The following is a 57,671-nucleotide window of genomic DNA, read 5'->3' as shown; positions in this document are numbered from 1 at the left end:
ACCGCGAAACCCTGGATATTCACTACAAAGGCAAAACCATCCACGAAGTGCTAGAGATGACGGTCGAGGACGCGCTTGAGTTTTTCAGTCCGGTTCCGGCCATCGCTCGCCGCTTACAGACCTTGCTCGATGTCGGGCTCTCGTATATTCGACTTGGCCAAAGTGCAACCACCCTCTCAGGGGGCGAAGCTCAACGTGTCAAGCTTGCCCGGGAGCTTGCCAAGCGCGACACCGGCAAGACGCTCTACATTTTGGATGAGCCTACCACCGGTCTTCATTTCGAGGATATTCGCCAGCTGCTGACCGTTTTGCACCGCCTGCGTGATCATGGCAATACCATTGTGGTGATTGAACACAATCTTGATGTGATCAAGACCGCCGACTGGATCGTAGACCTAGGTCCTGAAGGCGGCTCGGGGGGTGGCCAGATTATCGCCGAGGGCACTCCTGAGCACATTGCCAAGCAGAGCGTTTCACATACCGGGCGGTTTTTATCGCCGCTACTTGAGCGCAACAAGAATACGCCTAAATAGTAGTTAAAACGACGGCTAAAACGGGGGTGGGTATTTACCCACCCTAACGCCGTTTTTGTGTAATAATTTAACCGGAACCCCCCTGTGATAGGGCAGCCCGACTACCCAGTATGCAATTGTATTGCTTAAGTTATTGGTCATATTACTAAACGTCGTTAAGCAATATCCATGGAGAACCCCTGTGAGCCAAGAACAAAGCTGCATCCTCCATCACTTCAGCCATTACTGCTCTTTAAACAAGGAAGAAAAAGAGCTATTGATATCACTGGAAGAAAGTCCCACCGATATCAAAGCAGGCTCACTACTCTGGGAAATGGGCGATCCAGCAAGCGAATTCTGCACATTGAAAAGCGGCTGGGCGTTCTCCTATCGCCACCTTGAGAATGGCAACCGACAGATTCTGGAAGTTTTTTTACCCGGCGACATTATCGGTTTGCGCGAATTCGCTTTTTCTCAGCGGCTAGAAAATGTGCGCATGATTACCGATGGCGTTGTGTGCCATTTTCCGCATAAGCGTCTGCTTGAAATATTTCGCCAGTCCATATCGCTCACCTCGGTGGTGTTTGCCATCGCCAGTCGTCATCAGGCACTGCTCACAGAGCGCTTAGTAACCCTTGCACGACGAAGTGCAAGGCAAAAAACGGCGCATTTCCTATATGAGATGTACCTAAGACTACGCCAGACTAATAGCGATATTGATGGGCAGTTTCGGCTTCCGCTTTCGCAAGAGCAGCTTGCCGACATTCTAGGCTTAAGCCCTGTCCATGTGAGCCGTACGTTCAGCTCGCTGAGTGAGGAGGGCCTTGTGTTTCGTGACCGACACAATCTCACGATCCCCGATTTGAAAGCGCTGGCTGAGGCCGGTGAGTTTGATGACTGCTATCTTCACGATGACGTTAGACCCCTGTTTGATATGTCGGCCTAACCCGGCTGCGTGCAGCTGTATGCAGCCGTTTTGCGAAGGCTTCGCTCATCATTGCCTGTAGGCTTTTCTTACCTAACGTTGACGACTAATCATGAAACCTTTCTCAACTGCCCTGACCAGTGCCTGCCTGTTTTTCGCGTCTTTAGCATCCGCGGCAACGTTTAATGTGCAGGATGCGCAAACGCATGGTCATTGGCAGTCGATGGCGCTTACGCTGGGTAGTGAACGCCATTTTCGCGCGGTTGAGACACACAGCTACTCAGACGCCACGCTCAGCCTGAACGCGACACAAAATGTGTGCGATTTACCCTGGCTTGAAATGCGTGTCACGCTGGAGCAACAGCAAGGTGAGAGTAAAACCGTCAACCTAGTCCCCACACGGCTACGCATTGATGAACATCCTGTGGTGGACACCATGGCAGAATTTATCACTGAGCGCGGCGATGATGGTTTTTATGTGCACTTCTACCTTGGTGACATGCAGACATTAATGACTCAGATGCGTCAAGGCGAACAGCTGTTTCTAGGCTTTGATCAAGGCGAACAGGCGCCTTGGTATATGACGTTCCAGCTTGAAGGAGCCAACGAGGCTATTAAGCGCATGCAAACACTTTGCGAGGCTTCGCGCTGAACATTGATAGCCAAAACAGCGTGTTTTTAACATGTTAGGCGATTTCACCGTCGGCTATTTCAACCCGATCTCGGCCTTCGCGTTTTGCACGATACATAGCCTGATCGGCGCGGGCGATTAACGTTTTACAGCTATCCCCAGACTGCCAAACAGCAATACCGATACTCACAGTGACCAATTGCTTAAGCCCTTCGACATGCAGCGTTGTGAGCAGTGTGCGTAAACGCTCGGCTAAACCTAGCGCAGCCTGAAGATCAGAGTGAGTGGCGAGCACTACAAATTCTTCCCCACCCCAACGACCAAAATAGTCGCAGCCACGCAGCGAGCTTTCCACCAGCCGTGCCAGGGCCACTAAAACGTCGTCTCCCAGGCTATGCCCGTGGGTATCATTGATCGTTTTAAAGTGATCGACATCGAATAGCAGTAGCGCGAAACCTGCTCCATAGCGTTTCGCCGCGACAAGCTCTGTATCGATCGCTTGCTCTATGCGGTAGCGGTTCCATACCTGAGTTAATGGATCAAAGTGGGCAAGCTGCTCAAGGCGCTGATTGGCAGCTGCCAGCGCCTTGCGCTCATTTTCAAGATGCATATTCAACATGCCGATTTCGTAACTCGAAATGGCAAGTGTTAAGTCTTCGCCTAGTTTCACGGCCGCTAAGCGTTCAACGCGCTGCCACGCGTCACTGCTACCGATAATTTCCTCATACCAGGCAGCTGGCGGCGAATTGCATATTGACGGCGTGACTTGGCTGGTCGGCTGCATGGACCAGTAGAGCGCCTCAACCTGCTCGGGCCGAAAGAAGCATAGCCATGCGCGCTGTGCCGGATTCATAGGTAGCGGTACGGCAAGCACCCCAGACTGCTCTGGCATGGCAAGCGAACTGGTGAGCGGCTCTTTAGCGATGCGGCGAGTACACCATGGCCCGCTATGCGTATGGGCATTGCCTAAACGAATCACAAATTGGCTAATCGCCTCAGGTGTGGGCGTCTTTCCAACCTGATAGACGGCCCCTGCAATCCACAGCGCAATGCCGTGGGCACGGAACATCGTCATCCACGTATCAGCATGATTAAACAGCAGTTGCTGCGGGCTTTGTGGTTCTTGGTGCGGGCTGGTAGCAGGCATCAGGCTGTCCTGGACACGCTTTAGATAGCGCGCTTCCTGACGAGCGCGCAGCAGTGCCAGCCGCTCGGTCACCATTTGTACCAAGATATGTACCGCATCCCGAACCGAGGCCGGTACCGGATGCGGCGTAGTCGAAAAGCAGGAAAGCAGTCCCCAAAGGCCTGTGTCACGCTGCATAGCCACGCACAGCATGGAACGCACACCTAGCGACTCCATATAGCACTGCCGCTCTGGGGCTGGCGCACGAAGTACGCTCGCGTCTAAATTGATCGGAAAGTCGTTAGGCACAAGTTGTTCAAATGACGCGTTGGCATCTTCAATAAAGCGTACAGGATGGCGTGCATAGGCACGTCGAAGCGTTGGTGGAACGTCACTTGCCGCCATCCGTTGCCCCACTAAAGCCGGCAGCTGGGTATCTTTAGCCTCGGCCACAATATGGCCATGCCAGTCAGGGTCAAAATGACAGACAGTCACGCGTTCGAAACCCGTTAGCTGGCGGACTTCATTCACCAAATAGGTGAGCAACTCGTCTTGATTGGCCGCTTCTGTGAGCTTAATAAATTGCTCATTGATCGCCCCTAGCAGGCGTCGCTGCCCCACAATGACAAGCGGCTCAATCTCCATGATGACGTGTTCACCGCTTCGGTAAGCACGCAGCTGCAGACGGGCCTGCTTATCCGATCCATGGTTGAATACTAGCGGTGCCGCTAGCCGCTGCTGACCCTGTAGCTCACGCCGAGCCCGTTGAGCCATACGCTTACCCAACAGTTGATTTAGCGTTATCTTCTGCGAAGAGGCGCTTAAACCGACCAGCGCTTCAAGGTTAGTGCTGGTGGCTTGAATATGCCGACTATCGGCATCAAGCACCAGTAAGGCACCAAATGACTGCAGTAAAGGGTGATGCTTAGACACAAACCCGACCTTCAGTAAATTGATTTACCCCTCTGACTGATGACGCAACAATAGTTCAACGCGCCGGTTAGCGGCTCGTCCATCAGGCGTTGCGTTACTCTCCATGGGTTGGGTGTCAGCATAACCAACGGCCCGCATACGAGAAATAGCCACCCCCTGACGCTCTAGATGACGCATCACAGCAATTGCGCGTCCAGCAGACAGCTCCCAGTTGGAGGGGAATCGGGGAGTCGCAATAGGAATGTTGTCAGTGTGCCCCTCAACTGATATTTGGCCGTCAAAGGTTGCCAACGCTTCTATAACGCTTTCTATCACATCTTGTCCCTGAGCGGTTAGTACTGCCTCACCACTGGGAAACAAAAGGTTGTCATCAATGCGCAGCGTAACGCCGCCCTGGCCTTGCGATACGCTAACGCCTGGGATATCCAGGGCCACCATCTGTGGCTGTAAACCGCTATGCCGCGGGTAGATTCCGGTCGCAAGCGTGGCTAGCGGTAGCGCTTCAGCCACGCTTGCGCCTATGCCTCCGCCCTCATCCGCCTCACTGCCACCCGGAGGTGACAGAGCCAGCAGCAGTACAAATAACGTAATCAGCAGGGTCAGTACATCTAAGTAGCTGGTAAGCCAACTCTCATCGCTTTCGCTCTGCCCTGCCGGCATTTCCAATGCATGACGAGTATCGCGATCCAGCATCGTGTTAGCCCTTCGCCGCCGCGCTTGAGGGATCCGGTCGCGGCTTTATGCTGGCATCACGAATTTCATCATTATAATTAGCAATAAACGAATTCAGCGTCTCTTCAATAAATGAAGGCAGGCGCCGTTTAGTAATCAGGGAAATGCCTTCCAATACCATGTTCATGGTGATCAGACGCTCTTCCGTACGCCGTTCAAGCTTGACAGCTATCGGCTTGAATACCAGGTTGGCCAGCAAAATACCGTAAAACGTCGTTAGCAGCGCTACCGCCATGCGTGGGCCAATCACATCCAGGTCGCCTGCATCCATGACTTCGAGCATATTCACCAGCCCAACGAGCGTACCGATCATGCCAAACGCTGGCGCATAGGTCGCCATGGTGCGAAAAATTTGCGCTTCCGCATGCTCGCGGGCTTTTAAACGGGCGATACGCCAACGCAGCATATCGAAAATTTCGTCTTCTTTAGTATTGGCAATCACCAGTTGAATGCCGGTACGTAAAAATGGGTTACGTGTATGCACCAGCTCTTTTTCCACCGCCCTTACATCGCCTTTAAACCATAGCCGGGACATAGCAACCAGTTCATTGATATCGTCACGTGCATAGGTGTTTTCACGCCGAAAGACGAGGCCCACCAGACGCACCACACGCAACACTTCCTTTAGCGGGTAGCTGATAAACGTGGCTGCCAACGTGCCGGTCACCACGATCGCTAAACCGGGCAGGTTGATAAAGCTTTCCGGAGACTCTGCAGTAAAAAACAGAACGCTCACCAGCAGTAGCATACTGGCGAATATACCTATCAGCGTAGACGGGTTCATCAACGGTTCCTTGCCGGTTATGGTGTAGATAGAAGCGGTTCAAGCAGAATCGTGTAAGCGGGCCCGCAGTCGGCTTATCGCCTGGCTATGCAGCTGCGACACACGTGACTCCGTCACTCCGAGCACGGCTCCCACTTCTTTAAGATTCAGCTCTTCTTGGTAATAAAGCGCCATCAGCAGTTTTTCCCGCTCAGGGAGCGCCTCAATGGCGGCGATTAACGTTTGCCGCTGCTGCTCATCAAGCAGCTTTTCAAACGGTAAATTGCTGACATCGAAGCTTGCTGGCTCGCCGCCATCAGCGACAAGTTCCTCAAACGGCAGTAACTGGCCGCTATTGGTGTCGTTAAGCAGCTGCTGATATTCATCGAGCGGCATATCAAGTTCAAGCGCAATTTCTTTTTCTTCCGGTGGGCGCCCCAATTGCTGCTCCAGCCGGCGTACCGTGTCATCCATTGCGCGAGCAGCCCTCCTTACGCTGCGCGGCATCCAGTCCCGAGTGCGCAGCTCATCCACCATCGCACCACGGATACGTTGGCTTGCAAAGGTCGCAAAACTGGCTCCTTGAGCGGCGTCAAAACGACCTAGCGCTTCTAAAAGCCCTACCGTGCCTGCCTGGATAAGATCGTCAAGTTCAATGCTTGCGGGCAACCTGACCTGCAGCGTTAAGGCGTGACGTCTTACCAGTGGCATATACTGCGCTAACAGCTCACCTTGTTTGATTCTGCCTTTTGCTGTGTACATCTTATTGCCTCGCGGCTATACAACTTTTACTGGTAGTTCACGATTACATTCAGCCCTTGCACGCGGACAGGGCGCTGACCTGGCATTAAGGCAAAGCGGAACTGCAGTGGAACATCCGCTTGCCTGCCCGCCAGTTGGGTAATGGTACCGCGCCCGCCACTCAGCGCAACGCACTGCTCTGGATGACATAGCCAAGCATTAATGGGTACCCCTGGAGGCGCGTCAAGCCGCCAGTGTATACGGTCAAGAACACCGTCATGCGCAAGTGCCCCATTGGGTGGCACTATTGGCTGACTGCGGCTTTCACGATCACTCATTGCCACCATCACGCTGGGCACCGACGCACTCCAACTGCCCGCAGCCCCAGCCGTGCCGATAATACCCAAGAGGCCACTTACCACACAGACTACCTTTAACCATCCGCTTAGCATACTTAGCATTCCCTCAGATCGACGGCTTGGCATAAGCCTTACATAGAAGCGCCTGCATGTCGCTTTCAGCGTGCCAGCAATAACAAATCGGTCGCCAAATAATGCGCAGCGGCTTCGCGCAAGTTACTTAGTAGCCCTTGGCGCGGCAAATACGGCTCGTGGAGTGCCAACAAGCGGCGCGGCCCACCATTTTCACGTGCCAGGCGTAAGGCGCGGTACATTTGTGCAAACGCATCAGCCTCACTGTTAACCCATAGTGCCCAGCGCGCGTGCTTAGCGCTTAACTGAGCCAGTTCGGACGCATCGGCCTTGACCACGCAAATAGCCCAGTCATCAGGATCGCCCGCCCAGTGGCGTCCCAGGGCAGCCCACTGCGCCAGGCGGCTCTTTACCTGATTGGCCGACGGTGCCCCACGGCCAGGTAAACCAACAATAAATAAGGTTTTTTTAGGCCTAACCAGCGGACCTTCAGGCGGCTCTAACATTGTGTGCGAAGGCGTGAGGACGCTTTGCGTATGAGTCTCGCTGGTCTTTCCCGCGTCTGTCTCTGTCTCTGTCTCTGTCTCTGTCTCTGTCTCTGTCTCTGTCTCTGTCTCTGTCTCTGTCTCTGTCTCTGTCTCTAAGAGAGCATCAGAGGTCGCTTGCGTCTGTTTCAAGCGCTGGGTATCTGCCCATTGGCGTAAACCCGCCGCCTGATCCTGGCTCATATGCTCACCTCTTGGCTAATACCGCCCAGTTGGCGAATAGCGTCACGTGCCATAAAGGCATATACCAACGCGTCCAACATGGCCGTATCGCGCCGTTTGCGGCGCGCGCCCAGCAAACTCAACAGGTCGGTGCGCAAGGTCGAAGCCGCGTCATCCTCAGCGCTATCTAGGTGACCGACCACCGCTGCCATGCCGCTGGCCATTAATAAGCGCACTTCGGGGTTCAGATCTCCGCTATCGGCCTCTTTCAACTGCTGCCAAGCCCGCTTCGTGAGCGCCGCAAGCCCTTCCCCCTGTAGCTGTATCAGCAGCAGCGATAAGATCTCGCTACCTAAGTGGGCTGGCGTGAGCCAGTAACGCCGGGTAACCACCTTGGCGCTTTCGGGGTCACGGATCTCGCCATACCATGCCAGCAATACGTTGCCAGCCTCATTGTGTACTTCTGCATAGGCGGTCCATAGCTGCATGTACTGGCCGCGAAAGCGCACACCAACATGATGGCTGAGCGTGCTTTCATTAAACAGTAAGCGCAGCGCATAGCGCTCGCCGTGAAAGTATACCCGCTGTGCCGAGCTAACCAGGCTGATCCAGGTCAGTTGCTGCTCATTTAACCAGCACACGGTTTCCGGTACGGGTAAGACGGGCAAGATGTGCGTGCTCGCCCCAGCCGCTTCCTTTAAAGTCTCCAGGCGCGCCTGCCAACCCGCCGGCTGGCGGTGCTGGAGCCAGGGCAAGGCAAGCCAGGCATTCTGCTCATTAAAGCCGATATCCGGCATGGCCCAATCGCAGCCACGTTCATTGCGCCGTGCAGCCCAGACCACTCCTTTCGCAGGTAAAGGCTGGGTAAGCTGCCGGGCAAGCTGGGCATCTTGTAACTCCCCCGGTAGCGCGCCAATATCCCACACGGCTTCAAGAGCGTTGAAACCCGACATACGCTGACGCAAGCGCGTGAGCAGCGATGACAGCCGCCGACCTTGGCCAAGCACATCCCGCGACCAGCGAGGCATACTGACAGCGGCTGGCCGTGCCGTGCGCGCGCTCATAGGCACCTGCGTTGCCAGAGCCTGATCAATCAGCGACTCAGGCAGCGCCACGCTCATATCTTCAGGCACCTGCTGGCCATTCGAGCTGAACAGCACGCGCATCCCATGGCGTATGACGATATCTAATACCGGTGCCAGCCGGCCGGCTTCGTCCTGTTTGGTGATAATGCAGTCATTAAGCTCAGCCCCCGCCGCACGCGCAGCCTGGCGATAACGCAACACGACCTCTTCAAGGGTTTCTGGCTGGCTGGCCGCGTTCAGCAGAAGCACCAGACGAACGGTAGACTGGCCTCCTTGCAAATGGGCGATCTGCTCTATTACGCGCTGATCACGCTGGCTCATGCCGACGGTATCGATCATGACCCACTGCTTGCCCTGCAGACGCCCCAGCAGATCATCAACCGGTTGCTCAGCATCTAGCGCATACATGGGCGTATCCAACAGGCGAGCGTAGATTCTTAACTGTTCATGGGCGCCAATACGGAAACTATCAGTGGTCACCAAAGCCACAGGGCGCGTGCCATGACGCATCACAAAGCGTGCGGCAAGCTTAGCCGTGGTCGTGGTTTTGCCCACCCCGGTAGGCCCGACCAGGGCAACAATACCGGTTTGGTCGAAAAAGCTGGCTTCCTCATCCAGCACACTGAGCCTGCTGGTCAGTTGCTGACGAAGCCAGATCAGCGGCTGATCACTATTAGAGTCAAGTGCTTGCAGTGACTCAGGCAGGCCTTTGAGTACTTCATCGCTAAGCTCGGCGCTAAATCCCACGCGGTCCAGCAGCTGATATAGCCGCTCTTGTGTACCCACTGCCTGTAAAGGCTCAACGGGGCGGGTCGCCTGCTGGCTGGTTATCAGGGCGCGCATATCCTGCATTTCGCGCAGCAGTCGCTCGCTCATGGCCTGAAGTGGATCCTGCGCCTCGACAAGCGGTGCTAGCGGGCTAACAACCGGCGCAGCGGTGGTCTCAACAGGCTCGACGACATCGTCGGCCATTGCCAAAATTTCAATGCCATCGTCGGTTCGCCGGTTGGCCAGAATAAGAGCATCATCGCCAAGTGTTTCACGTACCTGGCGCATGACATCACGACTGTTTGCTCCAATAAAACGCTTAACGCTCATGCCTTACCTTATGTATGTACAAGAAACCGATGCGCTGGTTACTGCCTGTCATGCTTAGCGCCCCCCCACTATCGTGGTCACGCGCAACGTACGGTCATCGGGGATCTCAGCTTGAGACATGACGACAAGGTGACGCAAGCGGCGACGCAAAAAGCGCGATAGCACGCCGCGCAGGGAGTGCTGAACGACCAGCACCGGCGCGTCGCCACTGCCCTCATGACGCTCCAGTGCTTGCTGCGCCTGTGTCATTAAGGTTTCAGCAAGGCCCGGCTCCATTGCCCCATTTCCATTCATTGCTTGCATTAGCACCTGCTCAAGCTGGGCATCAAGTCCCATCACATTGAGAGTTTCCTGCCCGGCAAACCATTGCTGTGTAATGGCGCGACCTAATCCGATACGTACAAGCGCGGTAAGCTCGTTGGGGTCTTGTTGCTGTCCGGCAAACTCGGCCAGGGTATCCAAAATAGTGCGCATATCACGGATAGAGACATCCTCTTCCAGCAGATTTTGCAAAATACGCTGCAAGATGGTGAGCGAAATCGCTTTGGGCACGACCTCTTCTACCAGTGACTTCTGATCATCGCCTAGTTTATCGAGCAGCTTCTGCACCTCTTGGCGACCCAGCATTTCAGGTGAGTGACGGTGCAAAAGATGGTTTAAATGGGTGGCAATCACGGTGCTTGCATCCACCACGGTGTAACCATAAACCTGAGCGTGCTCACGCTGGTTAGTGTCTATCCATACCGCCGGCAGGCCAAAGGCCGGATCTTGGGTAGCCGTTCCCTGCAGCTCTCCAGACACTTGGCCTGGGTCGATCGCTAACCATTTGCCTGGCTGCGCTTCAGCGCGGCCAATTTCGGCGCCTTTCATGGAGAGCACATAGGTATTGGGCGGAAGCTCCAGGTTATCGCGAATATGCACAACAGGGGGCAGAAAGCCGACTTCCTGGGCAAACTTTTTACGCACGCTTTTAATACGCCCTAACAGCTCACCTTTCTGGCGGGCATCTACCAGCGGGATCAAGCGGTGCCCTACTTCCAGGCCCAAGGTATCGACCAGTTGAACATCTTCCCAACTGGCTTCCGGGGTCTCCTGCAGGGCAGGCGGCTCCGCGGTAATTTCTTCCTGCACCTGGGCTTTCTGCTTGTTACGAATCAAGAACCAGGCTAAACCGCTTAGTAGCGCCGTAAAGATCAAAAAGACCAGATTGGGCATACCCGGCACTAAGCCTAATAGCCCCATGACCATCGCGGCCAGGATCATGACCTGAGGGTTCACAAACAGCTGGCTGATCATCTGCTGACCAACGTCCTGGTCGGTATTAACGCGGGATACCGTCACACCGGCGGCCGTTGAAATAACCAGCGCCGGGATCTGCGCAACAAGCCCATCACCAATGGTTAACAGCGTATAAGTACGCCCGGCGTCTGCAAAACTCATATCATGCTGCAGCATGCCGATCAGCAGACCACCGATAATATTTACCACCATGATCACAAGACCAGCCATGGCATCGCCGCGGACAAACTTGCTCGCACCGTCCATCGAGCCATAAAAATCGGCTTCCTGAGCAACTTCGGCACGCCGCTTTTTGGCATCGTCTTCGCCAATCAGTCCCGCATTTAAATCAGCGTCGATGGCCATCTGCTTACCGGGCATGGCATCAAGCATAAAGCGTGCGCCCACTTCGGCGATCCGCCCGGCGCCTTTGGTGATTACCATGAAGTTAATAATCACCAAGATTAAGAAGACCACCAGACCTACGGCAAAATTGCCGCCCACCAAAAAAGTACCAAACGCTTCAATGACCTTACCAGCCGACGCACCGCCCGCGTGCCCTTCCATCAGGACAACGCGGGTTGAGGCGACGTTAAGCGACAGGCGCAATAGCGTGGTAAACAGCAAAACCGCCGGGAAGGCGGCAAAATCCAGAGGCTTTTGTGCAAACATGCTGACCAGCAGCACCATGATGGCTAGGGCAATGTTAAAGGTGAACAGTAGATCCAGCGCAAACGGCGGCAAGGGCAGGATCATCATGCCCAAAATCATTAGAATCAGCAGCGGCCCGGCGAGCAGCTTCATGCGTACATCGCCCATCCAATCGCGGTGGGTGACCAGCTGGTTCAAACCTTTCATGACTGCGCCTCATTGCCACCGGCACGACCACCGGGGGTTTGCATTTCCGGGGGTACCGGCAGGTTATCGGGGGTTGGGGGCACCTCGCCTCCTTGTTGTGCAACATGCTTCAGGCGGTACGCCCAGGCCATCACTTCGGCCACCGCGGTATATAGTTCAGCCGGCACTTCTGCCTCTAAATCCACGTGGTGGTAAAGGGCTCGCGCCAACGGCGCAGCCTCAAGGCGAGGGACGCCAGCCTCGGCACCCAGCTCACGTATTTTTGCGGCAACGGCATCCGCCCCTTTGGCGACTAATCGCGGCGCACCCATGCTGCCCTCCTGATACCTCAAGGCAACGGCATAATGAGTGGGGTTGGTAATAATCACATCGGCTTCAGGAACTTTGCTCATCATCCTGCCCCGCGCCATCGCCTGCTGCTGCTGACGAATGCGCCCTTTCACATGAGGGTCGCCTTCTGACTCCTTATGCTCGCGCTTCACCTCTTCCTTGCTCATGCGGAGTTTTTTGGCGTTGCTCCACAGCTGAAAAGGAACATCCATCAGAATCACCACGATCAGCGACAGCACCATCAGTCCGGCGGCTTGGGCCGCCATATTAAGCGCGCTGGCCAACGCCTGCTGCACAGGCTGGTCCATCAATGCTAAAAACTTGCCGATATTGAAGTATAAAAAAGCCGAAACCACACTGCCGATCAGTACTGATTTGGCTATCGCTTTGGCCAGCTCAATAAGCGCCTGGGTTGAGAAGATGCGCTTAACCCCTGCAACAGGATTCAATTTGGAAAGCTTGGGCTGCATGGACTTCGCTGAAACCAGCCAGCCGCCTAGCAGGGCAGGCGCAACCAACGCAATCACGGTGAGCAGTAAAAATAGCGGTATCATGGTAAACAGCGTGCGCTGCCCCAGGTCCAGCGCATTGACCAGCATCGGCATCTCTTCCATGGCTTGCCGGCGGTCAAAGAGCAATGCCTGCTCCATAACCATGCCTAATTGGTCATAGAGCATCATTCCCATGCTCCATAAGCCAATGACGCCGCCTAGCAAAAGCAAAAACGTGGTTAGCTCGCGAGAACGAGGCACCTGCCCCTCTTCGCGCGCCTTTTCCATCCGCCTGGGCGTAGCCTCTTCGGTCTTTTCCTGATCGCTATCGTTATCTGCCATGCTGCCATCCGGCTCGTCGTGCGCGGCTCACCATAAATTCAGCCGCCCCAGGGGACGGCTGAACAAAACGCCTATTTTGCCAGATACGGCTTTTTACAATGCCCTAATAACACCGCATTAAAAGCCCAATTCGTCCAATAAGTCGTCCACTTGATCCTGGTCTGTCACGATATCAGGCGCATTTTCCTTGATTTGCGGGCCGTTCAACAGCTCTTCTTTACGTCGTGCAGACTCGCTCTTCCACTGATCTTCCGCTTTACGTTGCATCGACTCGCGGGCCTGCGCACCGGGCACGTTGTCGATCAGCACTTGTACCAGTTGATGTTCGATCTCACGGATCACGTCCATCATCTTCTTGATCACCTGGCCGGTCAGGTCCTGAAAGTCCTGGGCCATCATGATTTCGAGAAGCTCTTTGTTCGTGGCGGCCGTAATTGTCGGCACATCGCTTAGGTAGGTGCGTGTTTCCTTTACGAGCGTCTTGGCATCCGCTAGCTCTTTGGGTGCCTCAAACCAGTCGGCCCATTGCTTATCAAGTACTTCAGCTCGCTCGGCAAGCTCGTCCTGAAGCGGCTGCGCGCGATCAATGGCGTTTAACGCACGATCAGCCGCCTGCTCGGTCATGGTGGCAACATAGTGCAACCGATCGCGGGCGTCTGGAATGGCTTCAGCTGCTTTTTCGATCTCTTTATCCAAACCCAGTTCGCGCATATTATCGCGCAACATGCGGGTCAGCTTACCGATGCGATGAATTAATTCTTCAGCGCCTTCCTCGGACAGCTGGGCAGAGCCGATCTGCTCATTCTGACTCATTACATTGTCTCCTCGCGAACCAGGCCCTTCGGCCCAATCGCTTTATTTACCCATTTTGTCGAAGATTTTATTCAGCTTTTCTTCGAGGGTAGCGGCGGTAAACGGCTTGACGACATAGCCGTTGGCACCCGCCTGTGCGGCCGCAATAATATTTTCTTTCTTGGCTTCTGCCGTCACCATCAACACCGGCAAATGTTTCAAGGCTTCATCCTGACGGATCTCCTTGAGCATTTCCAGACCGTCCAGGTTAGGCATGTTCCAGTCGGAAACGACAAATTCAAAATTGCCTGCGCGCAGTTTATTTAGCGCGTCTTGGCCATCTTCGGCTTCATCAACGTTGGTAAAGCCCAGCTCTTTAAGCAGGCTACGTACAATCCGACGCATCGTAGGAAAGTCGTCGATCACCAGAAAACTCATGTTTTTATCGGCCATTATTCATCCTCTTATCAATACACGTCATCAGATGACGAGTTACTTAGTCAGGGTTAAAAAGCTTCCCACTCTGCATGATCGCTATGGCTGGATACTGGACGTGTCGCTGGAACAGCCGGTACGATTTTTTGCGCAGGGCGAGAAAGGGTTGAGGTAGCTTGCGCCGGTAACGACGTGCGCTTAGGGGCTTGCGATCCCAGCAGCTTGAAGACGGCAACCGCCTCTTCCAAGTGATTGGCCTGCTCTTCAAGCGATGCAGCGGCGGCTGAAGCCTCTTGCACCAGCGCAGCATTTTGCTGCGTTACCTGATCCATTTGGCCGACCGCGTGACTGACCTGCTCAATGCCATCGCTTTGTTCCTGGGAGGCTGCCGATATCTCATCCATGATATCGGTGACCCGGCGCACGGCGGTTACCACATCGGCCATGGTAGAACCTGCCTGCTCGACTAATGTCGAGCCCTGCTTAATCTGGTTCACGGAGGCGTCAATTAGCGTTCTGATTTCTTTGGCAGCATCAGCACTGCGGCTAGCAAGGTTGCGAACTTCACCGGCAACCACCGCAAATCCACGCCCCTGCTCACCGGCACGTGCCGCTTCTACGGACGCGTTCAAGGCAAGGATATTGGTTTGAAAAGCAATCGAGTCGATCACGCTGGTAATATCAGCCACTTTTTTCGAACTGCTCGATATGCCGTGCATTGTTTGAACTACCTGGTCCACTACCTGACCACCATGCTCAGCCGTTGACGAGGCATCCGCGGCCAGCGTGCTGGCTTGGCGAGAGTTATCGGCGTTTTGCTTCACCGTGGCCGTCATTTCTTCCATGCTGGCCGCGGTTTCTTCAATGGCTGCCGCCTGCTGCTCTGTGCGTGAGGAAAGATCGGCGTTGCCGCTGGCGATTTCCCGCGTACCGTAGTGAATTTCAGCACTGCCCTCGCGAACCCGCGTCACGATCGCCGTCAGGTTTTGCTGCATGGCGGCCATGGCCGCAAACAGCCGGCCGATCTCATTATTGCCTGCGCTAGGTACCGGCTGGGTCAAGTCTGCTTCAGCAATTTTATCCAAACGCCTAACCGCATCGTTCAATGGCGTAATGACCGTGCGCCTTAACCCAATATAAATAATCAGCGTAATGAGTAGTGCTACCCCCACCGCGATGGCGCTGACGAGCTTAAAGACGTTGCCTTGGGCTTTGGCATTCTCGCCGATCGTATCAACCCGCTGAAACCCATATTGAACGAACGCCGTTGTGCTGTCGGCAAGGCTCGCTAACGGCTCGACGAGCGCTTCACGCAAATCGCTGTAGGCGTTGATATCCTTCTGAGCAAAGCTTTCGTGCTGCTGCTTTACCAGCGCTATAACGGCACGGAAGTTTTCGATTAACTCACGCCCGTACGCCTCGCCTTGCGGTGTACGGGGAGTCGCAACAAAGTTCTCAAAACGTGCTTCAGAACGCTCGATACGGTCAGCGGCAATCGCCAACTGCGCGTCAGCTTCGCGTGTCTGGCCCATCATCAGATAATTCGAGGCGACCTCCATGGCCAGCATGGCTTGGTTGAGCAGCGAATCAGCGCGATTAATCTCATTAAGCTGGTCACTACTAATCCGGCTATAAGTCTCTAGATTCTCTTGTGCATTGCGGTCCGATATAAAACCGATACCGGTCGTCACTATAATAAGCGTTGCAAAACAGACCAGGGCCGCCACGACGGCCATATGGATACTCATATTGCGAAGTAAACGCGTCATTAGTTCATTCCCCTAAGCCAGCATTGTTATGTAACAAGTTTTTATACTCGCTGAGATCGCCCAGAGGCGGCCACCATCGCCATCAGCCGAGCGGGAATGTCATCGAGTGCAGCAGCTTCCACCGCGCCACCTACGGCAATGGCTTCACGGGGCATCCCAAAAACCACACAGGTTGCCTCGTTTTGCGCAATGGTAGGAGCGCCAGCCTGACGCATTTCCAAAAGCCCCACAGCCCCATCTTTGCCCATGCCGGTCAGAATCACCCCGATGGCGTTACGCCCAGCCTGTTCCGCGGCGGAATGAAACAGCACATCGACGGATGGCCGATGCCGGTTGACCGGTGGCCCGCTGTCCAGACGTGCCACATAGTTTGCTCCGCTGCGTACGAGCTTTAAGTGCTGGTCGCCAGGGGCAATGTAGGCGTGGCCCGGCAGCACACGTTCACCATCAGTCGCCTCTTTGACGGTTATTCGACACAACCGATCCAGGCGCTCGGCAAACGAGCGCGTAAACCCCCCCGGCATATGCTGGGTGATCAAAATGGCAGGGGAGTTGGCAGGCAACGGCTCTAATACCGCACGGATGGCTTCCGTGCCGCCCGTGGATGCTCCGATGATAATCAGTTTTTCGCTTGAGACTAACGGCGCTTTTAACTGTGCAGGCGGTGGAGCATTTTTATGGCGCGCCTGACGCGGCCGTGAACGTGCGGCCGCACGCAGCTTTTCGGCGATTTCATTGGCGTACTCCATCATGCCATGCCGAATACCCAGGCTTGGTTTGGCCACAAAGTCCAGCGCGCCAAGCTCAAGTGCACGCAGCGTAATTTCCGAACCGCTTTGCGTGAGCGATGACACCATCAAGACCGGCATGGGCCGCAGGCGCATCAGGCGTTCCAGAAAATCGAGCCCATCCATGCGCGGCATTTCAACGTCAAGTGTTAGCACATCAGGGTTGTGTTGCTTAATTAAATCCCTGGCAACCAGTGGATCAGGCGCCACGGCAACCACTTCCATGTCCGGCTGCGAGTTGATAATTTCGGTTAACAAATCACGAATCAGCGCCGAGTCATCGACACACAATACTTTGATCTTGGCAGCGCTCAATGCACGCCTCCTTTGCAGTTAATGCCGGGTATGCTGCCTTGTTTGCACGGATAACCACGCATTAGGCGTATAAAAAACACGAAAATGGTTCCATTAAGCCCGCGTGTATACCGTCTGGCCCCGCAGCTTGAACGCATCACTAATATACGAAAAGTTTTCAGAGTGACCGGCAAACAGCAGGCCATCCGGCTTCATAAGGGGCGCAAACCGCTTAAGAATCTTTGCCTGCGTCTCTTTATCGAAATAGATCATGATATTTCGACAAAAAATGGCATCAAACGGGCCTTTAATCGGCCACTGTGTCGACAGCAGATTAAGAGGCATAAACTCAACCAGCTCGGAAACTTCCGGGCGCACACGAGCGAGCCCCTGTTGCTGCCCTGTACCCTTCTGAAAAAAGCGTTTCACACGGGCTTCATCTAACTTGCGCACCTGCTCTTGTGGATAAATACCGGCGCGCGCGCGGCTTAGGGCATCGGTATCGATATCGGTGGCAACGATTTTCGCCTGCGCCGCTTTGGGCCCCAGGGTTTCCAAAAGCGTCATGGCCAGTGAATAGGGCTCTTCACCCGTTGAAGCGGCCGAACACCAAATAGTGACCGGGCTCTGCTTATGGCGAAGATGCTCTGCCAATAGGGGAAAATGGTGCGCCTCGCGAAAAAACGCGGTCAGATTAGTGGTCAGCGCATTGGTAAACGCCTCCCACTCTTTTGCATCAGGCTGACGCTCCAGGCGCAATAAGTAATCGCTAAAACGTGTCAAACCATGATGTCGAAGGCGCTTGGCTAACCGGCTATAAACCATCTCGCGTTTATGCTCGGCCAACACGATGCCAGCACGCTGGTAAATAAGCTCTCGTATTCGTAAGAAATCCGCATCCGTGAGCATCAGATCTCGTTCAATCTGATGACTAGACGCCCACTGATTGGCGTCGACACCTAGTTCGCGTTGTTCGCTCAAAATTCTTCCCATTCCTCTACAGGTGTCGCTTGTCGCTGCACAGCAGGCGCGGCTACTTTGTTGCGCGCTGTGGGGCTGGCAAGCGTTGTTGCTTGTTTAGCAGGTAACGTGTTCGCCAAGGCAACAGGGCGTTCTGGGCTCTTCTGGTTAAGCCGAACGGCTTCAACCGATAGCGCGAGCAGGCTTGCTTGCTGCTCTAACGCAACGGCGGCGCGTGCGGTTTCCTGAACACGTACGGCATTTTGCTGCGTTGCCTGATCCATCTCAGCCACCGCCTGATTTACCTCGGCAATACCACTGCTTTGCTCTTCAGAGGCTGCCGAAATTTCGTGCATGATATTGGTAATACTGCGTGCCGCCTCAGCGACCTCACTGATCGCGGCTTCTGCTTTTTCAACCAGCCCAGCGCCCGCATTGACTTCCTTGTTAGAACCGTCAATCAACCCTCGAATTTCCTGGGCAGCGCCGGCGCTTCGTCCGGCTAAATTACGCACTTCTTCGGCCACCACGGCAAAGCCACGCCCATGTTCGCCGGCGCGCGCCGCCTCCACCGAGGCATTCAGCGCCAGGATGTTGGTTTGGAAAGCTATCGAGTCGATGGTATTGATGATATCGGCCATCTTTTGAGAGCTTTGGGTAATGCGTTGCATATTGTCTACCAACTGCGCCATTAGCTCGCCCGTTTGAGAAACCCGAGTAGAGTTATTATCGGCGAGTCGGCGGGCTTCTTGAGCGTTGTCGCTATTCTGACGTACGGTAGCCGTCATCTCTTCCATACTGGAGGCCGTTTGCTGTAGCGAAGCAGCCTGTTGCTCGGTACGTGAAGAGAGCGCTTCATTACCTGTCGCAATATCTTGTGCGGCAGGCGTTACGATATCTATCCCGCCTTTTACGTCGCCAATAATGCTGCTTAAGCTTTTACGCATGGCATTAAGCCCATCAAGTAGCTGGCCCACTTCATCGTGCTGACGCTTGGGCGCGGAAGCCGCCAGGTTACCGCCCGCGATTTGCAGCGTAAAACGTGATGCGCCCTTTAGGGGACGTATAATTGCGCGGAAGGTTAACCAACCAATCGCTATCAGCAGCGCCAACCCAACCCCCAGCACCACCGCTTGCGTTGCGATAATGGTGTTTTGCGCGTGCTGGGCATCAACCGCCATTTGTTCAGCCGCTTGCTGTTTTTGCTCAATGAGCTGATTCACGCTTTCAGAAAGTGCCCGCCCCTCATCAGACATGACGCTGATGACGGCGTCCAGCCCAGTAAACGCTTGGTAGGTCTCTTCGGCTTGCAGCACACGGGCCGCCTGACCCATTCCCTCCTCAAGAAAGGCCTGAAGTTGATCGTTAAACGCACTGGCAAGCGGCGTGTTATTGACCGCACGGGTGTAATAGCCCTGCCATACGGTGGCTACTTCTTCAGCACGCTGCTCAATGGTTTCACCTATTTCAAAACGCTGATTGATCAACTCCATACGCTCTGGTTCAATCATTCCCTGGCGCGTATTGGCGATCATTTGGTCAATTTGTTGCAGCCTGACGACGTCGCGCAAACCATCGCTATTAAGCCTCTCAAGCCGCTCACTTGACGCGTTAAGACCGTAAAGACCCAAGCCCCCGCTAATCAACAGCAACGCCGCAGCGACCACAATCATGCCAACCAGTTTGGCGCGGATGGTATTCAACTGAATCCTTTTCAGCCACTGGCCGACACCACGCTGTCGCAGACGCCCTTTGTCCAGGTAGAGATGCTTGTTACGTCCTTCCCGTATCTCAGCATAAGCCTGTTCAGCACGCTTTATGGCCTCACGTGAGGCTTGAACGCGCACCGAGGCGTAACCAACAACCTGTTCGTCTTCAATAATTGGCGTTACGCTGGCGTCCACCCAGTAGTGATCACCATTTTTACAGCGATTTTTAACCAACCCACGCCAGGTATCTCCGCCCTGTACGGTTTGCCAAAAATTCTCAAACGCGGCAGGCGGCATATCCGGATGGCGAACCAGGTTATGCGGAGCACCTATCAACTCGTCATGCGTGTAGCCACTTATCTCAATAAATGCCGGGTTCGTGTACGTAATACGACCTTTTAAATCCGTACGAGAGACCAGAAAATCGTCTTCTTTTAGCTCGATTTCACACTGCGAAATGGGTTGGTTATTGCGCATTTAGGGGCCTTATTGTTCAGTTCTTAAACTATCGTTGTTTATAGCGTTTGCTATTAAAATGCTTCCCAGGCTTCTGTTTCCACCTTTCTTGAAGCAGTGCCGATAGAAAGAGGCTTGGAAGTGACGGACGCGACAGGCCCCGCCGTGGATGAGGCGGATACAGGCGTTGGGTTATGAGCAACCTGAAAACGCTCAACGGTATTTCTTAACCGCGCCGCTTCATCTTCAAGCTCATTGGCGTTATGAGCGGCATGCTGAACAAGCTGGGCATTTTGCTGAACCACTTGGTCCATTTGTGCAACCGCTTGATTAACCTGAGCAATACCGTTGCTCTGCTCTTCGGAGGCTGCAGCAATTTCATCCATGATATCGCTGACCCGCTGCACTGCATCAACCAGCGCTTGCATGGTCTCACCTGCCTGATTGACCCGCTGCGTGCCGGTCTCTACTTTACCCAGCGAGGTATCAATGAGCGTACGAATCTCCTTCGCCGCGTTAGCACTGCGACTGGCCAGGCTACGCACTTCCTGAGCGACCACAGCAAACCCCTTGCCATGCTCACCCGCGCGGGCAGCCTCTACCGATGCGTTAAGCGCCAGGATATTGGTTTGAAACGCAATATTATCAATCAACGTGATGATATCGGCCACTTGATGAGAGCTGGCATTGATATCCTGCATGGTTTCAACAATGCCGCTCACTTCTTCACCGCTTCGCCTCGCTGTTAACGTAGCGTTTTGCGCAAGCTGGCTAGCCTGACGTGCGTTATCGGCATTGTGGCCCACCGTTGAGGCAAGCTGTTCCATACTGGAAGCGGTCTCTTCAAGCGAAGAGGCCTGCTGTTCAGTACGCGAGGAGAGGTCGTTATTACCGCTGGCAATCTGTTGAGAGCGCGCATAAATGGACGACCCACTGCCACGCACAACGCTCACTGTTTCTGATAAAGAAGCCTGCATATGCGCCATCGCAACGTATAACCGGCCTATTTCATTATTGCCCGGTACCGAGATCTGCTGGCTTAAATCGCCCTGAGCCATGCGTTCGAAATAGCCAACCAAACGATCCAGTGGCTTAAGTACATTGACCGTCACGCCCCAAATCACCACCACGACGGTCGTCACTGTGATCACCACAATGGCAATGAGCGCCCAGCGAATGCGGCCGGTAAAGTCCGAGAACTCTGCCTGTTGAACGTTGCCGTCACTGGCGGCCTGTATGATGGCTGCGCCATGCTGAAGGGCATAAAAACCGATGCCACAGGCCACAATCACCAGTAACGAAAAGGAAGCAAGCACCAGCCCCCAACTGAGCCGCACGGTCATGTTTCCCAACATCTGCCGCATTAGCTGTGTCACAATGTTTTCTCCAAACACAACGTCACTCGCAGGCGCATTCCTTGGCGCTAGAGGGGCCGTTCAACTTGGAAAGACACGTTCCGTGTGGCCTTTTTAGTACAAAGTAGCGGCAGTCGCCTTAACGATTGCTGGTGCTATCCACCAATGCCATCTCTTCACTGGTAAGCAGCTTATCGATATCGACAAGTACCAGCATGCGGTCATCCAGGCTGCCAAGACCGCTCAGGAAATCAGACGACAGGGTGACGCCAAATTCAGGCGCCGGTTTAATTTGCTCAGGGTTTAATGTCATGACGTCAGAAACGCCATCGACCACGATACCCACGACGCGATCGGCGACGTTAACCACAATCACCACGGTCTGGCCGCCGTACTCCACGTTGTCAAGATGGAATTTGATACGCAGATCGACAATCGGCACAATCACGCCGCGCAGATTGGTAACCCCTTTAATAAAGTCAGGCGCATTGGCAATACGCGTTACATTTTCGTAACCGCGAATCTCCTGTACCTTCAAAATATCAATGGCGTACTCTTCTTCGCCTAATGAAAATACTAAAAACTCACGGTTTTCAGCTTCATCCGCGGCGAGAACCGCCTCATTATTTGCTTGACTCATGACGGCTCAGCCTCCTTATATAAAGAGATAGGTTGATTATTAATCACTTTGCTCGCTTCTTTCTTGACCCTGCTCAAGCGATGCAGTCCTGTGATATCCAAAATTAGCGCTACGCTGCCATCCCCCAGGATGGTTGCCGCCGAAATCCCCGGCACCTTGCGGTAATTGTCTTCAAGGTTTTTCACCACTACCTGCTGCTGCCCAACCAGCTCATCAACCAGCATGGCGTAACGACGCCCTTCGCCCTGCACAATGACCGCGATACTTTGGGTAGGGTCCGTAATGGCGTTTTCTACATCCAGAACTTCATGAACCGCAATAACAGGCAGGTATTCGTCGCGCACCTTTAAGACAACGTCGTCTCCGGCCATCGCGTACATCTCGTCTTTGGTTGGCTGTAACGACTCAAGCACGGTAGAAAGCGGCAGAATAAACGTCTCCCCACCGACCTTAATCGACATGCCATCCAGTATCGCAAGCGTTAACGGCAGCACGATCCGCGTGTTGGTGCCTTCGCCTTTTTTGGACTGGATCTCAACACGACCGCCCATTCCCTGAATATTACGTTTAACCACATCCATGCCCACACCACGTCCGGAGACGTCGGTCACGGCCTCAGCGGTTGAAAAACCTGGCGCAAAAATAAGCTGGTAAACGTCTTCGTCACTCATGGTGTCAGAGACGCTAAGGCCATTTTCACGTGCCTTGGTTAGCAGTCGCTCACGATCCATTCCGGCGCCATCATCGCGCACCTCAATCAGGATATTACCGCCTTGATGGCGAGCAGAAAGTACAAGCTTGCCCATACGGGGCTTGCCAAGCGCTTCGCGCTTATCCGGCATTTCAATGCCGTGATCAAGGCTATTACGCACCAAGTGAGTTAAGGGGTCGGTAATCCGCTCAACCAGGCTCTTATCAAGCTCCGTGGACTTACCCTCGGTCACCAGCTCTATCTCTTTACCCAGCTTGCCCGCGGTATCGCGTACAACGCGCGGAAAACGGCTAAACACGAATTCCATGGGAATCATGCGGATAGACATGACCGCTTCTTGCAAGTCTCGGGCATTACGCTGCAAAAGGCTCATGCCATTTTGAAGCGAGCTGTTGCCCACCGACTGATCGTCCAAATCGCTAACCGTTTGATCAAGCATCGATTGGGTAATGATTAGCTCGCCCACCAGATTGATAATCTGGTCGACTTTATCCACCGAAACGCGAATGGAAGAGGACTCGGCGGCCGCCTTTTTCGACTTAGTACTGCTATCGGGTGCCTTTTTGGCCTCTGCAGGTGGGCGCGCAGCTTCTGGCTCAGGTGTTGCAGGCTCCGGTGTTACTGGAGCAGGCGGCGGCGTGCTTTTAGCCTCCTCTTGTGCAGTTGCAGGGGCACCACTCGCTACACGAATCTCAATCTGCTCTGGTTCAATGATGAAACACATGACGGCTTCAATATCGTCAGCGCTGACATCGCCACTCAGTATGACTTCGTAACATTTCTCATCGCCAGACTGCGACTGAACATCGCCCAGCTGCTCAAGCTCTTCAACCAGCAACGTACGCTCTTTTTCAACCACATTAAGCAGGGCGACAATCAGCTGGTTTTGACCGGCTGAGGCTTTCGCTGGTTCTTCAGCCTGGACGACCGGTGCAGGTGCCGCTGCCTCCACCGGCGCATCCAATGTTTGACCAATTTCTTCCAGAGCTATCTGCTGTAATACTTGGCAAATTCTTTCGTACGCCTCTTGATTGGGCGCTTCCTCGTTGCGATAGGCATCGAGTTGCTCATGCATGATGTCTTTAGCCTCTAAAAAGGTATCCACGAGCTCGGCACGCAGTACAAGCTCCCCTTTACGTGCATGATCCAGCAGATTTTCGAGTATATGCGTTGTCTTTTGTAGCACGCTAAAGCCGAAGGTACCTGCTCCACCTTTGATCGAGTGCGCCGCGCGGAAAATAGCGTTTAGCTGCTCAATGTCGGGATTATCGACATTGAGCTCCAGCAAGTGCTGCTCCATATCAGCAAGCAACTCTTCAGCCTCTTCAAAAAAGGTGTCAAAAAAATCCGCTATATCCATGCACCACTCCACTCTAACGTCATATTTTTGTCACAAGCCAACGCTAATCCGACGCATTTGTCGGCAGGGGCTCTTGCGTTAAGTCTTCGACCAGGTCATCCGCAGAAGCAGGCAGCGTGGCATCAGAACTCATCGTTCCCGGGTTGCGAATCGCCTCTGCGATTTCGGGTAGCAAGACGACAAGTTCAATACGGCGATTAACCGGATCCCGAGGATCCGTATCGGGTAACACGACACGGTTAGCAAAGCCTGATACGCGCAGCAGTTGATCAGGATCAAGCCCCCCGGTTACCAGCTCGCGGCGTGAGGCATTGGCACGATCATTAGAGAGTTCCCAGTTGCTATAACCCCGATATCCTCCGGCATAGGGCACGTTATCGGTATGTCCACTAATACTAAGATCGTTAGGCAATTCGTTAAGCAACGGCGCAATAGTACGCAGTAAATTGCGCATATACGGGGCTACCTGATCACTGCCCAACTCAAACATTGGGCGTTGCTCGGTATCCAGCAATTGGATACGAAGCCCTTCACGGGTTAAATCAAAGCGCATTTGCCTGCGTAGCTGACGCAGCTCGGGGTCTGCCTCAATTGCGCGTTCGATGCGCTCCTGTAGATCGGTGAAGAAACGTCGCTCCTGCATGCTTGGCCGGGTCTGCTGCATGGTATCGATGCGCGCTCTTTCACCATCACTGTGTGTCGGGTCCGGGCCACCGCCAGGAATAACCCTGGTACTGCCTGATTGATCACCACCAGTGATCGCCGTCACCAGTGGCGTACTGAAATATTCTGCCACGCCGCGCCGCGTTTCTTCACTGGAGACACTTAAAATCCACATTACCAGGAACAGCGCCATCAGCGCGGTCATGAAATCCGCTAGAGCAATTTTCCAGGCGCCGCCGTGATGCGCATGCACCACCTTTTTACGCCGGATAATAATCGGGCGCTTTTCACCGCCCTTACTCATGCAGTACCGCCCTTCCTGGCATTTTTCACATACTCTTCAAGCTCGAAAAAAGTTGGACGCTCGGCGGTATACAGCGCTTTACGGCCAAACTCAACGGCCAGCTGAGGTGCGTAGCCGTGCAAACTTGCCAATAATGTTATCCGAATGCATTGCATCATCTTTTCTGCTTCCTGGGCTTGCCGACCGGCGAAGCTGGCAATGGGGTTAATAAAGCCGTAACCCAACAAAATACCCAGGAAGGTTCCCACCAGCGCGTGGGCAATCATTTCACCCATCTGTTGCGCAGTGGCATCCGCATAGGTCAATGCCTTGATGACCCCCATTACTGCCGCCACGATGCCGAAGGCGGGCATGGCATCGCCCACTTTTGCAATCGCATCGACGGGGACATGAGCCTCTTGTTCAAATACTTCGATTTCGTGCAGCATCAGCTCATCAATTTCCATCGGTTCCATACCACCACTCACCATCAAGCGCAGATAATCCGTCAAGAACGTCATCACATGAGGGTCAGCCAATACGGTGGGGTGCTCTTGAAAAAGAGGACTTTCTTGAGGGTTGTCAATATCGCGCTCTATTCCCAACATCCCTTCACGACGAATTTTTGACAATAGCTTGTACTGCATTGCCATGACTTCCATGTAGAACGCTTTGTTATATTTTTTTGCTCCCTTGAGCCTGGGCAACAGTTTGAATGTGGCTTTAATGGCTTTTATGTTGTTAGCCGCAATAAAAGCACCCACGCCAGCTCCGCCAATAATGACTAGCTCAAGTGGCTGGTATAAAGGGCCAAGGCTGCCACCAGCCAGCACATAGCCACCAAATACGCATAACAAAACGACTACATAGCCTAGAAGTATCAGCACAAGCAGAGTCCTTGCGGTGTGTCAGTATTAAGTAAGGGAACTAAAATTCATCCATCTGTTCCGATGGTTAGGTATTGTTCCAGCTCAAACGCAAAATTGGTCTCATCATACTAGGGCTAACGTGCAGTTTAATTAAAAAGTACCGCCGCATTTCACCGCTATCTATGCATTAAGGGTCTGCTCGACAAACGCTCTACGAGGCATCTGTAGGATTATTCTTTTCCTTCTGAGCAAGCTGCGATTTACGCGTTTTCCCCGCTCTGGAAGGCGGTTGACAAATACCACATATATAGTCATGTGCCGGGCTATGGGCATGTGCAACGAAACGACCTCTACACCGTGTGCACGTATTTAGCTGCAGCAAATCGCTTTCAAAAAAGCGCACTAACGTCCAGGCACGCGTCAGGCCCAGCACAGGCTCGGCACCTTCCAATATCATTTGTTCATCATAAAGCCGGTAGGCTTTTACGAATGCATCGATCCTTTCGCAACTGGTATCTCTAAGCAGACTTGCGTAGATATTATAAAAAAGCGAAGAATGGACGTTGGGTAACCATGTAATAAACCAGTCTGTCGAAAAAGGCAGCATGCCCTTGGGTGGCGACATCCCGCATACTTCTTTATAAAGTTTAATCAGGCGTGTACGGCTTAATTCAGTTTCCGTTTCCAGCACCTGTAGACGAGCACCCAGTTCAATCAGCTCTATTGCCAGCTGCACTTGGTGCATTTCATCGACCAAGCTCTTCTGACTCACTCCTCATCTCCTGCTGGCAATGATTCAAACGTATCGCAGGCCAATAGCAGTGACGCATGTAAGCCTGCGAGCCCTTGATCACGCGGGTTCTCCGTGACTTGCCGCAGCCGCTTTGCACTCGTCTGGCTAAACCGACACACCAACTGATTGGTGCGTGCCAATTTTGTTAGTTGGCGCGCGCTTAGTGAAGACAGCAGGTCAGCAACATCACTATCTATCTTCAAACGAAACAGTGCAGCCTCACGATCTTCACTGATCAAACGCTGCGCGAGAAGCAAATAGGCTAAGTTTATTTCTTGAATTTCGTCGAGAAAATTAGTGTGGCTCATAGTGTTCCATCGAACGGCGCAGGCGCTATCTTGTAACCATTATACGGGCGCCTTGATGACTTTTTTTTCCTTACTCAACATCATGGTTGCACACTCTATCTGGATTGGCTACTTGGCTTAGTCGCGGCGTTTTAAGCTCTCTTCGGATAACTCAAACACCCATACCAGTAACTCTGCGACCACCTGGTAAAGCCGAGGTGGTATTTCAGTGTCTAAATCTAGTTGCATCAACAGCGCAACGATTTCAGGCGCATCATGCACATAAATTCCCTGACGTTGAGCTTCGGCCATAATACGCTCAGCAAGCTCGCCATAGCCTTTTGCCACCACCCGCGGCGCACGCTCATTTTCCTGATAGGCAAGTGCCACGGCTTGACGCCGACGCTCATCCGGCACGGTCATGGCTGCTCTCCAGCGGCATGTACCGCGCACGCACTTGAACTTTTTCCAAATCCAAAGCGCCCAAACGCCGCTCTAGAGCGGGTATATCTTTTTCAAGATGATGGTGGGTGGCTTTATCGGCCGTTGTTAAGTCAATGCTTAGCACCGCCCGATAAAACCACAAAGAGACACTAAATGCTCCCACATTAGGCACTTCTAACTGCATTTCGGAACGCCAACCCTCATCAGGATCGCTATTTTCCTGTTGATTTTCCTGCGTTTTATCGTGGGTTGGCAGATGAATGACCAATGCCATAAAAATACCGGCCCACACGTCACCTTCCCAACGCACCGCAGGCATTACCAACATATCTAACTGCTGGCGCACCAGGCTTTGTAAACTCTCATGAACAATATCGCGGTGTCCGCGATGCTTCATATGCTCTATTTCACGCTCATAAGCGATTATTTCACGTGATGGAGTGTTACTGACGTCGGGCGCAGCAGGAAAATTACTTTGCGCTGGAGCTGCGCTGGGCATTACCGAACGCTCCACGATGGCTTTATCGTTTGGCACATATACCAAGGCGCTACCGGGCGTTATCAGCGCATTGGTACGCGATGCCAAGGACTCAGCATTGGCCAAAAACGGTACACTTGGCAATAAAGGCTGAGTGGCGAGTGGCACCATCAAGGGGCGTGGCCCAGGCTGCATTTGCGGCTCACGCATTAACTGCTGCCGAGACATATCGCCTTGAAACCAGCGCTTTAGATGGGATTCATAAAACAAGCCACTATCACGTACGCTGGCTTCCAGTCGACCTGCCACTTCACTGGCCGCTGGCGAGCCTTGTAGCGTTACTAAAGGCGACGGCGGCCGTATAACAGCGGGGGGAGCTGGAAAGCGCAACAAAACATCCGCGATGCTGCGGGCAGCCGGGCTAAAATGTGTTTGGGTTGACCCTGGCGCAGTTCCTTGCGGTTCGCCGGGGGTAAATTGCCGCTCTCCACCTAAGGAGCCAGGCATGCGCCTTAAATCATTTAACGCGGCAGGAGGGCGCCCATCAAGATCTGAGTCGCCCTGTATAGGACGCGGGCCTTCGCCAGAAGAAACAGGCTTAACGGGCTCACTTAAAGCACGCTGCAACGACACCTCACCCTGCCGCCCCAATACCTGATGCAATAGTGTATCGATGAGCGGCGTGATACCGCTCACGTCGCGGCCTCTTCATCATCAGAACGATGATTTTCAGTGACACCTTGCTGAGGTGCATAGGCGCGGTGTAAATCACGCTGGCGCTGAGATACGCCGATCAGTTTGCCTAGCTCATCACGCCTTGCCACTAGCCGACGACGAATTTCCACATCAAACTCCAAAATACGCTCAAGCAGCTCTGCTTTACGTAGCTTATCGGCCTCATCTAATATCACGGTACTGTCAAGCTCACGCAGCATTTCTACCCGTTTGACATAATATGTACGCTGCTCAATCAGCTCTACCCACTGTTCAGCGCTAGCCAGTTCGTGCATTTGAGTCACATGAACCAGTAACCCTTCATACGCCTCTATCAGTGCTTGAGGCGTGTCGTTGTGGGTATTTATGGAAGCTGCCATGGAGGCCTCATGCGCTCTGCTGTTGACCAATGTCCCGCCATGCGGAGGCGATGTTTTCGAGCAAGTTCTCTGCCTGGTTTAAGCTCTCTTCATCGTTGCGTAGATTAGCGGCGAGCAATAAACGTGCAATATAGTCGTAAAGAGAGGCTAGCCGTTCAGCGATATCGCCGCCTTTCTCTTGATCAAGCGCGGCAGCGAGCCCGTTATTAATAATATCCAGCGCTTTGGATATAGCTTTCCCCTTTTCACTAATATTACCGCTCTGCATATGGATGCGAGCAGCACGAATAGCCGTCTGCGCTCCTTCAAAAAGCAGTACAATAAGCTTATGCGGATCCGCTGACATCACGCCGCTTTCAACTCCTACACGTGCGTAAGCATTGGCACCTCTTCCGTAGGCAGCGCTGCCGCGAGAGTACGTCATTAGCTGGAACTCCTTGTTTGTGGCAGTCATTGGCATAACCGATATAAGGACTGCCACCTGTCTTTTATCATGCGATATGAGCACGCTATGCTCAGCTATAAGAGATATCGGCGCCATCAAGCCAGACTTTAATGGTTAAGCATACTTTTTCGCTGAACGATGGCTAATGTTGATCAAAAAATTACGTTACGTTGAGACCGCCACTTCTTGTGTCGGCTTTCCAAGTCGCTCGCGCACATCACCACGCACCAAACCACCCAGTGAATCACGCATGGGAGGAACTGCCTGCTGCGTCAACACTACCTCCAATGGCGTCCCCGCCTCATCCAAGCGCAGCACCCATGCTAGCTGTTCGCTTGAAAAACGCACCAGCGCTCCAACCGGCAACGCTTTAAAGTGTTCGATATAACGTTTTATCCAGCGCAAGTCGAATTGGTGCGGATGCCCCAAAAGGTGCCGATAAATCTGCTGTGTGGTTTTAGCCGGACGATCAGAACGATCCCTGCGCATCGCTTCAACCACATCAACAATCGCGCTGGCCTTGGCAAGTTCGTTAATATCTTCTCCGCTTAGGCCATCGGGATAACCACTGCCATCCAGGCGCTCATTAATTCCACCAATAACCGCTTGAACAACACTCGCCGATAGCCACTGACAATGCTGGAGGCGATCGATCAACAAGGAGACGTGCTCGCTCATGGCTTGCCGGTGAGTGGCCTCAAAACTTGGCGCTCTAAAGATAACCTGGGGCACCAACACCTTTCCCAAGTCGTGGATCAAGCCACTGGCAACAATTGCCTTACGTGCCTCGCGAGGCATATTTGCCCCTACCAAGTCGAGTAGATGAACCGCAACGGCAATTCCATGGCGCACTAGCAAAGGCTCACGCGACATGCAGCGCGAGGCAAATAACAACGCCTCACGGTCCTCTTCATGAAGCGCCAGCACGCGGTCAGCATTACGCGATAATCGCTGGGCATCAATCCCACTCCCCTGCTGCAAAAGCAGCAGTTGAGCATTAAGATAGGCAGCCACCTTTACCAGGCGACGCGCCATCGGCGTTGCATAATGTTTTATATCGCGCCGCCCAACCCCCTCACTGCCTATACGTCTCTTGGGCTGCTCAAAGAGCGGCGATGGCTGCCGATCCTCCTGCACTTCTTTTTGGTAACGAGCGGCTTCACGCTCTATCTCACATACGAAATACCAAACCTGACGTTCTTGCTCTGCCGTAAAATTCGAAAATTTAAAACCGACGCGCAGCAGATGCTTTTCTGAGTCAACCTTCTGGTGGCGCGCAATGGCATGACCTTCAAAATAAGTGCCATCCGGAAAGCTAAGAGCAAGCTTAAGAGGAGCGTCTGCTTCAGCTAATATACCGCTAGCCGTCATCGGCAGCTCCAGCTGACATCCCTCTTGGGATATATCGCGCAACTCGCCAACCGCAGTTTCACCCAACACACTAAATACGCTAGCCGCTACCGCCATCCCCATGCGCAGCTCAGCACGAAAAGATTCGCGACGCTGAAGCACATCAATCGTCTCGGGGTAGTCACTGCAACATAAAAAGCGCCCCCCGGAATGACGTGTCTCGGTCAACGCCAGTAGCGGCGTACGAACTACTTTTCCCTGAGTCTGGCCTTGCAGATAGAATGTCTCACCACTTTGTAACCGACCAAGCAAGTAGTCGACCGAAGATAAGTCCATTACCAGTGCTTTATCTACATGCTGTTCCATAAGCACAATAGGCTCAGCGCGGGCCTCAGGCGAAGCCATGCAAAGCGATACACCGCCATTTTCAATCATTGTATTTAGCAGAGATTCAATCACCACTGAGCTGGCAATTGTTTCATACTCATCTTGCTGCGCTAGCATGTTCGCCTCGTTTTTTACGACCGCGTTAATAGAAACCTATTGTGCAAGGAAACTCTTATTCAAAAAAACTACTGCACGCGGCGAAGCATAGCAGATGCTTTCTAGTAACCGCAGATATTGTAACGGCACCGTTACACATCAATTTCTCAGCATAGTTTGGCGCATATAAAGTTTACGGCGAACCGGCCGATGGTATGAGTGAAGTCCGATAAAAGATCGCTGGGCTGATAATGCATCAAACGAATAAAGTCTACCGGCAGGTAGCTAACAGTAGCGCTTATCTTTATGGGAAATAACCGACATGACACCACCACTCATCGATACCACAGCAGCACTAGCAGTAACGCCAAACCGCTTAACGCCCCAACAGCGCCTAGATAGCACGCTAAACCAGCTATCTACAGCGAGCACTTCATCACTATTATCAGATGCAGATCAAACGAGCATAAAAACAGGCGAGCTGGTTGAACCCATCCAGCGCATTAACACGGCGATGCGCGTTCATGGGCTAGAATTTGATGTTAGCGAGGAATCTTCACGGGTTGTGACGCGCGTAATTGACCGCGAATCTGGGGAGGTTATTCGTCAGATTCCTGCGGAGGAAGTACTCGCCATTGCCGAACGCCTAGAAGAAATACAGGGCCGCCTTATCTCGTTAGAGGTCTAAGGGCGAGAAAAGCGAGCGTTAAACAAGCACCATACGATGGTTTTATAATGGCGCCCATTTTCAAGAGAGCTAAAAGACGCTAAGGCTACAGGCAGTTACACCTGCATATTCATAACGTCGCGATAGGCAGTTACCAGACGGTTACGCACCTGCAGCCCCATTTGAAAAGCAACGCTCGCTTTTTGCATATCCACCATCACGTCGTTTAATGCGACATTCGGCTCACCCGCCTGGAAGGCCATGGCTTTCGTATCGGCAGCTTTCTGAAGGCGGTTAATGCGCTGAATTGAGGCTTGTAACTCGCTGCCAAAGCCACCTTGCCCTACGGCTGTCGAGACGTGTGTACCCTTCAACGGCTGTGATGCCGCCTGCGTGGCCAGCCCCTGCATTTGCTGAAGCGCTGCTTGGATAGCAGGTGTACTCATCGGCATGCCTCATCGGCTTTAAATGAAATAATGGGCAAAGCCTACCACTACTGGTAGCGCACTCATACGAACAAATACGCCCTAAAAGCCAAGCTTTTCGTTCATTTATGCTCGACACACCCCAGGATAATGGCGCCCATCACAATTCCGCCCCATTCTCTTGGCGGATAACCGCGATTGACGGATATAGCCTATGCCTTCTTTGGTGATGCGCCTGGGCCGACACCTGTTTTGCTTACCCCTATGGAGGGATGCATGAGTGAAATTGGTGCAACGGCAGGCCGTCAAAGTAACACGACACAAAGTGCCTCCCGTAGTAACTCAACAGACAGCGACGCAAAAAGTTCTTCACCGACTGAGCGCTTGCTAAAACAGTTACGCGGTAACCCATTGGTCATTCTACTGATCGCAGGGGCTGCTTCAATTGCCGTGGTGGCAGCACTTTTCATGTGGGCAAGTAGCCCAGAATACCGCGTTCTCTACAGCAATCTTAATGAAGCCGATGGCGGACGGATTATTGCCGAACTTGATAGCCGCGCCGTGCCCTATCAGTTTAGCGCAGGCGGCCAGGCGCTGCTTGTGCCTAGCGATCAGATTCATACACTAAGGCTACAGCTTGCCGAGCAGGGCTTGCCCCGGGGCGGCAACGTCGGCCTTGAGTTAATGGATACCCAAGCGTTTGGCATTAGCCAGTTTGCTGAGCAGGTAAATTACCAGCGCGGTCTGGAAGGCGAGCTTGCCCGCTCGATGGAGTCGCTCGGCCCAGTCGAGCGCGTTCGCGTGCACCTCTCTTTAGCCAAACCGTCTGTGTTTATTCGTGACCGCGAGCCAGCCAAAGCCTCGGTCATACTCACCTTGCTACCCGGCCGAGTGCTGGGTGAAGGTCAAGTAAGTGCCATTGTGCATATGGTTTCCAGTAGCGTGCCTGAACTAGCCGCGCAAGACGTCACGATCGTCGATCAAAACGGTCGGCTGCTGTCTGCTGATACCACGCGAGGGAGTGACCTTGATGGGACTCAGCTTGAATATATAGCGGAAGTCGAACGCTCCTATCAGCGACGCATCGAGCATATTCTTACCCCCATTTTAGGCAGTACGAATGTCCGCGCTCAGGTTGCTGCGCAAATTGATTTTTCACGTCGCGAGCAAACCTCGGAACGCTACGGCCCTAACCAGCCCCCGAATGAAGCGGCCGTACGTAGCCGCCAGCTTAGCCTCTCTTTCGATGGTGATGATCCCTTAGCGAGTGGAATTCCTGGTGCATTAAGCAACTCCCCACCCGGCACAGCCCCCTCTCCCATCAATCAGCCTGATGGTGAAGAAGGCGAGGAAGAGGTGCCGCCGGAGGCACTGCGCAGCCTGCGTCAAGAAGACGTGGTCAACTATGAGGTTGACCGCAGCGTTGAGCATGTGCAGCAACGACTCGGCCAAATTGAGCGGCTTTCAGCGGCGGTTGTGGTTAATTATCGTGATGTGATCAATGACGAAGGTGAGCTTGAACGGGTTGCGTTAACCGATGTTGAAGTCGCTCAGATTGAGCGCTTGGTACGCCAGGCTATGGGATTTTCTCAAGTACGTGGCGATCAGGTTGAAGTGGTGAACTCACCCTTCGCCGACACCCGCGAGGAAATGACTGAGACTGTATGGTGGAAGCAGCCAGAGACACTTGCAATGGCAGGTACGCTAGGGCGTTATTTGCTAGTTGCCTTGGCGGCACTGTTGATTTACCTACTGATTCTGCGCCCCTTAATCAAGCGCTATACACAGCCCCCGGTAACGGCGCCTACAGCGACACCTGGTCGTACGCTTAGCACCAGCGTGGGCGATGAAGACGATGAGAGTGACGATGAAGCGGAAGGTGATGATGACGATACCTATAGCGACAAACCCAAGCGTCGTCGTAAAACATCACTGTACGAACATAATCTCAATGACCTACGCGAAATGGCTCAGGAAGATCCTCGTATGGTCGCCATGATCATTCGTAGCTGGATGAATAATAATGAGTAGCGAAACGGCTAACATGACAGGCGCTCGCAAGAGCGCCATCCTTCTCCTAGCGCTGGACGAAGACAGTGCAGCGGAGGTCTTCAAATACCTAAATGCTAGTGAAGTACAAGATATCAGTATGGAGATGGCGCGCCTGAATCAAGTATCCCATGAGGATATGAAGGCTGTGCTTGAAGCATTCCACCGTGAAACCGAAGAGTTTGTGGCGCTCAACCTTAATTCTAGCGAACACATCCGCTCAGTACTTACCAAAGCACTGGGCAGCGAGCGCGCCTCTAGCCTGATTGAAGACATATTAGAAACCGCTGGTGGCAACTCAGGCATTGATGCGCTCAACCTGATGGAAGCCTCCATGGTGGCTGAGCTTATCCGCGATGAGCACCCCCAGATCATCGCGACTATCTTGATCCATTTGGACCGCCATCAAGCAGCCGATATTCTTGAATTTTTTGAAGAGAAACTGCGCAACGATGTGGTGCTGCGTATTGCAACATTTAGTGGCGTACAGCCCGCAGCCTTGCAGGAGCTAACCGAGGTTCTAACCAGCATGCTGGATGGACAAAACCTTAAACGCAGCAAAATGGGCGGCGTAAGAACGGCGGCCGAGATTCTCAACCTGATGAACTCGTCCCAAGAAGAGACGGCTATCGAAACCGTTCGCGCCCACAGCGAAGACTTGGCCCAAAAAATTATCGACGAAATGTTCCTTTTCGAGAACCTACTCGACCTGGACAACCGCGCTATACAGATGGTGCTGCAAGAAGTCGAAACCAACTCTCTGGTGGTGGCGCTCAAAGGCGCTCAGGAAGCCCTGGTCGACAAGTTCCTGCGCAACATGTCTCAGCGCGCTGCCGACCTGGTTCGCGAAGATATGGAAGCACGCGGCCCAATACGCGTCTCACAAGTCGAAACGGAACAAAAAGCAATCTTGCAAGTGGTGCGCCGCTTAGCTGATTCCGGTGAAATCGTCTTAGCCGGAGGAGATGACGAGTATGTCTAATTCGTCGTCAGAATTTGACCGCCATAGCAGCTGGCAGCGCTGGCAAATGGATGAGCTTCCCGCCTCCAACCAAGGCAGCGACCAAGCGACCAGCGGCCCCACCGCGCATCAACGCAAAGTGCTGGCCGCCCAAAAAGCGGCTGAGCAGGCTCATCAGCGCGAACAGCAAGAGCGTCAGGCACTCTATGAGCGTCTTCGCCAAGAGGCTGAAGAAGCCGGCTATCAGGCAGGTTTTCAACAAGGCATGGAAGAAGGTACGGCAAAAGGTCTGGAAGACGGTCGTTTGCAAGCCCAGGATGAACTGCAAGAGCAATCTCGCTTAGCGATAGCGCCTTTGAATACCCTGGCAAAGCAGTTTTCAGAGGCACTGGAACGCATTGACGACACTATCGCGCATGATCTTGTTGAACTCGCACTAGCGACAGGCAAGCAGTTGGCAGGCAAAGCCTTACAGGAAACACCCGAGCAGATACTTAATATCGTGCGTGAGCTTTTACACACCGAGCCGCCTCTGGTGGGCCAGCAGCGCTTATGGTTAAACCCTGACGATCACAGTTTGGTAGAAACGCATCTGGGCACAGAGCTCAGCGCGGCCGGCTGGAAGTTACAGCCTGACGATCAATTAGCTCGGGGTGGCTGCCGAATTACTAGCGCCCAAGGCGAGCTGGATGCAACCTTTGAAAGTCGTTGGCATGCCATCCAGTCGCAGGCTAGAAAGCGCCATTCATCTAACACTGCGTCTTAATAGGCGAACACGTAATGAATGACTCCACCTGCCCTCACCAGCATCGCTGGCATAAAGCCATCCGCCGTACCACACAGCGGGTAAGCCATTTGCCATGCCATCGCAGCAGCGGCCGCGTAACGCGAGCGACAGGGATGGTCATTGAGGTAGTCGGGTTACGTGTGGCCGTCGGAAGCGCTTGTCGTATCGAGCTCCCTGGGCCGGACGGCCGCCTGACCGATAGCCATAAACATGCAGAAGCTGAAGTCGTTGGGTTCGCAGGCGATAAGCTGTTTTTAATGCCATTGGAAGAGATTTCGGGATTAATGCCCGGTGCCCGGGTCTCTCCCCTGGGAGATGGAAGTGGCCACAGTGCACGACGCTTTCCCATTGGCGATGAACTGCTGGGTCGTGTATTAGACGGTAACGGTAATCCGCTGGATGACCGCGAGGGCCTTGAAGATGTGCCCCATGCCACGCTTAGCTCAGCCCCCCTTAATCCGCTATCACGAGCGCCTATTGAGGATCAGATTGATGTGGGCATTCGCGCAATCAATGCGCTTTTAAGCGTCGGCCGTGGCCAGCGAATGGGGCTTTTTGCAGGCTCGGGGGTAGGTAAATCGGTGCTGTTAGGCATGATGGCACGTTATACCAAAGCCGATGTGATTGTTGTCGGGCTAATCGGTGAGCGTGGCCGAGAAGTACAAGATTTTATTGATCATATTTTAGGGCCTGAAGGCCGTCGTCGCTCGGTTGTAGTGGCCGCGCCAGCGGATACCTCGCCACTTCAGCGGCTACAAGGGGCAGCTTATGCAACGCGCCTTGCCGAAGGCTTTCGTGATGCCGGCCGCAATGTGCTGCTAATTATGGACTCATTAACACGTTACGCCATGGCCCAGCGTGAAATTGCTCTCGCTATTGGTGAGCCTCCCGCGACAAAGGGCTATCCGCCTTCCGTGTTTGCCAAGCTGCCAGGCCTTGTTGAACGGGCCGGCAATGCTGAGCGCGGCGGTGGCTCGATTACAGCTTTTTATACCGTTCTTACCGAAGGCGATGACCAACAGGATCCGATTGCCGACTCGGCCCGGGCGATTTTGGATGGTCATATTGTGTTATCACGCGGTTTAGCCGAAGCCGGCCATTACCCAGCGATTGATATCGAGGCTTCGATCAGTCGCGCCATGACGGCGATTACGACACAAGAGCAGCTACAAGAGGCCCGCGTTTTCAAGCAGATGTTTTCCCGCTATCAGCGCAATCGCGACCTGATTAGCGTTGGTGCTTACAGTCCAGGACACGACCCAAGACTTGACGAAGCGGTGAATCTTTTTCCCGCGCTGGAGCGTTTTCTTCAACAAAATATTGATGAGTGTGCAACGCTTGAAGACTCACACCAAGCACTGCATGCCGTGGTGGGAGGCCGCACATGAGCCATTCGCAACTCGAAATGTTAACGGGCTTAGCCAAAGATGCCCGCGACCAAGCAGGTAAACTGCTTGCCCATGAACGACAAACTGAGCAGCAGACCGCCTCTCAGTTACAATCACTTAGCCAGTATCGCGCCGAATATGCCGAGCGATTGCAAAAGGCGATGAGCGAGGGTATCGACCCTGCCACGATGTACAATTATCAGCAGTTTTTAGCCTCGCTTGATGCGGCATTAAGCCGTGCCCGCCAAGCGTTAATTGCTCAACAACAGCGTGTCCAGCAGAGCCAGCAACACTGGCAGCAAGAGCAGCGTAAACTCTCCTCCTACGATACACTGGCGACGCGTCGGCTATCAGAAGAGCACCGCCGCCTTGAGCGCCATGAGCAAAAAACCAACGATGATCTGGTGACGGGCCGCTTGGCTCGCCAGCGCAATGAGAAACCGCATTAGCGGCGCCGAGGAACGGTATATGAATATACAATTATTGCTTTCGGGGGCTCAAAGCCAAGGTGCCTCCTCGGTAACCAAGCAGACGTTATACAGTACCTTGGAATCGTCTCAAGGCGCCTTTCGCCAGGCGCTTTCTCAAGCTGCCAACGCGCCGTCAAACGCTTCTCAAACGCATCAGACCAGCGATCCAGCCGCTATAACAGCTCAACCGTTGCAAGCACTTGGCTTTGAATTTAGCGAACAATCACTTGCCTCGCTATTATCAGGGGAAAGCTATGCGGGCGAGGGGTTGACACCGCTTGATGAAATTGCAGCCCGCATGGACCTGGTTGCCTTGTTCGCCGAGATACCGGCTGCTGACGCACAGCTTGAGAAAACCCCGACGCTGGAAACGCTTATCCAACAGCTCAACCTGGGTGAGGATCAAGTTGCAGAGCTTCTGGGCGCACTCGGCATACGTCATCAAGCCGACCAAGCATCGGGGCTTACAGAGTCGCTTGCAAGCCTTAGCGAAGAGCACGCTGACCAACTGATTAGCGCATTAAGCATCTTGTTGGCGGCGCCTCAGAATAGCGTTGCTCTTCAAACATCTGCTGCACCGACTCAATTAATGAATAGCCAGAGCGCGTTTAATCAGGGCCCGCCGCCCCTCCTTCATGCCACTCCAGCTGGCTCGCCAAATCAGACCACTGCGCCGGTAAACGGCCAAGAATTTCTGACACAACTTGGAGCGCTGGCACCCGCAACGCAGGCAGATAGTCAGGCCATGTTGTCTGTCCTTGAAGATCGCGATCCATCGTTACGCGCAAGCCCAATAGCCACGGCACTGTCAGGGCACACAGCACTTGGCAATACCTCCTCCATAGCAGCACCGGGAGTTCCCACCGCACAGGCTTCAATAGGCACGTCTGTTAACAGCCCCGCCTGGCCTGCGCAGCTTGGCCAACAGCTTGTGCAGTTCGCTCAGCGCGGTGGAGAGCAACAGGTGAAAATGCAACTGCATCCGGCGGAGCTTGGTCCTCTTTCGATCACTTTAAAAGTAAGTGAGCAGGGCACGCAGGCGCATTTCTTGGCGTCTCATATGCAGGTTCGTCAGGTTATTGAGCAAGCGATACCTCAGCTACGTGAAGCGCTTGCGGAGCAGGGCATTTCATTAGGAGAAACGTCCGTTGGCGAACAGCATAGCTCCAATGAGCAAGCCTTTGCCCAAAACGGCAATTCAGCCACTTCAAATGGCAGCGGTGGCGTCTCCGAAGCGGACAGTGACTCAGTGACGCCTGCGGCGGAAAATCATTCTATAACGCTTGATGGCCGAGTTGATCTTTACGCTTAGCGGCAGCGAAATTGATAGCAACTTACGATTTAGATACGTAGAAAACAGCTAAACCAAAAGATAGGCTCGCCAAGCGAGCCTGTTCATTTCATCACTCACAGCCATATTAGGCATAATGCGTAATCAGTGGCATGTGTAGCGATTATGGGAACGAAACGAGAAATGGCTGAAAAAAGCGGCGGCTCCAAAAAACTGCTCTGGATAATGATTGTTCTAGTGCTCCTCTCTTCAGCGGGCGCGGCTGCCGCCATTTATATGGTGCTCGACCAGCGAGATGGCCATAGCGCTGACGAAGGAACCCAGCCAACAGCAGAGCGCGAACCACCTGTTTTTACCCGCATTGACCCCTTTACGGTCAATCTCGCCGATGACAGCTATGGGTCTCGCTTACTATATACAGGCATCACGCTGCGTGTAGGTAATGAGGAAAGCAAAGCAATTATCGAAGAACATATGCCTCAGGTGCGTAGCCGGCTACTGATTTTACTGTCGGGTAAACAGGCCAGCGAACTTACCTCGGTTGAAGGCAAAGAACAGCTCGCGCAGGCTATTATCAGCCGCCTCGGCGTTCCTTTAACGGAAAACCAGCCGCCGCTTGATTTACGCGAAGTGCTGTTTACCGAATTTATTGTGCAATAAGCCGGGAACTGGAGCCGTTCATGTCGCAGGACGATCTACTGTCCCAGGAAGAAATTGACGCCTTATTAAAAGGTGTCAGTGGTGATGATGAGCCATCGCCTTCAGCATCGCCATCACAGGATGAGGCGCGCATTCGCCCTTATGATCCCTCAACGCAACATCGGGTCATTCGTGAGCGGCTGCATGCACTCGACTTTATCAATGAGCGCTTTGCCCGCTACTTCCGAAACGGTTTATTTAACTTGATTCGGCGCAGCGCCGATATCACGGTTGAATCCGTTCGCTATCAAAGTTTTAGCGAGTTCTCACGCAATGTTCCGGTGCCGACCAACCTGAACCTTGTGTCAATGAAGCCCTTGCGCGGTTCTGCACTCGTTGTGTTTCCACCCAATCTTGTGTTTATGGTAGTGGATAACTTATTTGGCGGCGATGGGCGCTTTGTCACCAAGTCAGACGGTCGTGAGTTTACCAATACAGAGCAGCGCATTATTCACCGCCTACTGAACCTGGCCATCGATGCCTATCAGGAAGCGTGGAAAGTCGTGTATCCGCTTGATGTTAATTTTATGCGCTCTGAAGTGCAGTCCAAGTTTGCCAACATCACCAATTCCCCCAACGAAATTGTAGTTAATACCAAGTTCAACATTGAGGTGGGCAACCTCTCAAGCAATTTCCAGATCTGCATGCCTTACGCCATGATTGAGCCTTTACGAGACCTGCTGGCCAACCCTATCAATGATAGTAATCACGACCATGACGGCACTTGGTCCCGCCGTATGGCCAGCGAGTTACGTCAATCTGAAGTAGAGCTTGTAGCGGAGTTTGCCCAAATACCTAGCCGTATTGCGCACGTGATGGGGCTCAAGCAAGGCGACGTATTACCGTTAGATATCCCCAATACGATAACCGCTCGTGTTGATGGAGTCCCCGTCATGGAATGCGAATATGGCAGCCAGCGTCAGCAGCATGCGCTGCGCGTACTTCACATGATCGACCATGCCGCTATGAATAACGTATCGTCAAAGGACTTTATTAAAGGTTCGACGCGACAGAAAGCCAAGGAATCCAAAGCATGACTGATCCCAACAAACCCGATCAAAATGTCTCCGATGACGATTGGGCGGACGCCATGTCTGAACAAGCAGAGAACCCAGCCACTAACGATGTCGCCGACGAGGAAGATCCATGGGCGGCGGCGATGGCCGAACAGGAAGCAGCGGAAGAGCAACCCGCACCTAGCGACGCGGCACCTGACACTTCAACAGCCAAAGCGGCAAGCGACGATATCTTTCGCCCTCTCAGCGCCATAGGTGAAAGTGCGCAGGCGCGTGATCTTGAAATGATCATGGATATTCCGGTCAAGCTTACCGTTGAGCTTGGCCGTACAAAATTAACGATCAAGCAACTACTTGAGCTAGCGCAAGGGTCTGTTATCGAGCTTGACGGGCTAGCGGGTGAACCCATGGATATCCTGATTAACGGCTATTTGATCGCACAGGGTGAAGTCGTCGTTATTGAAGACAAGTACGGTATCCGTATTACGGAAATCATTACTCCTTCCGAGCGCATTCACAAGCTTAATCGATGAGCGCTGAAACAACCTCACTCCCAAGCGGCGCGCTAGAGTCGCTTAGCGATAGTGGCGATGCGTTTATCGGCATGGCCATGCTAGGCAAGACTGCCGCGGCGCTGGCATTTGTTATTGCCATGATTCTGCTTTGCACGGCACTTTTAAAACGCTGGCAGAACGTGCGCCCCCAACAGGGCGCTCGGCTTCGCGTTATCACCAGCACTGCAGTTGGAAATCGCGAGCGTGTCGTGGTGGTGGAAATCGAAGATACCTGGCTGGTCCTTGGGGTAAGCGGTGGGCGAATTACCAAGCTACACGAGCGCCCAGCCCCAGAAGAGCGCCCACCCGATGACTCTCCCGCCCCTGATGCTCCACGCTTTTCACAGCGGCTTTCTCAGGCGCTGGTAAAAAACCGGCGCAGAAGTACGCGCGACGACCCCCACCAAACACCATGAGGCATAGGATGCACTCCTCTCGGCCCTACTGGCAGTCTTGGCTGCTGTTTGGCATTGCGATTACGCTTTGTATACTGGTTAATCCCGCGCACGCACAGCAATTGCCAGGCATTATCTCGCAACCGCTTGAGGACGGTGGTCAGCAGTGGTCGCTATCACTTCAAACGCTGCTGTTTTTAAGCTCGCTGGCTTTTTTGCCCGCAATGCTACTGATGATGACCAGCTTTACCCGAATTATTATCGTCCTTAGCCTTCTTAGAACGGCGATGGGTACACAGGCAACGCCGCCTAATCAGGTACTGTTAGGTATTGCTCTCTTTTTGACCTTTTTTATTATGTCACCCGTTCTGGCCCAGGTGTACGACACTGCCTGGCAGCCTTTATCCAACGAAACCATTAATTTTGAAGAGTTTTTGGTGCGGGCCCAACTACCATTTCGTGAATTTATGCTGGCTCAGACGCGAGAACCCGACCTGGCTCTGTTCGTGCGCTTAGCAGATGTAGGCCCCCTACAAGGCCCTGAAGAGCTTCCTTTCAGGGTGCTTCTACCTGCCTTTGTTACCAGTGAGCTTAAAACTGCATTTCAAATTGGGTTTACTGTTTTTATTCCTTTTTTGATTATCGATTTAGTCGTGGCCAGTACGTTAATGGCACTCGGCATGATGATGGTGCCCCCGGTGACGATCTCACTACCGTTCAAATTAATGCTTTTTATATTGGTTGACGGTTGGCAGTTAATCATTGGCTCACTAGCCCAAAGCTTTTATGTTATTTAAGTGCCGCATTAAGCGGCAAGGAGCAATCCAATGACTCCTGAAATGGTGATGAGCATGGCTTACCAGGGCATGCGTGTAACGCTGTTTCTTGCAGGGCCTATACTACTGGCGGCACTCTTCACAGGCTTGATCGTCAGTCTCTTTCAAGCGGCCACGCAAATTAACGAAATGACGCTGACCTTTATTCCTAAAATTCTGGCGGTGTTTGCTGTCTTGGTACTCGCAGGCCCATGGCTGATTAGTTTGATTACTGATTTTACTACCCGGCTGTTTAGCAACATTCCCAACATGGTGATGTAATCCCATGGTGGATATCACCTTTGCGCAGCTGCAAGGCTGGTTAATAGCCTTTCTATGGCCCTTTGCGCGCATTACGGCGTTCATGGCCGCTTCTCCGCTTTGGGGACACTCAAGTATCCCCAACCAGGCGAAAGTAGGGCTCGCCGCGTTAGTTACCATTGTCATTGCTCCCATTCTTCCTGCCATGCCAAATGTGGCCATTATGTCGTGGGCAGGGGTCGGCATCATGGTGGAACAGATGCTTATCGGGCTAGCCATGGGGCTGGTGATGCATATTGTGTTTGCTGTTGTTCAGGCGGCCGGGGAGTATATTGGTTTGCAGATGGGGCTAGCATTTGCGACCTTTTTTGATGCTTCAAGCGGCACCAACATCATGGTGCTTTCGCGTATTTTATATATGATTACGCTGTTGATGTTTTTAGCGTTTAATGGCCATTTAATGGTACTTGAAACGCTGATTATGAGTTTTGTGACCTTACCCATTGGCATAGGAGGCTTAAACCCTGGCGCCTTTGAGCTTCTTGCCCGTTACGCAGGCACTATATTTGCCTCCGGCATGTTACTGGCATTGCCACTGGTAGGCGCCCTGCTGATTATTAACCTGGCGCTCGGCATTCTTAACCGCTCCGCCCCCCAACTTACGGTTTTCAATATCGGCTTTCCCACCTCATTAACTGTAGGTATTACTCTTTTAATGGTATTGATGAACGATATCGGACGTTTTTTGCAGTCTCTCTTTAGCCAAGCGCTTGGAATGATGCAAACCTTAATAGAAACAATGGCACCCATAAACTAAAGCCCCTATATCAAAGCCCCCATGCCTAAAAGGCACAGGGGCTTTAAATAGCGATGTCTATCTGTGGCTTACAATTACATATAGTCGAACAGAGACATACCTTTAATATCGACAAATGCTTTTTGCGATGCCTGCAAGCCAACCTGACGCAAACTGTACTCAGAAATCGCCTCGGCGTAATCAAGATCGACTAAATCTGATAATGTCTGCGTATAGTTCATCATTCGGTTGCTACCAACTGCATCAATAACATCCAGCTCATTCAGCCTTGCACCAGCAGAGGCACGTACCGTCAATACGTTATCCAGTGCGTTATCCAAATCGCGCATTGAGGTATTCAAGGTATTGCGCAGTTCCGCTCGCTCACTGGTACTTTCGGCTGGGGTTTCCAATACACGAATAGCCGACTCTAGCGTTTTAAACAGATCCGGTTCGCGCTGATCGCTGCCTGCCTGGGCGACTAAAATTTGGTCACCTGACTGCGGCTGGCCTTCTAATGAGACTTTCACTCCGCCGAACGAGAGCTGCTGTGTATCCGTGCCACCAGTATAGGGCTGATCAACATGCTCCTCTACGTTAGACCAGGCATTTGTGGCTTCGTCAAAACGCTGTACTGTATAGGTGGGCGCATCCTCCGTTCCCCCGAAGGCGACACGGTAGTCATCCCCATAATTGTCATCGCTAACGTCTGTGACCTGGGGGCCACTAAAGGTCACGCTACCCGTGTTGCGTGTGCCATCTTCTTTGACAGCTTCTGCAATATAGCCAGCACCACTGGGCACACTTTGGAAAATAGTTTTACCATTTTCGGTAACAGGCATTAAGCGGGAGGCGTCAACCTGCTGCTGACGACCATTGACATCGCCACTATATTCAACATTACCTTCAGCCGTTTTAACAAAAGGCGGCGCATTATCTTTATAGCCACCAAACAGATAGCGTCCATTGCCATCGGTAGCATTAGCCTGGCCAATCAGCGTTTCATAAACCCCTTTTAGCTCACTGGCAATCGACTCACGGTCAGCGTTGCTTAGGGTATCGCTGGAAGCCTGGATTAGCAGTGTTTTGGCACTAGTGACCGCATCACTCACGCTGTTTAATATGCTTTCTGTCTGAGAAAGCGAATTGCGAGCAGAAACGCGCGAGTCCGCATACTGCTCTGTGATGGCGATCGACTGATCAACACCAACGGCACGTGATGCCGCCTGCGGATCATCTGAAGGATTTACCACCCGACGACCGCTGGCGATCTGCTGGCTCACCTTTAAGAAATCGCTCTGCTGGCGGTTCATGGACGCCGTGCTTTGCTCAAACATGGTAACGGTACTAATACGCATAATTTAAGCTCCAGAATTAGCCGCGCAGGTTCAAGATGGTATCCATAATGGTGCCCGCCGTATCAATGACACGAGCGTTAGCCATATAGTACTGCTGGTAACGAATCAGGTTGGCGGCCTCTTCATCCAGGTTAACGCCCGACTCAGACTGCTGAACAGCACGCAGCTGATCGGTTAGGCCTTGGCGCGCATCCAGGTTGACCTGAGTAATATTAGTGCGGTTACCGACATCGCTGACAATCGATGCATAAGCACCGCTCACGGAAGCGGAGCCACCCACCACGGACTTGCTCTGCAGTTCTTGCAGGGCCAATGCGTTACGGTTATCGCCAGTGGCTGCGATAATGTTCTGGCTGACGGTTAACGTTGCCGTTGCATCCTCGTCTGGGAGTTCATCCAGCGTAAAACTGATGCCATCAATAACAACAGCATCTCCAACTGATAACTTATCTTCAGATGCATCAAAGACTGCACCGTCAACGGTGATTCTTGCTTCAGGCGTCAGTGTCAGCGTACCTTCCTCATCCACCTTTAGCTGATATTGCTTATTCTCAGAAAAAGCGCCGGATGCTGTGCTTAACTCGCTAACATCTAAATTGCCCGTGCTTTTAAATGAGTTAAGCGGGCTGCCGCCTTGGTCATCAAGCCCCGCATCACCAGCGGCTATTTTGTCCACATCAGCAATATTAACTTCCATTCCGTTACCGGCACGGCGTACAGGCTGGATTTCGAAACGGTCGCCGGAGCGCGCACTACCGTTAAATTCAACACTGATACCGCCAAATTTCAACTCATTACCGTTATCCCAAGATTCTTGATCAAACGCTACGACTTGCCCACTATCATTACGTGTAACGACAGGCGCATTGTCTTCAAAACGAACGGTGTAATCAGTTGCCTTAAGCTGGTCGATATTGGCGGCGTCAAATGTCACCGTCACATCAGCATTACCGATATTTTTCTCGTTGGCGTAACCTTGTGGCGCACGTACGGAGAAAAAGTCACCGCCCTGCTCACCATCCAGATCTACGCCTTTTTTATGCTGCTCGTTAAACGCAACGGATAGCGAAACAGCTAGTTGGCCAATCTGATTTTGAGTTTTGTCCAGCGTTTCTGAGCGGAAGGACATTAACCCACCTAACGCACCACCTTTGATCGTTGACTCGTCTAGCTTCGTTAAATTATTACCACCATCACGATAACCGACTACCGTACGCTGTGGGTCAGAATCAGCTTTCACTGCTTCAAGTTGGAATGAGTTTGTTCCCGTTACCAGTGGCTGGCCATTGGGCAAACTAATGTTATAGGTTTTGCCGTCTTGAATATTTAGACGCAGATCCATCCGCTCGTTAAGATCGGAAACCATTTTATCGCGCTGGTTAAGCAAACTATTAGGCGCTTCGCCTGTTCGCGCACGAGCCAAGGCAATCTCTTTATTTAAGCCCGCAATCTGCTCTGTCGTATTATTGATCTGGGTAACTTCGTCTTTGATTTGGCTATTGATATTGCTCTGCATATCCTGCAGATAGCCATCAAAAGAACGGAACTGAGCACTCAATGTATTGGCTGTACCTAATACGCCTTGCCGAGCGGCGGGGTCAGACGGCGAGCTTGCAAGATCTTCCAGCGAAGAGAAGAAACCCTGCATCAACGGCGATAAGCCAGCTGCTCGGTCGGCCAGCAGATTATCGATTTGCGAAACCTGATTGTTATAGGTCTCAAGCGCACTCGATTGTGTTTTCGCATTGTTTAGCTGGTTAGCGACATAAATATTGAACTGTCGCTCAATAGCATTGACTTGAACACCGCCACTCACACGTCCTTCGCCCAGCTGGGTGAGTTCGCGGTTATAGCCGGGAGTAAAAATATTACTAATATTGTTACTGGTGGTGTTGAGGGCATTCTGGGCGGCATTAAGGCCGCTTAAGCCAACAGAAAACATGCTCATGGTTCATATCCTTGGGCCGATGGATAATTTATCGGCAGCGCCCTGAAAAACTTGAGCCCCGTTAGCGCGAATCAGCTAAGAAAGTACTCTGTGTTACTGGCCCCATGGTATTCATGACGGCGACCAATTTTTGTGCATAGCGCGGGTCAGTTGCATAACCACCCTGCTGCAGGGCATGGGCTGCCTGCTCGGCATTAGCAGCCTGCACAACACCAGCATAGCGAGGATTATTACCGATCAGGTTGGCATAGTCGGTAAGCGAATGTTCAAACGAATCATATACCCGGAACGTATCAACGACCTGGGTACGCCGACCGTTAATATATTCGTGAGTCACGATATCCGTTGTCTCGCCCTGCCAGTGGCTACCTGCCTTGATTCCAAACAGGTTATGGCTATTGCCTCCCCGATGAGTCGGTATTTCATGCCGCCCCCAGCCGGTTTCAAGCGCCGCCTGAGCTAGAATAAGCTCTGCAGGCACTCCGCTGGCCGCACTGGCAGCTTGAGCGGGTACCGCTAGTTTTTCCATAAATCGCTGCACGTGATCAGGCGCATTGACTGTTGTTACCGGAGCATTAATAGTGATCGGCTGGCTTTCTTCGACGATGGTGCCCTGACGTATTGCTTCAAGCTCGCTCAAGAATCGGCTAGTGGCTTGAGCGCCTACAGCACGCTCATCTTGAGGCTGTAGCGCCCCATCCAGCACGCGAGGCGTACCACGAGGGATGCCCGCAATTAGCGTTTGTAGCTCTTGGTCAGCGTTATTAGCGTTACCTACAACGCCTTGGCGCTTTAGCTGGTCTACCAACACATCGGCTAACCCCATACCTTTAGACGCAATTACCTGTGACCACTGTTGGTCCAACATCTGTTGGTAGGTATCGGTCGTGCTACTGCTCAGTAAACCGGAGGTGGGGATGGCGTCACGCATACTCTTCATCATCATTTGTACGAAAAGCGCTTCAAACTGCTGGGCGGCCGAATGCACACCGGCTTCAGGGTCCATTCGAGCGGTATGCTGCAAGCGCTGAAAGCCCTGCACATCGAGTGCAAACTGGCTGGTCATGTCATTGGAAATACTCATCAGATGACCTCCAGCTCAGCGCGAAGCGAGCCGGACGCTTTCAGCGCTTCCAGAATCGACATCAGATCCTGCGGCGTGGCACCCAGCGCATTCAAGGCGTTCACTACTTCATTAAGCTGCGCACCTTCAACAATCTGAAGATAGGCCTCCTGCTGCTCGATATTAATATCGGCATCCGGCACCACCACGGTTTGCCCCTGCCCTAAGGGCGCTGGCTGACTCACACCAAAGCGCGTATCAATCATGATCGACAGGCTGCCATGGGCAACCGCAGCCTGGCGCAGCGTCACGGCGCTGTTCATCACCACAGAGCCCGTGCGCGAATTAAGCACCACACGCGCTGGGGCTTCTGTGGGCGTGACCTGAACATTCTCGACCCGCGCCATGAAATTGACCCGCGCGTTAGGGTCAAGCGGGCCATCCAAAGCGATCACACGGCCATCGCGAGCATAGGCAACCGACTGGCCAAACTCGCTATTAATGGCCGTTACCATGCGCTGCACGGTACCAAAGTCAGCATCGTTCAGCTGCAGCTCCAGTAAGCCGCCATTGCCCCCCAGGTTCAACGGCACCTCACGTTCAACCAGCGCTCCGCCGGGGATACGCCCTGAGGCCTGCTGGTTGATCTGAACGCTACTACCACCGGCCTGGGCACCCGCACCACCTACCAGCATATTGCCTTGGGCAATCGCATAGGTATCACCATCAGCCCCCTTCAGCGGCGACATCAAGAGTGTACCGCCGCGCAGGCTACGCGCGTTGGCAATCGACGAAACGACAATATCTAGACGCTGGCCGGGGCGCGAAAAGGGGGGAAGATCAGCGGTTATCATGACGGCCGCTACGTTACGCAGCTGCATATTGGTACCCGGCGGGATAGTCACGCCCAGCTGTGACAGCATGTTCGTCAAGCTCTGGCCGGTAAACGGTGCCTGAGTCGTTTGGTCACCGGTGCTGTCCAGGCCCACGACCAGCCCGTAACCCACTAGTTGGTTATCGCGCACGCCGGCAAAGGTGGCCAGCTCGCGGATGCGTTCAGCATGGGCCGGAAAGGCAAGCAGGCACACAAGCAGAACGCTACCTAGTTGAGCTAGCTGTCTTTTAATGGATTTAACACCGTTTAGCCGCATTGCCATCACTCTAGATTACTCTGCTGTTTGGTTTTTCCAGACATCGCTAGAAAGGCGAAACATTTAGGAAAAAGCGCTGCAGCCAACCCATATGCTGCGCTTCATTGATATAGCCATCGCCAACATACTCGATGCGGGCATCCGCGACTTGTGTTGATGGCACCGTATTCTGTGTCGTTATCGTTCGGGGGTTAACCACGCCCGAGAAACGAATAAATTCGGTTCCCTGGTTGATGGCTATCTGCTTCTCCCCTCTGACTCGCAAGTTGCCGTTATTCATGACTTCCAGTACGGACACCGTGATGGTGCCGGTGAAAGAGTTCGTCGCTTGCGCCCCGCCGCCACCGGTAAAATCACTGGCACCCGAAACATCAAAACCATATTCGGCCAGGGTATCCAGTACATCCGGTAATTGCGCCAGTGTCAGCGAAGAGCTACCTGCCCGGGCCGCGTTGGTACTAGCATTTTTGCTTGCACTTACCTGCTCATCCAGCACGATGGTGAGGATATCGCCCATGGCTCTAGGTCGGCGGTCTTCAAACAATGGCTGATAGCCACGCCGCGACTGGTAGATGGACCCATTGGCAACAGGCGGCGGACGATCCACGATATCAATCTGCTCCTGCTCGCCCACAACTGAGGCGCGGGGTATCTGCGCGCAGCCAGCGGCCAGCAATATAAAAAACAGCAAAGCGATGACGCCTAGCCGACGGCTAACGTAGTGAAATTCCCGCATGGCTCAATAAACCTCAACGCGCACTTATAACTGGCTTAAGCGTGCCAGCATTTCATCGCTGGTAGATACCGCTTTACTGTTAATCTCATACGCACGCTGTGTCTGAATCATGCTGACCATTTCTTCTACGACATTCACGTTTGAGGTTTCAACATAGCCTTGAAACAGGCGTCCAGCGCCATTATTACCGGGTGCATTTTGGTTAGGGGCTCCCGATGCGCCGGTTTCCAGATATAAGTTGCCGCCCACGCTTTCTAAGCCGGCCGGATTAATAAACGACGCGACGTTGATTTGGCCAATATTAGCATCCTGGGCTATTCCTGGCTGACGAACGCTGACCGTACCATCTTCGCCAATAGACACCGACAGCGCATTTTCAGGAATAAAAATAGCAGGCTCTAACGGATAACCGTTTGCCGTCACCATCTGGCCATTTTCATTGAGCTGGAAGCTACCATCTCGGGTGTAGCCGTTAGTCCCATCAGGTAGTAATACCTGGAAGAAACCTTCACCGTTAATGGCAATATCACGCGAATTGCCGGTTTCTTCCAGGCCGCCTTGGGTATGTAGTCGCTCCGTGGCGACAGCACGCACTCCCGTGCCTACCTGCATACCTGAAGGCAGACGGTCCTGAATATTATTCTGCGCGCCAGGCTGGCGCATGTTCTGATACAGCAGATCTTCAAAAACCGGACGTGAGCGCTTGAATCCATTGGTGCTGACGTTGGCCAAGTTATTGGAGATAACGTCCAGCTTCGTCTGCTGAGACTCCAGCCCCGTCTTGGCGGTCCACAAAGAAGTAATCATGAGAATTCGTGTTCCCTTGGGTAAGCGGCTAGGGTTTAGCCCTGAATAGAGAGAATACTGTTGGCGCGCTGAGCATTTTCATCAGCGGTGCTGAGCATTTTCATTTGCATGTCGTAGCGCCGGGCAACATCGATCATCGATACCATGGCATCCACGGCGCTGACGTTGCTGCCCTCAAGTGCACCACTGACCAGGCGAGCGTTCTCGTCGCCTGGAAGGGCACCTGCCACGCCCTCTTCATTGAGGGGGCCACGAAACAGGCCATCATCGCCACGCGTCAGCGCGAGTTCATCAGGCGTTACCAGCTTGATACGGCCAACTTCAACCAACGCTTCAGGGCCTTCACCTTCGGGAATGGCACTGATCGTACCATCAGCGCCGATGGATACCTGAGCACCTTGAGGCACAGCAATCGGACCACCGTCTCCCATAACCGGCCGCCCGACGTTAAGCAGTACGCCATCGCTGTCTAGCTGGAGGTCACCGCGCTTGGTGTAGGTTTCAGTGCCATCGTCTGCCAATACCGCCATCCAGGCGTTGCCCTGCATGGCTACATCCAGCGCACGGCCCGTAAACTCGACCGGCCCCTGGGAAAAATCGCTGCCCGGCGTCGTGGTTACTACTGACGTACGCGTTGCCAATAACGCCTCTCCCTGCACAGGCACAGAGCGTGCGGCCTGCAGCTGGGCACGAAACCCGGTAGTCGTCACATTCGACAGGTTATTGGTCACCACGGACTGCTGATCCATGGCGTGTTTAGCGCCACTCATGGCGGTATAAAGCATCCGATCCATACCACTTACTCCTTACAGAAATGACCCACTATTAAAGGTTAATAATGGTTTGCAGGAGCTCATCCTGGGTGCTGATAGTCTGTGAGTTAGCTTGGTAAGAGCGCTGCGCGACGATCATATCAACCAGCTCACGCGCCATGTCGACGTTAGAGGTCTCCGTTGCACTGGGCTGGATCATGCCACGTAAACCTTCGCCTGGCGCACCGACCAGCTCTTGTCCTGAAGAACCTGTTGCGGTCCAAAGATTATTACCTTCAGGTCGCAACCCTTCTGGATTACGGAACGTTACCAAAGCAACTTGCCCAGCGGCACGAGACTGCTCATTGGAATAGTTACGCATGACGGTGCCGTCATTCTCAAAAGTAATACCCACTAATGAACCAGACGTATACCCATCCTGGATAACGTCATTGACGGTCGAATTATTGGCAAACTGCGTACTACCTTCAAAACTAAGATCTATATCTAAGTTAGCGAGCGCGTTGCCTTCACCAAACTCAGTATCGTCAAATAGGGCGTTATTCGTATTATCCTCTTGCAAGACACCATTTTGATTAAATGTTAGCCCCCCTAGCGCAACGTCGTACGTTCCACTTCCCGCAGGCCCACCAGAGAGGCGTCCATTTACAGACCACTGGTTGTCAGCTGTTTTAGTAAAATACAACGCGAGATTTCGGGCATTACCCTGAGAGTCAAAAACGGTTGCATTTGTGGAGTAGTTATACGTGTTGGCATTTTCGGCATCGAAATCAGCATCAATGATCGGTTGACCTGAATTCAGGTTCAGGGAAACATTCAGGGCTGTCGATGCATTTGCAGGAAGGTCGCCTGGTGGAATATTCAAGGGGACAACATTGCCGCCCACTTGAACGTTGCCTTCTGCATCCGCCGGATACCCCATAAGCTGGGCACCTTGGGCATTAATTAAGCGACCATCCGCCGTCATGGTTAACTGTCCGTTGCGTGAATAAGCTGCTTCACCACTAGACTGTTGAAACCGGAAAAAACCTTCACCGGAAATCGCCAAATCCATATTACGTGACGTTGACTCTACGTTGCCCTGGCTAAAGTTCTGCAATACTGCAGATGTTCGTACACCTAGCCCAATGCGCGACTCTGCATACACATCAGCAAATTGCACGTTAGAGCTCTTGAAACCGACTGTTTGCGAGTTGGCAATATTATTACCAATCGCGCCTAACTTTTGCTGTTGCGCACTGAGACCGCTGAGTGCTTGTGAAAAGCTCATAATGTTCCCCTAAGAAAATTAGCGTTTAGCAGGTAATTACAGAATTTGTTTAATCTGATCAAGGGTGACCTGGCCATAGATCGCGCCAAGATCTAGGCGAACATTATCTCCACCGGTCCCAGGCGATACACCTTGTACCAGGGCATAGTTAAGCGCTCGAGACTCCATCAACTCGCCTTCTGCATTCGTGGCCTTGAAATTAACGTTGTAGGCACCTGCCGGTACTGCGGCACCATCGTTCGTCAATCCGCCCCAGCTAAAGGATTCAACACCTGCCGCCACCGCGCCCAGGTCCTTGGTATAAAGCACCTCACCTGCCTTGCTGGTAACCGTGACGACAACTTTTTCAGCGGCTGAATCCAGCTCAATACCAAAAGGCGTTGCGTAAGAGCCGTTCTCTTCATCAACACTGACCATCACATTATTGCCAGGCACCAATACCGCTTTATCGATCAACCCAGCTGCCTGCAAGGCTTTCGCCGCATCCATCTGCTGAGTAATGCCTTCAAGCGTGGAGTTAAGCTCTTCGATCCCGCTTACGGTATTAATTTGAGCCAACTGCGACGTCATTTCCGAATTTTCCATCGGCTTTAACGGATCTTGGTTTTGCAACTGGGTAATTAGTAGCGTCATGAAGCTATTTCTAAGCTCATCTGACTGCCGAGCTGAAAGGCCACTGGAGCCACCACCGCTGTTAATACTGCTAACGACGCTTGTATCAATATTATTCATGCTTATCCCTCACCCAGCGAAAGCGTCTGAATCATCATTTGCTTTGTCGTATTGAAGACCTCGACATTCGCTTGGTAGGAACGAGAGGCAGAAATCATATTAACCATTTCGTGTACCGGCTCTACGTTGGGTTTCGCCACGTAGCCGTCTTCGTCGGCGGCAGGATGATTCGGCATGTATTCAAGGCGCAAGGGAGAATCGTCTTCAACGATTTCGGAGACTCTCACGCCACCTACGCCGTAGCGGGTGTTTTGCGCCTGCGCTTCAAACATAACCTGCTTCGCGCGATACGTTTCACCATCTGGCCCTGCAATACTATCGGCATTGGCCATATTACTGGCGGTCACGTTCATACGTTGGGACTGAGCGCTCATGGCAGAACCGGCAACATCAAACGCTGAAAACATCGACATCATTTATCTCCTACGCAATCAGCCGGTTTATTCAGGCTGCATGGCGTTTTTCAGACCCTGGATACGGCGATTCATAATCGTAAGCGCCGCTTGGTAACGTACGGCATTGTCAGCAAATTGAGTGCGTTCACGATCCATATCAACCGTATTGCCATCTAGGCTGGGTTGGTCAGGAATCCGATATAGCAATTCCGTACTGCCTGCGCCTCGCCAAGCGGGGCCAGTGCCAGCCATATGCCGTTCAGAAGTACGCGATAGCGTTAAACCGCCGTTATTGTTTGGCTGGGATGCACCACCTTCAACGGCTTTTTTCAATTCGCTGGCGAAATCGATATCGCGCGCTTTATAGTTAGGCGTATCAGCATTCGCGATGTTGGCAGCCAATACTTCATGCCTTGATTGCCGCAAGCCTAACGCCTGCTGATGGTAGTTAAAGGCGGATTCTAATTGATCAATCATGCCAAGCCCTCGCTAGCTGGGAGGCAAAAATAAAATGAAATTTATTGAGGGTGGAGAATACGCGCCTGCCTGTCAGCTCAAAGCATGGAACAGCTAGTATTTACACCAGCATTTCGCCTGTTTCGTTTAATACTTTTTCGCTACACTCATCAGCTAAAGTTACACTCATTGGCTAAATTCGTTGTTTTTCCCTTCTGAGCTCCCACCATGTCATATCCGCTGCGCGTTACACGTCGCTGCTTGGCAGTGTTCAAGCGTTACTTTCTAATAGGCGCTTGTTTGTTTTGCTTTTCACATGCGTATGCCGATGATGCTCTTCTTCAACAAGTACATCAGTTTCTGTATCAGCAGACCCAATCACTGGGGGAAGAGGTTGTGATTGAGCTACGCCCGCCTTCACCACATCTCCCCCCCTGTGTTCAACCGGAGCCTTTTCTGCCTAATGCGGGCCAATCCCCTATTGGCCGCGTCTCGGTAGGGGTCAGGTGTGGTGAGACACACCAGCAGGTGCGCTACCTGCAGGCGCAAATAGATGTTATTGGCAGCTACTGGGTAGCACAGCATGATATTGAACGAGGCACGTTAATTACGCCGGACATGCTTGTGCAGCAGAGTGGTAATTTGAGCAACCTTTCTTCTCAAGCACTCATCGATAAAGCGGAAATCGTCGGCAAAATTGCACAGCGCCAAATTCGAAGCGGCAGTGCTTTTCAAAATCATTTCCTGCAGGCACCTTCGCTTGTGGAACGCGGTCAGCGCGTTACGGTCATAGCACAAGGCAGCTCATTTCGTGTTTCGCGCGAGGGTGAAGCATTGGAGAGTGGCGCCCAGGGAGACCGAGTTCGTGTACGCTTTAATACACGCGAACTGGTGACTGCCCGCGTTATCGAGCCAGGTATTTTAATGGTGGATTTTTAATTATGTGTCTAAAGTTTTAACCATTAAGGCCGATAGCTAATATCACAGGCGCAGAATACACAGACGTTGACCATAAAGGCACACAACGTGAAAATTGATAATCTCAATTCACTGCTTCGCTCTAACCAAGCACAGCAGCGTGATGAAACACAGAAAGCGGGTGGCTCTAAACCAGTTGAAGCGAGCAGCTCAGCGCGTGAATCGACTCAGCTTAGCCACTCACAAGTCGACGAAACCTATGACGTCGACGTCGCGAAAGTGCAGGAAATTCGTGATGCCATCCGTGAAGGCCGTCTTGAAATGGACGCTGCCCGCATTGCTGACGGCTTAATTGCTAATCTTTCAGAGTCATAAGGTAAATTATTATGAGTCTTGCCCGTTTGCTTTCCGATCAACAGCAACGCCTTGATGAGCTAGTAGCTCTACTATCGCGTGAGCAAACGCTTCTAACGCCGGGTGATATTGATGGTGCAGCACTCGCCAATGTTGCAGAAGACAAGCAAGCACTACTGACAGAGATTGAGCGTATTGAAACACTGCGTCGCAGTGTTCAAAAACGTCTTGGCTATGAAGATAGTGCCAAGGGAGCCAGTGCGGCCGCTCAGGATGCAGGCTGCCAAACGGCCTGGGCAACGTTACTTGAAAAGAGTGAACGGGTTGCGCGCATGAACGAACTGACTGGGCAAATGCTTTCAGTACGCATGAAGCATAACCAGGACATGTTGAACTACATTCGCCAAATCGCAGAGAAAACACTGTATAAACCCGATGGCCGTAATAATGCTCAACCGGGAAGAATCAACGCATCAGCGTAACTATTTTCTTCAATACAGATAATCTGCTCTAAACTCCTTCTAGACAAATATCCAGCGTGCAACTTGAATGAGAGCCAACTTCCTCTATTAGGCTTATTTATGCTGGACTACCTTCCTGACCGCTACACGGTTTTAGTTACCGGCGCCTCTGGTGGCATTGGTCATGCCGTATTACAGCACCTTTTGTCCTCTTCTCAAGTGGGCCTTATTATTGCCGTTAGTCGTCAGCCACTTGATATTGCCGATGAACGTGTCACTTCACTCCCATTGGATGTAACTACTGAGGAAGGGCGCTTTGCACTGAGGGAAAAACTAAACGGGCAGCCAGTACATCTGTTTTTTAACGCCATCGGCTTACTGCATGATGACACTCAGCACCTTCAACCCGAAAAGCGGCTAGATCAATTGACTGCTGGTAACCTGCAGGCTCTCATGCACGTTAATGCCTTTACGCCAGCTTTACTGATCGCTGCGTTATCAGCGTCTTTTAAAGGGACGCACGCCTGTATTGTTGCCAGCCTATCCGCCAGGGTTGGCTCCATCACAGACAACCAACTCGGGGGCTGGTATAGCTATCGAGCCAGCAAAGCAGCGCACAACATGTTGCTCAAAACGGCGGCGATTGAATTAAAAAGGCTTAACAAGGCGTCAATAGTCTTATGCCTACATCCAGGCACAACCTGCACACCTCTCTCAGAGCCGTTTCAGTCCCGGGTGCCTAACGAAAAGCTGTTTACTCCCGGCTTCGTTGCTAGTCAGCTATTGGATGTCATTAACAAGCGCACCCCAGAAGAAAGCGGTAGCTTTTGGGACTGGGCAGGCAAACCTATTGAGTGGTGAGTGGTGAGTGGTGAGTGGTGAATTATAAGCAAAAAAAATCCCCCGAGGCGCAAGCCCCGGGGGATTTTTCATAATAAGTGCCTGACGATGACCTACTCTCGCATGGGGAGACCCCACACTACCATCGGCGCTAAGCGGTTTCACTACTGAGTTCGGCAAGGGATCAGGTGGTTCACGCTCGCTATGGTCGTCAGGCGTAACTTTCAATGTCTATCATGCTGACGTATTTTGTGTCGTCTCTCGTGCCAAGCGGTTTTCTCGCTCAGCGCGCGTATCCGGTATTCATCGTTATCACTGCGACCAGACCCCTTGGGTGTTATAGGGTCAAGCCTCACGGGCCATTAGTACACGTTAGCTCAACACCTTGCAGTG

General features: G+C 52.8%; 60 protein-coding genes and 1 rRNA gene (1 of these 61 running past the window's edge). 21 read left to right on the top strand and 40 right to left on the bottom strand.

What is annotated here, in order from left to right; all coding sequences use genetic code 11:
• The 3 genes from uvrA to INT33_RS06865 form a co-directional block, all read left to right on the top strand.
• Nucleotides 1-533, top strand: the 3' portion of a protein-coding gene (gene uvrA / locus INT33_RS06875; RefSeq protein WP_193091488.1) for an excinuclease ABC subunit UvrA. 2,311 nt of this gene lie to the left of the window's left edge; the window shows 533 of its 2,844 coding nt (coding positions 2,312-2,844); its start codon lies beyond the left edge, outside the window; it ends in the stop codon at nt 531-533.
• A gap of 181 nt (nt 534-714) precedes the next feature.
• Complete coding sequence (locus INT33_RS06870) at nt 715-1,458, top strand: Crp/Fnr family transcriptional regulator (RefSeq protein ID WP_193091487.1); 744 nt, start codon at nt 715-717, stop codon at nt 1,456-1,458.
• 91 nt (nt 1,459-1,549) lie between these two features.
• Complete coding sequence (locus INT33_RS06865) at nt 1,550-2,089, top strand: hypothetical protein (protein WP_192536462.1); 540 nt, start codon at nt 1,550-1,552, stop codon at nt 2,087-2,089.
• A gap of 34 nt (nt 2,090-2,123) precedes the next feature.
• On the opposite strand, the gene INT33_RS06860 is transcribed toward INT33_RS06865, so the two are convergent.
• The 27 genes from INT33_RS06860 to INT33_RS06730 all read right to left on the bottom strand — a co-directional run bounded on the left by INT33_RS06860 (nt 2,124) and on the right by INT33_RS06730 (nt 31,463).
• On the bottom strand, nt 2,124-4,127 hold the full coding sequence (locus INT33_RS06860) for a sensor domain-containing diguanylate cyclase (protein WP_193091486.1): 2,004 nt from the start codon (nt 4,125-4,127) through the stop codon (nt 2,124-2,126).
• A 24-nt stretch (nt 4,128-4,151) separates the two neighbouring features.
• Complete coding sequence (locus INT33_RS06855) at nt 4,152-4,820, bottom strand: OmpA/MotB family protein (protein ID WP_192536460.1); 669 nt, start codon at nt 4,818-4,820, stop codon at nt 4,152-4,154.
• 4 nt (nt 4,821-4,824) lie between these two features.
• Nucleotides 4,825-5,643: a motility protein A gene (locus INT33_RS06850; protein WP_192536459.1), complete on the bottom strand. Its 819-nt coding sequence runs from the start codon at nt 5,641-5,643 to the stop codon at nt 4,825-4,827.
• Nucleotides 5,644-5,682: 39 nt separating this feature from the next.
• Nucleotides 5,683-6,384, bottom strand: a complete 702-nt coding sequence (locus tag INT33_RS06845) for an RNA polymerase sigma factor FliA (RefSeq protein ID WP_192536458.1) — start codon at nt 6,382-6,384, stop codon at nt 5,683-5,685.
• Between the two features lie 26 nt (nt 6,385-6,410).
• Nucleotides 6,411-6,815, bottom strand: a complete 405-nt coding sequence (locus INT33_RS06840; protein WP_192536457.1) for a flagellar protein FlhE — start codon at nt 6,813-6,815, stop codon at nt 6,411-6,413.
• Between the two features lie 65 nt (nt 6,816-6,880).
• Nucleotides 6,881-7,522: a hypothetical protein gene (locus INT33_RS06835; RefSeq protein WP_193091485.1), complete on the bottom strand. Its 642-nt coding sequence runs from the start codon at nt 7,520-7,522 to the stop codon at nt 6,881-6,883.
• Nucleotides 7,519-9,684: a flagellar biosynthesis protein FlhF gene (flhF, locus tag INT33_RS06830; protein WP_193091484.1), complete on the bottom strand. Its 2,166-nt coding sequence runs from the start codon at nt 9,682-9,684 to the stop codon at nt 7,519-7,521. The genes INT33_RS06835 and flhF overlap by 4 nt, the downstream gene beginning before the upstream one ends.
• A 54-nt stretch (nt 9,685-9,738) precedes the next feature.
• Nucleotides 9,739-11,820, bottom strand: coding sequence for a flagellar biosynthesis protein FlhA (gene flhA, locus INT33_RS06825; RefSeq protein ID WP_192536454.1), 2,082 nt, complete (start codon nt 11,818-11,820; stop codon nt 9,739-9,741).
• Nucleotides 11,817-12,983 (bottom strand): flagellar biosynthesis protein FlhB, encoded by a 1,167-nt coding sequence (gene flhB / locus INT33_RS06820; protein WP_192536453.1) that lies wholly within the window; start codon nt 12,981-12,983, stop codon nt 11,817-11,819. The genes flhA and flhB overlap by 4 nt, the downstream gene beginning before the upstream one ends.
• 117 nt (nt 12,984-13,100) lie before the next feature.
• Nucleotides 13,101-13,796: a protein phosphatase CheZ gene (gene cheZ / locus INT33_RS06815; protein ID WP_192536452.1), complete on the bottom strand. Its 696-nt coding sequence runs from the start codon at nt 13,794-13,796 to the stop codon at nt 13,101-13,103.
• A gap of 42 nt (nt 13,797-13,838) precedes the next feature.
• Nucleotides 13,839-14,228: a chemotaxis response regulator CheY gene (cheY, locus tag INT33_RS06810; protein ID WP_018917783.1), complete on the bottom strand. Its 390-nt coding sequence runs from the start codon at nt 14,226-14,228 to the stop codon at nt 13,839-13,841.
• Between the two features lie 53 nt (nt 14,229-14,281).
• A complete protein-coding gene (locus INT33_RS06805) occupies nt 14,282-15,979 on the bottom strand; it encodes a methyl-accepting chemotaxis protein (protein WP_193091483.1) in 1,698 nt (565 codons plus the stop codon).
• Between the two features lie 41 nt (nt 15,980-16,020).
• Nucleotides 16,021-17,082, bottom strand: coding sequence for a protein-glutamate methylesterase/protein-glutamine glutaminase (locus tag INT33_RS06800; RefSeq protein ID WP_193091482.1), 1,062 nt, complete (start codon nt 17,080-17,082; stop codon nt 16,021-16,023).
• 93 nt (nt 17,083-17,175) lie between these two features.
• A complete protein-coding gene (locus tag INT33_RS06795; protein ID WP_192536449.1) occupies nt 17,176-18,042 on the bottom strand; it encodes a CheR family methyltransferase in 867 nt (288 codons plus the stop codon).
• Nucleotides 18,039-20,207 (bottom strand): methyl-accepting chemotaxis protein, encoded by a 2,169-nt coding sequence (locus tag INT33_RS06790; RefSeq protein WP_193091481.1) that lies wholly within the window; start codon nt 20,205-20,207, stop codon nt 18,039-18,041. The genes INT33_RS06795 and INT33_RS06790 overlap by 4 nt, the downstream gene beginning before the upstream one ends.
• 53 nt (nt 20,208-20,260) lie before the next feature.
• On the bottom strand, nt 20,261-21,550 hold the full coding sequence (locus INT33_RS06785) for a methyl-accepting chemotaxis protein (protein WP_226940103.1): 1,290 nt from the start codon (nt 21,548-21,550) through the stop codon (nt 20,261-20,263).
• A gap of 130 nt (nt 21,551-21,680) precedes the next feature.
• Nucleotides 21,681-22,181, bottom strand: coding sequence for a chemotaxis protein CheW (cheW, locus tag INT33_RS06780; RefSeq protein WP_193053680.1), 501 nt, complete (start codon nt 22,179-22,181; stop codon nt 21,681-21,683).
• Complete coding sequence (gene cheA, locus INT33_RS06775; RefSeq protein ID WP_193053681.1) at nt 22,178-24,253, bottom strand: chemotaxis protein CheA; 2,076 nt, start codon at nt 24,251-24,253, stop codon at nt 22,178-22,180. The genes cheW and cheA overlap by 4 nt, the downstream gene beginning before the upstream one ends.
• Before the next feature lie 43 nt (nt 24,254-24,296).
• The gene (motB, locus tag INT33_RS06770) at nt 24,297-25,220 is read right to left on the bottom strand and encodes a flagellar motor protein MotB (protein ID WP_087109056.1); all 924 of its coding nucleotides are present in this window, start codon (nt 25,218-25,220) and stop codon (nt 24,297-24,299) included.
• Nucleotides 25,217-26,086 carry a flagellar motor stator protein MotA gene (motA, locus tag INT33_RS06765; protein ID WP_192536444.1) on the bottom strand — a complete coding sequence of 290 codons (870 nt, stop codon included), beginning with the start codon at nt 26,084-26,086 and terminating at the stop codon, nt 25,217-25,219. The genes motB and motA overlap by 4 nt, the downstream gene beginning before the upstream one ends.
• A 193-nt stretch (nt 26,087-26,279) precedes the next feature.
• Entirely contained in the window at nt 26,280-26,840 is a 561-nt protein-coding gene (gene flhC, locus INT33_RS06760) for a flagellar transcriptional regulator FlhC (RefSeq protein WP_192536443.1), read from the bottom strand.
• Nucleotides 26,837-27,169, bottom strand: coding sequence for a flagellar transcriptional regulator FlhD (gene flhD, locus INT33_RS06755; protein ID WP_018917794.1), 333 nt, complete (start codon nt 27,167-27,169; stop codon nt 26,837-26,839). The genes flhC and flhD overlap by 4 nt, the downstream gene beginning before the upstream one ends.
• 117 nt (nt 27,170-27,286) lie before the next feature.
• Nucleotides 27,287-27,571 (bottom strand): EscU/YscU/HrcU family type III secretion system export apparatus switch protein, encoded by a 285-nt coding sequence (locus INT33_RS06750; protein ID WP_018917795.1) that lies wholly within the window; start codon nt 27,569-27,571, stop codon nt 27,287-27,289.
• On the bottom strand, nt 27,555-28,766 hold the full coding sequence (locus INT33_RS06745) for a flagellar hook-length control protein FliK (RefSeq protein WP_192536442.1): 1,212 nt from the start codon (nt 28,764-28,766) through the stop codon (nt 27,555-27,557). The genes INT33_RS06750 and INT33_RS06745 overlap by 17 nt, the downstream gene beginning before the upstream one ends.
• Nucleotides 28,763-29,164 (bottom strand): flagellar protein FliT, encoded by a 402-nt coding sequence (gene fliT, locus INT33_RS06740; protein WP_192536441.1) that lies wholly within the window; start codon nt 29,162-29,164, stop codon nt 28,763-28,765. Before fliT ends, INT33_RS06745 begins: the two co-directional genes overlap by 4 nt.
• A 7-nt stretch (nt 29,165-29,171) precedes the next feature.
• Complete coding sequence (gene fliS / locus INT33_RS06735) at nt 29,172-29,588, bottom strand: flagellar export chaperone FliS (protein ID WP_192536440.1); 417 nt, start codon at nt 29,586-29,588, stop codon at nt 29,172-29,174.
• Between the two features lie 186 nt (nt 29,589-29,774).
• Entirely contained in the window at nt 29,775-31,463 is a 1,689-nt protein-coding gene (locus tag INT33_RS06730) for an HD domain-containing phosphohydrolase (protein WP_192536439.1), read from the bottom strand.
• 301 nt (nt 31,464-31,764) lie between these two features.
• Here INT33_RS06730 and INT33_RS06725 point away from each other — a divergent pair, with 301 nt between their 5' ends.
• The gene (locus INT33_RS06725; RefSeq protein WP_192536438.1) at nt 31,765-32,130 is read left to right on the top strand and encodes a flagellar protein FlaG; all 366 of its coding nucleotides are present in this window, start codon (nt 31,765-31,767) and stop codon (nt 32,128-32,130) included.
• Between the two features lie 95 nt (nt 32,131-32,225).
• Here the strand turns inward: INT33_RS06725 and fliE are convergent, their stop codons facing one another.
• Nucleotides 32,226-32,555, bottom strand: a complete 330-nt coding sequence (fliE, locus tag INT33_RS06720; protein ID WP_192536437.1) for a flagellar hook-basal body complex protein FliE — start codon at nt 32,553-32,555, stop codon at nt 32,226-32,228.
• A 255-nt stretch (nt 32,556-32,810) separates the two neighbouring features.
• Here fliE and fliF point away from each other — a divergent pair, with 255 nt between their 5' ends.
• The 13 genes from fliF to fliR all read left to right on the top strand — a co-directional run bounded on the left by fliF (nt 32,811) and on the right by fliR (nt 44,037).
• Complete coding sequence (gene fliF, locus INT33_RS06715; RefSeq protein ID WP_192536436.1) at nt 32,811-34,565, top strand: flagellar basal-body MS-ring/collar protein FliF; 1,755 nt, start codon at nt 32,811-32,813, stop codon at nt 34,563-34,565.
• Entirely contained in the window at nt 34,558-35,565 is a 1,008-nt protein-coding gene (gene fliG, locus INT33_RS06710; protein ID WP_192536435.1) for a flagellar motor switch protein FliG, read from the top strand. The genes fliF and fliG overlap by 8 nt, the downstream gene beginning before the upstream one ends.
• The gene (locus INT33_RS06705; protein ID WP_193091480.1) at nt 35,558-36,310 is read left to right on the top strand and encodes a flagellar assembly protein FliH; all 753 of its coding nucleotides are present in this window, start codon (nt 35,558-35,560) and stop codon (nt 36,308-36,310) included. Before fliG ends, INT33_RS06705 begins: the two co-directional genes overlap by 8 nt.
• A 14-nt stretch (nt 36,311-36,324) precedes the next feature.
• Nucleotides 36,325-37,719: a flagellar protein export ATPase FliI gene (gene fliI, locus INT33_RS06700; RefSeq protein WP_192536433.1), complete on the top strand. Its 1,395-nt coding sequence runs from the start codon at nt 36,325-36,327 to the stop codon at nt 37,717-37,719.
• Nucleotides 37,716-38,168 (top strand): flagellar export protein FliJ, encoded by a 453-nt coding sequence (fliJ, locus tag INT33_RS06695; protein WP_192536432.1) that lies wholly within the window; start codon nt 37,716-37,718, stop codon nt 38,166-38,168. Before fliI ends, fliJ begins: the two co-directional genes overlap by 4 nt.
• A 19-nt stretch (nt 38,169-38,187) precedes the next feature.
• Nucleotides 38,188-39,501, top strand: coding sequence for a flagellar hook-length control protein FliK (locus INT33_RS06690; protein WP_226940102.1), 1,314 nt, complete (start codon nt 38,188-38,190; stop codon nt 39,499-39,501).
• Nucleotides 39,502-39,663: 162 nt separating this feature from the next.
• Nucleotides 39,664-40,140, top strand: a complete 477-nt coding sequence (gene fliL, locus INT33_RS06685; protein WP_192536555.1) for a flagellar basal body-associated protein FliL — start codon at nt 39,664-39,666, stop codon at nt 40,138-40,140.
• Between the two features lie 20 nt (nt 40,141-40,160).
• The gene (fliM, locus tag INT33_RS06680) at nt 40,161-41,216 is read left to right on the top strand and encodes a flagellar motor switch protein FliM (protein WP_192536430.1); all 1,056 of its coding nucleotides are present in this window, start codon (nt 40,161-40,163) and stop codon (nt 41,214-41,216) included.
• A complete protein-coding gene (fliN, locus tag INT33_RS06675) occupies nt 41,213-41,728 on the top strand; it encodes a flagellar motor switch protein FliN (protein ID WP_192536429.1) in 516 nt (171 codons plus the stop codon). Before fliM ends, fliN begins: the two co-directional genes overlap by 4 nt.
• Nucleotides 41,725-42,165 (top strand): flagellar biosynthetic protein FliO, encoded by a 441-nt coding sequence (fliO, locus tag INT33_RS06670; protein WP_193091478.1) that lies wholly within the window; start codon nt 41,725-41,727, stop codon nt 42,163-42,165. Before fliN ends, fliO begins: the two co-directional genes overlap by 4 nt.
• An 8-nt stretch (nt 42,166-42,173) precedes the next feature.
• Nucleotides 42,174-42,941, top strand: a complete 768-nt coding sequence (gene fliP, locus INT33_RS06665) for a flagellar type III secretion system pore protein FliP (RefSeq protein WP_192536427.1) — start codon at nt 42,174-42,176, stop codon at nt 42,939-42,941.
• Nucleotides 42,942-42,971: 30 nt separating this feature from the next.
• Nucleotides 42,972-43,241 (top strand): flagellar biosynthesis protein FliQ, encoded by a 270-nt coding sequence (fliQ, locus tag INT33_RS06660; protein ID WP_018917813.1) that lies wholly within the window; start codon nt 42,972-42,974, stop codon nt 43,239-43,241.
• A 4-nt stretch (nt 43,242-43,245) separates the two neighbouring features.
• Nucleotides 43,246-44,037, top strand: a complete 792-nt coding sequence (fliR, locus tag INT33_RS06655) for a flagellar biosynthetic protein FliR (protein ID WP_192536426.1) — start codon at nt 43,246-43,248, stop codon at nt 44,035-44,037.
• 74 nt (nt 44,038-44,111) lie between these two features.
• On the opposite strand, the gene flgL is transcribed toward fliR, so the two are convergent.
• From flgL to flgB, 11 genes are all read right to left on the bottom strand, one after another.
• Nucleotides 44,112-45,374 carry a flagellar hook-associated protein FlgL gene (gene flgL, locus INT33_RS06650; protein WP_193091477.1) on the bottom strand — a complete coding sequence of 421 codons (1,263 nt, stop codon included), beginning with the start codon at nt 45,372-45,374 and terminating at the stop codon, nt 44,112-44,114.
• 16 nt (nt 45,375-45,390) lie between these two features.
• Nucleotides 45,391-47,322 carry a flagellar hook-associated protein FlgK gene (flgK, locus tag INT33_RS06645; protein ID WP_193091476.1) on the bottom strand — a complete coding sequence of 644 codons (1,932 nt, stop codon included), beginning with the start codon at nt 47,320-47,322 and terminating at the stop codon, nt 45,391-45,393.
• A 61-nt stretch (nt 47,323-47,383) separates the two neighbouring features.
• Nucleotides 47,384-48,406: a flagellar assembly peptidoglycan hydrolase FlgJ gene (gene flgJ, locus INT33_RS06640; RefSeq protein ID WP_193091475.1), complete on the bottom strand. Its 1,023-nt coding sequence runs from the start codon at nt 48,404-48,406 to the stop codon at nt 47,384-47,386.
• Nucleotides 48,406-49,536, bottom strand: a complete 1,131-nt coding sequence (locus INT33_RS06635) for a flagellar basal body P-ring protein FlgI (protein ID WP_192536422.1) — start codon at nt 49,534-49,536, stop codon at nt 48,406-48,408. Before INT33_RS06635 ends, flgJ begins: the two co-directional genes overlap by 1 nt.
• A gap of 46 nt (nt 49,537-49,582) precedes the next feature.
• The gene (locus tag INT33_RS06630; RefSeq protein ID WP_018917819.1) at nt 49,583-50,272 is read right to left on the bottom strand and encodes a flagellar basal body L-ring protein FlgH; all 690 of its coding nucleotides are present in this window, start codon (nt 50,270-50,272) and stop codon (nt 49,583-49,585) included.
• A 24-nt stretch (nt 50,273-50,296) separates the two neighbouring features.
• On the bottom strand, nt 50,297-51,079 hold the full coding sequence (gene flgG, locus INT33_RS06625; RefSeq protein WP_018917820.1) for a flagellar basal-body rod protein FlgG: 783 nt from the start codon (nt 51,077-51,079) through the stop codon (nt 50,297-50,299).
• A 35-nt stretch (nt 51,080-51,114) separates the two neighbouring features.
• Nucleotides 51,115-51,873 (bottom strand): flagellar basal body rod protein FlgF, encoded by a 759-nt coding sequence (locus INT33_RS06620; RefSeq protein WP_192536420.1) that lies wholly within the window; start codon nt 51,871-51,873, stop codon nt 51,115-51,117.
• Between the two features lie 31 nt (nt 51,874-51,904).
• A complete protein-coding gene (gene flgE, locus INT33_RS06615; RefSeq protein WP_192536419.1) occupies nt 51,905-53,122 on the bottom strand; it encodes a flagellar hook protein FlgE in 1,218 nt (405 codons plus the stop codon).
• Between the two features lie 36 nt (nt 53,123-53,158).
• Nucleotides 53,159-53,854, bottom strand: a complete 696-nt coding sequence (locus tag INT33_RS06610; protein WP_193091474.1) for a flagellar hook assembly protein FlgD — start codon at nt 53,852-53,854, stop codon at nt 53,159-53,161.
• A gap of 2 nt (nt 53,855-53,856) precedes the next feature.
• Nucleotides 53,857-54,267 (bottom strand): flagellar basal body rod protein FlgC, encoded by a 411-nt coding sequence (flgC, locus tag INT33_RS06605; protein ID WP_193091473.1) that lies wholly within the window; start codon nt 54,265-54,267, stop codon nt 53,857-53,859.
• 27 nt (nt 54,268-54,294) lie between these two features.
• Nucleotides 54,295-54,726: a flagellar basal body rod protein FlgB gene (gene flgB / locus INT33_RS06600; protein ID WP_192536416.1), complete on the bottom strand. Its 432-nt coding sequence runs from the start codon at nt 54,724-54,726 to the stop codon at nt 54,295-54,297.
• Between the two features lie 279 nt (nt 54,727-55,005).
• On the opposite strand from flgB, the gene flgA reads away from it, so the two are divergent.
• The 4 genes from flgA (at nt 55,006) to INT33_RS06580 (ending at nt 57,299) form a co-directional block, all read left to right on the top strand.
• Complete coding sequence (gene flgA / locus INT33_RS06595; RefSeq protein ID WP_192536554.1) at nt 55,006-55,644, top strand: flagellar basal body P-ring formation chaperone FlgA; 639 nt, start codon at nt 55,006-55,008, stop codon at nt 55,642-55,644.
• 87 nt (nt 55,645-55,731) lie between these two features.
• Nucleotides 55,732-55,998: a flagellar biosynthesis anti-sigma factor FlgM gene (gene flgM, locus INT33_RS06590; protein ID WP_192536415.1), complete on the top strand. Its 267-nt coding sequence runs from the start codon at nt 55,732-55,734 to the stop codon at nt 55,996-55,998.
• 11 nt (nt 55,999-56,009) lie between these two features.
• Entirely contained in the window at nt 56,010-56,459 is a 450-nt protein-coding gene (locus INT33_RS06585) for a flagella synthesis protein FlgN (protein WP_193091472.1), read from the top strand.
• Between the two features lie 99 nt (nt 56,460-56,558).
• Nucleotides 56,559-57,299, top strand: coding sequence for an SDR family NAD(P)-dependent oxidoreductase (locus INT33_RS06580; protein ID WP_193091471.1), 741 nt, complete (start codon nt 56,559-56,561; stop codon nt 57,297-57,299).
• A gap of 79 nt (nt 57,300-57,378) precedes the next feature.
• Here the strand turns inward: INT33_RS06580 and rrf are convergent.
• Nucleotides 57,379-57,494 (bottom strand): 5S ribosomal RNA (gene rrf, locus INT33_RS06575).
• Nucleotides 57,495-57,671 lie beyond the last annotated feature (177 nt).

The organism is Halomonas colorata, assembly GCF_014897985.1.
GTDB classification, from domain to species: Bacteria; Pseudomonadota; Gammaproteobacteria; order Pseudomonadales; family Halomonadaceae; genus Vreelandella; species Vreelandella colorata.
The sequence above is the reverse complement of the archived record's forward strand: the minus strand, read 5'-3'. Positions and strand labels throughout refer to the sequence as shown.

Bases quoted from the DNA above. Each gene is read 5' to 3' on its own strand.
- INT33_RS06865 (WP_192536462.1), top strand. From the start codon at position 1,550: ATGAAACCTTTCTCAACTGCCCTGACCAGTGCCTGCCTGTTTTTCGCG.
- INT33_RS06855 (WP_192536460.1), bottom strand. From the start codon at position 4,820: ATGCTGGATCGCGATACTCGTCATGCATTGGAAATGCCGGCAGGGCAG.
- INT33_RS06850 (WP_192536459.1), bottom strand. From the start codon at position 5,643: ATGAACCCGTCTACGCTGATAGGTATATTCGCCAGTATGCTACTGCTG.
- INT33_RS06845 (WP_192536458.1), bottom strand. From the start codon at position 6,384: ATGTACACAGCAAAAGGCAGAATCAAACAAGGTGAGCTGTTAGCGCAG.
- INT33_RS06840 (WP_192536457.1), bottom strand. From the start codon at position 6,815: ATGCTAAGCGGATGGTTAAAGGTAGTCTGTGTGGTAAGTGGCCTCTTG.
- INT33_RS06835 (WP_193091485.1), bottom strand. From the start codon at position 7,522: ATGAGCCAGGATCAGGCGGCGGGTTTACGCCAATGGGCAGATACCCAG.
- flhF (WP_193091484.1), bottom strand. From the start codon at position 9,684: ATGAGCGTTAAGCGTTTTATTGGAGCAAACAGTCGTGATGTCATGCGC.
- flhA (WP_192536454.1), bottom strand. From the start codon at position 11,820: ATGAAAGGTTTGAACCAGCTGGTCACCCACCGCGATTGGATGGGCGAT.
- flhB (WP_192536453.1), bottom strand. From the start codon at position 12,983: ATGGCAGATAACGATAGCGATCAGGAAAAGACCGAAGAGGCTACGCCC.
- cheZ (WP_192536452.1), bottom strand. From the start codon at position 13,796: ATGAGTCAGAATGAGCAGATCGGCTCTGCCCAGCTGTCCGAGGAAGGC.
- cheY (WP_018917783.1), bottom strand. From the start codon at position 14,228: ATGGCCGATAAAAACATGAGTTTTCTGGTGATCGACGACTTTCCTACG.
- INT33_RS06805 (WP_193091483.1), bottom strand. From the start codon at position 15,979: ATGACGCGTTTACTTCGCAATATGAGTATCCATATGGCCGTCGTGGCG.
- INT33_RS06790 (WP_193091481.1), bottom strand. From the start codon at position 20,207: ATGCGCAATAACCAACCCATTTCGCAGTGTGAAATCGAGCTAAAAGAA.
- INT33_RS06785 (WP_226940103.1), bottom strand. From the start codon at position 21,550: ATGCGGCAGATGTTGGGAAACATGACCGTGCGGCTCAGTTGGGGGCTG.
- cheW (WP_193053680.1), bottom strand. From the start codon at position 22,181: ATGAGTCAAGCAAATAATGAGGCGGTTCTCGCCGCGGATGAAGCTGAA.
- cheA (WP_193053681.1), bottom strand. From the start codon at position 24,253: ATGGATATAGCGGATTTTTTTGACACCTTTTTTGAAGAGGCTGAAGAG.
- motB (WP_087109056.1), bottom strand. From the start codon at position 25,220: ATGAGTAAGGGCGGTGAAAAGCGCCCGATTATTATCCGGCGTAAAAAG.
- flhD (WP_018917794.1), bottom strand. From the start codon at position 27,169: ATGAGCCACACTAATTTTCTCGACGAAATTCAAGAAATAAACTTAGCC.
- INT33_RS06750 (WP_018917795.1), bottom strand. From the start codon at position 27,571: ATGACCGTGCCGGATGAGCGTCGGCGTCAAGCCGTGGCACTTGCCTAT.
- fliT (WP_192536441.1), bottom strand. From the start codon at position 29,164: ATGGCAGCTTCCATAAATACCCACAACGACACGCCTCAAGCACTGATA.
- fliS (WP_192536440.1), bottom strand. From the start codon at position 29,588: ATGACGTACTCTCGCGGCAGCGCTGCCTACGGAAGAGGTGCCAATGCT.
- INT33_RS06730 (WP_192536439.1), bottom strand. From the start codon at position 31,463: ATGCTAGCGCAGCAAGATGAGTATGAAACAATTGCCAGCTCAGTGGTG.
- INT33_RS06725 (WP_192536438.1), top strand. From the start codon at position 31,765: ATGACACCACCACTCATCGATACCACAGCAGCACTAGCAGTAACGCCA.
- fliE (WP_192536437.1), bottom strand. From the start codon at position 32,555: ATGAGTACACCTGCTATCCAAGCAGCGCTTCAGCAAATGCAGGGGCTG.
- fliF (WP_192536436.1), top strand. From the start codon at position 32,811: ATGAGTGAAATTGGTGCAACGGCAGGCCGTCAAAGTAACACGACACAA.
- fliG (WP_192536435.1), top strand. From the start codon at position 34,558: ATGAGTAGCGAAACGGCTAACATGACAGGCGCTCGCAAGAGCGCCATC.
- INT33_RS06705 (WP_193091480.1), top strand. From the start codon at position 35,558: ATGTCTAATTCGTCGTCAGAATTTGACCGCCATAGCAGCTGGCAGCGC.
- fliI (WP_192536433.1), top strand. From the start codon at position 36,325: ATGAATGACTCCACCTGCCCTCACCAGCATCGCTGGCATAAAGCCATC.
- fliJ (WP_192536432.1), top strand. From the start codon at position 37,716: ATGAGCCATTCGCAACTCGAAATGTTAACGGGCTTAGCCAAAGATGCC.
- INT33_RS06690 (WP_226940102.1), top strand. From the start codon at position 38,188: ATGAATATACAATTATTGCTTTCGGGGGCTCAAAGCCAAGGTGCCTCC.
- fliL (WP_192536555.1), top strand. From the start codon at position 39,664: ATGGCTGAAAAAAGCGGCGGCTCCAAAAAACTGCTCTGGATAATGATT.
- fliM (WP_192536430.1), top strand. From the start codon at position 40,161: ATGTCGCAGGACGATCTACTGTCCCAGGAAGAAATTGACGCCTTATTA.
- fliN (WP_192536429.1), top strand. From the start codon at position 41,213: ATGACTGATCCCAACAAACCCGATCAAAATGTCTCCGATGACGATTGG.
- fliO (WP_193091478.1), top strand. From the start codon at position 41,725: ATGAGCGCTGAAACAACCTCACTCCCAAGCGGCGCGCTAGAGTCGCTT.
- fliP (WP_192536427.1), top strand. From the start codon at position 42,174: ATGCACTCCTCTCGGCCCTACTGGCAGTCTTGGCTGCTGTTTGGCATT.
- fliQ (WP_018917813.1), top strand. From the start codon at position 42,972: ATGACTCCTGAAATGGTGATGAGCATGGCTTACCAGGGCATGCGTGTA.
- fliR (WP_192536426.1), top strand. From the start codon at position 43,246: ATGGTGGATATCACCTTTGCGCAGCTGCAAGGCTGGTTAATAGCCTTT.
- flgL (WP_193091477.1), bottom strand. From the start codon at position 45,374: ATGCGTATTAGTACCGTTACCATGTTTGAGCAAAGCACGGCGTCCATG.
- flgK (WP_193091476.1), bottom strand. From the start codon at position 47,322: ATGAGCATGTTTTCTGTTGGCTTAAGCGGCCTTAATGCCGCCCAGAAT.
- flgJ (WP_193091475.1), bottom strand. From the start codon at position 48,406: ATGAGTATTTCCAATGACATGACCAGCCAGTTTGCACTCGATGTGCAG.
- INT33_RS06635 (WP_192536422.1), bottom strand. From the start codon at position 49,536: ATGCGGCTAAACGGTGTTAAATCCATTAAAAGACAGCTAGCTCAACTA.
- INT33_RS06630 (WP_018917819.1), bottom strand. From the start codon at position 50,272: ATGCGGGAATTTCACTACGTTAGCCGTCGGCTAGGCGTCATCGCTTTG.
- flgG (WP_018917820.1), bottom strand. From the start codon at position 51,079: ATGATTACTTCTTTGTGGACCGCCAAGACGGGGCTGGAGTCTCAGCAG.
- INT33_RS06620 (WP_192536420.1), bottom strand. From the start codon at position 51,873: ATGGATCGGATGCTTTATACCGCCATGAGTGGCGCTAAACACGCCATG.
- flgE (WP_192536419.1), bottom strand. From the start codon at position 53,122: ATGAGCTTTTCACAAGCACTCAGCGGTCTCAGTGCGCAACAGCAAAAG.
- INT33_RS06610 (WP_193091474.1), bottom strand. From the start codon at position 53,854: ATGAATAATATTGATACAAGCGTCGTTAGCAGTATTAACAGCGGTGGT.
- flgC (WP_193091473.1), bottom strand. From the start codon at position 54,267: ATGTCGATGTTTTCAGCGTTTGATGTTGCCGGTTCTGCCATGAGCGCT.
- flgB (WP_192536416.1), bottom strand. From the start codon at position 54,726: ATGATTGATCAATTAGAATCCGCCTTTAACTACCATCAGCAGGCGTTA.
- INT33_RS06585 (WP_193091472.1), top strand. From the start codon at position 56,010: ATGAGTCTTGCCCGTTTGCTTTCCGATCAACAGCAACGCCTTGATGAG.
- INT33_RS06580 (WP_193091471.1), top strand. From the start codon at position 56,559: ATGCTGGACTACCTTCCTGACCGCTACACGGTTTTAGTTACCGGCGCC.